General features: G+C 68.0%; 53 protein-coding genes and 4 pseudogenes (1 of these 57 only partly in view). 26 read left to right on the top strand and 31 right to left on the bottom strand.

Annotated features, from left to right (window positions below; translation table 11 throughout):
- Positions 1 to 108: 108 nt before the first annotated feature.
- From OHT57_RS01130 to OHT57_RS01100, 7 genes are all read right to left on the bottom strand, one after another.
- Positions 109 to 1,461, bottom strand: a complete 1,353-nt coding sequence (locus OHT57_RS01130; RefSeq protein WP_328743914.1) for an SGNH/GDSL hydrolase family protein — start codon at positions 1,459 to 1,461, stop codon at positions 109 to 111.
- Positions 1,462 to 1,568: 107 nt separating this feature from the next.
- Positions 1,569 to 4,721 carry a glycosyl hydrolase 115 family protein gene (locus OHT57_RS01125; RefSeq protein WP_328743913.1) on the bottom strand — a complete coding sequence of 1,051 codons (3,153 nt, stop codon included), beginning with the start codon at positions 4,719 to 4,721 and terminating at the stop codon, positions 1,569 to 1,571.
- Positions 4,722 to 4,818: 97 nt separating this feature from the next.
- A complete protein-coding gene (locus tag OHT57_RS01120; RefSeq protein WP_328743912.1) occupies positions 4,819 to 6,333 on the bottom strand; it encodes a sodium:solute symporter family protein in 1,515 nt (504 codons plus the stop codon).
- Between the two features lie 1,541 nt (positions 6,334 to 7,874).
- Positions 7,875 to 8,195: a WD40 repeat domain-containing protein gene (locus OHT57_RS01115; RefSeq protein ID WP_328743911.1), complete on the bottom strand. Its 321-nt coding sequence runs from the start codon at positions 8,193 to 8,195 to the stop codon at positions 7,875 to 7,877.
- 461 nt (positions 8,196 to 8,656) lie between these two features.
- On the bottom strand, positions 8,657 to 9,322 hold the full coding sequence (locus tag OHT57_RS01110; RefSeq protein WP_328743910.1) for a hypothetical protein: 666 nt from the start codon (positions 9,320 to 9,322) through the stop codon (positions 8,657 to 8,659).
- The gene (locus OHT57_RS01105) at positions 9,322 to 10,326 is read right to left on the bottom strand and encodes a hypothetical protein (protein WP_328743909.1); all 1,005 of its coding nucleotides are present in this window, start codon (positions 10,324 to 10,326) and stop codon (positions 9,322 to 9,324) included. The genes OHT57_RS01110 and OHT57_RS01105 overlap by 1 nt, the downstream gene beginning before the upstream one ends.
- 136 nt (positions 10,327 to 10,462) lie before the next feature.
- The gene (locus OHT57_RS01100) at positions 10,463 to 10,657 is read right to left on the bottom strand and encodes a hypothetical protein (protein WP_328743908.1); all 195 of its coding nucleotides are present in this window, start codon (positions 10,655 to 10,657) and stop codon (positions 10,463 to 10,465) included.
- Between the two features lie 114 nt (positions 10,658 to 10,771).
- On the opposite strand from OHT57_RS01100, the gene OHT57_RS01095 reads away from it, so the two are divergent.
- Both OHT57_RS01095 and OHT57_RS01090 read left to right on the top strand, forming a co-directional pair.
- Positions 10,772 to 10,990, top strand: a complete 219-nt coding sequence (locus tag OHT57_RS01095) for an integrase core domain-containing protein (protein ID WP_443053404.1) — start codon at positions 10,772 to 10,774, stop codon at positions 10,988 to 10,990.
- Between the two features lie 73 nt (positions 10,991 to 11,063).
- On the top strand, positions 11,064 to 11,525 hold the full coding sequence (locus tag OHT57_RS01090; protein WP_328743907.1) for an AAA family ATPase: 462 nt from the start codon (positions 11,064 to 11,066) through the stop codon (positions 11,523 to 11,525).
- Positions 11,526 to 11,588: 63 nt separating this feature from the next.
- On the opposite strand, the gene tnpA is transcribed toward OHT57_RS01090, so the two are convergent.
- Positions 11,589 to 12,005 (bottom strand): IS200/IS605 family transposase, encoded by a 417-nt coding sequence (gene tnpA / locus OHT57_RS01085; RefSeq protein WP_328743906.1) that lies wholly within the window; start codon positions 12,003 to 12,005, stop codon positions 11,589 to 11,591.
- Positions 12,006 to 12,030: 25 nt separating this feature from the next.
- On the opposite strand from tnpA, the gene OHT57_RS01080 reads away from it, so the two are divergent.
- Positions 12,031 to 13,254 carry an RNA-guided endonuclease InsQ/TnpB family protein gene (locus OHT57_RS01080; protein ID WP_328743905.1) on the top strand — a complete coding sequence of 408 codons (1,224 nt, stop codon included), beginning with the start codon at positions 12,031 to 12,033 and terminating at the stop codon, positions 13,252 to 13,254.
- A gap of 268 nt (positions 13,255 to 13,522) precedes the next feature.
- Here OHT57_RS01080 and OHT57_RS01075 read toward each other — a convergent pair.
- Positions 13,523 to 13,936 (bottom strand): annotated as a pseudogene (locus OHT57_RS01075) (ATP-binding protein); the annotation flags it as partial.
- 102 nt (positions 13,937 to 14,038) lie between these two features.
- Here OHT57_RS01075 and OHT57_RS01070 point away from each other — a divergent pair.
- The 3 genes from OHT57_RS01070 (at position 14,039) to OHT57_RS01060 (ending at position 17,923) form a co-directional block, all read left to right on the top strand.
- Positions 14,039 to 16,609 carry a DnaB-like helicase C-terminal domain-containing protein gene (locus OHT57_RS01070; protein ID WP_328743904.1) on the top strand — a complete coding sequence of 857 codons (2,571 nt, stop codon included), beginning with the start codon at positions 14,039 to 14,041 and terminating at the stop codon, positions 16,607 to 16,609.
- A complete protein-coding gene (locus tag OHT57_RS01065; RefSeq protein ID WP_328743903.1) occupies positions 16,609 to 17,181 on the top strand; it encodes a hypothetical protein in 573 nt (190 codons plus the stop codon). The genes OHT57_RS01070 and OHT57_RS01065 overlap by 1 nt, the downstream gene beginning before the upstream one ends.
- 490 nt (positions 17,182 to 17,671) lie before the next feature.
- A complete protein-coding gene (locus OHT57_RS01060; RefSeq protein WP_328743902.1) occupies positions 17,672 to 17,923 on the top strand; it encodes a hypothetical protein in 252 nt (83 codons plus the stop codon).
- A 70-nt stretch (positions 17,924 to 17,993) separates the two neighbouring features.
- On the opposite strand, the pseudogene OHT57_RS01055 reads toward OHT57_RS01060, so the two are convergent.
- Positions 17,994 to 18,152, bottom strand: a pseudogene (locus tag OHT57_RS01055) (IS256 family transposase); the annotation flags it as partial.
- 161 nt (positions 18,153 to 18,313) lie between these two features.
- On the opposite strand from OHT57_RS01055, the gene OHT57_RS01050 reads away from it, so the two are divergent.
- From OHT57_RS01050 to OHT57_RS01040, 3 genes are all read left to right on the top strand, one after another.
- Positions 18,314 to 18,829 carry a hypothetical protein gene (locus OHT57_RS01050; RefSeq protein ID WP_328743901.1) on the top strand — a complete coding sequence of 172 codons (516 nt, stop codon included), beginning with the start codon at positions 18,314 to 18,316 and terminating at the stop codon, positions 18,827 to 18,829.
- 78 nt (positions 18,830 to 18,907) lie between these two features.
- Positions 18,908 to 19,120, top strand: coding sequence for a hypothetical protein (locus OHT57_RS01045; RefSeq protein ID WP_328743899.1), 213 nt, complete (start codon positions 18,908 to 18,910; stop codon positions 19,118 to 19,120).
- Complete coding sequence (locus tag OHT57_RS01040) at positions 19,117 to 19,437, top strand: hypothetical protein (RefSeq protein ID WP_328743898.1); 321 nt, start codon at positions 19,117 to 19,119, stop codon at positions 19,435 to 19,437. The genes OHT57_RS01045 and OHT57_RS01040 overlap by 4 nt, the downstream gene beginning before the upstream one ends.
- Before the next feature lie 61 nt (positions 19,438 to 19,498).
- Here the strand turns inward: OHT57_RS01040 and OHT57_RS01035 are convergent, their stop codons facing one another.
- Positions 19,499 to 20,371, bottom strand: a complete 873-nt coding sequence (locus tag OHT57_RS01035) for a hypothetical protein (protein WP_328743897.1) — start codon at positions 20,369 to 20,371, stop codon at positions 19,499 to 19,501.
- 338 nt (positions 20,372 to 20,709) lie between these two features.
- Positions 20,710 to 21,399, bottom strand: a complete 690-nt coding sequence (locus tag OHT57_RS01030; RefSeq protein WP_328743896.1) for a hypothetical protein — start codon at positions 21,397 to 21,399, stop codon at positions 20,710 to 20,712.
- A 169-nt stretch (positions 21,400 to 21,568) separates the two neighbouring features.
- Here OHT57_RS01030 and OHT57_RS01025 point away from each other — a divergent pair, with 169 nt between their 5' ends.
- A complete protein-coding gene (locus OHT57_RS01025; protein WP_328743895.1) occupies positions 21,569 to 21,904 on the top strand; it encodes a hypothetical protein in 336 nt (111 codons plus the stop codon).
- Positions 21,901 to 22,197 carry a hypothetical protein gene (locus tag OHT57_RS01020; RefSeq protein ID WP_328743894.1) on the top strand — a complete coding sequence of 99 codons (297 nt, stop codon included), beginning with the start codon at positions 21,901 to 21,903 and terminating at the stop codon, positions 22,195 to 22,197. The genes OHT57_RS01025 and OHT57_RS01020 overlap by 4 nt, the downstream gene beginning before the upstream one ends.
- Before the next feature lie 167 nt (positions 22,198 to 22,364).
- On the opposite strand, the gene OHT57_RS01015 is transcribed toward OHT57_RS01020, so the two are convergent.
- Together OHT57_RS01015 and OHT57_RS01010 are read right to left on the bottom strand one after the other, a co-directional pair.
- Positions 22,365 to 23,315, bottom strand: coding sequence for an FG-GAP repeat domain-containing protein (locus tag OHT57_RS01015; RefSeq protein ID WP_328743893.1), 951 nt, complete (start codon positions 23,313 to 23,315; stop codon positions 22,365 to 22,367).
- A gap of 59 nt (positions 23,316 to 23,374) precedes the next feature.
- Positions 23,375 to 24,355, bottom strand: a complete 981-nt coding sequence (locus tag OHT57_RS01010; protein ID WP_328743892.1) for a helix-turn-helix domain-containing protein — start codon at positions 24,353 to 24,355, stop codon at positions 23,375 to 23,377.
- Between the two features lie 268 nt (positions 24,356 to 24,623).
- Here OHT57_RS01010 and pyrE point away from each other — a divergent pair, with 268 nt between their 5' ends.
- On the top strand, positions 24,624 to 25,148 hold the full coding sequence (pyrE, locus tag OHT57_RS01005; protein WP_328743891.1) for an orotate phosphoribosyltransferase: 525 nt from the start codon (positions 24,624 to 24,626) through the stop codon (positions 25,146 to 25,148).
- A gap of 16 nt (positions 25,149 to 25,164) precedes the next feature.
- Here pyrE and OHT57_RS01000 read toward each other — a convergent pair whose 3' ends face one another.
- Entirely contained in the window at positions 25,165 to 26,787 is a 1,623-nt protein-coding gene (locus OHT57_RS01000; RefSeq protein WP_328743890.1) for an ISL3 family transposase, read from the bottom strand.
- Positions 26,788 to 27,279: 492 nt separating this feature from the next.
- On the opposite strand from OHT57_RS01000, the gene OHT57_RS00995 reads away from it, so the two are divergent.
- The 5 genes and pseudogenes from OHT57_RS00995 (at position 27,280) to OHT57_RS00975 (ending at position 36,066) form a co-directional block, all read left to right on the top strand.
- Positions 27,280 to 33,495 (top strand): RHS repeat-associated core domain-containing protein, encoded by a 6,216-nt coding sequence (locus OHT57_RS00995; protein WP_328743888.1) that lies wholly within the window; start codon positions 27,280 to 27,282, stop codon positions 33,493 to 33,495.
- A 103-nt stretch (positions 33,496 to 33,598) separates the two neighbouring features.
- Positions 33,599 to 33,772, top strand: a complete 174-nt coding sequence (locus OHT57_RS00990; protein ID WP_328743887.1) for a hypothetical protein — start codon at positions 33,599 to 33,601, stop codon at positions 33,770 to 33,772.
- Between the two features lie 97 nt (positions 33,773 to 33,869).
- Complete coding sequence (locus tag OHT57_RS00985) at positions 33,870 to 34,700, top strand: glycoside hydrolase domain-containing protein (protein ID WP_328743886.1); 831 nt, start codon at positions 33,870 to 33,872, stop codon at positions 34,698 to 34,700.
- A 232-nt stretch (positions 34,701 to 34,932) separates the two neighbouring features.
- A pseudogene (locus OHT57_RS00980) lies at positions 34,933 to 35,151 on the top strand (hypothetical protein); the annotation flags it as partial.
- Between the two features lie 288 nt (positions 35,152 to 35,439).
- Complete coding sequence (locus OHT57_RS00975; RefSeq protein WP_328743884.1) at positions 35,440 to 36,066, top strand: TetR/AcrR family transcriptional regulator; 627 nt, start codon at positions 35,440 to 35,442, stop codon at positions 36,064 to 36,066.
- A gap of 22 nt (positions 36,067 to 36,088) precedes the next feature.
- Here the strand turns inward: OHT57_RS00975 and OHT57_RS00970 are convergent, their stop codons facing one another.
- Positions 36,089 to 36,460: a hypothetical protein gene (locus OHT57_RS00970; RefSeq protein WP_328743882.1), complete on the bottom strand. Its 372-nt coding sequence runs from the start codon at positions 36,458 to 36,460 to the stop codon at positions 36,089 to 36,091.
- Positions 36,454 to 37,191 carry a sulfotransferase family protein gene (locus OHT57_RS00965; RefSeq protein WP_328743881.1) on the bottom strand — a complete coding sequence of 246 codons (738 nt, stop codon included), beginning with the start codon at positions 37,189 to 37,191 and terminating at the stop codon, positions 36,454 to 36,456. Before OHT57_RS00965 ends, OHT57_RS00970 begins: the two co-directional genes overlap by 7 nt.
- A gap of 296 nt (positions 37,192 to 37,487) precedes the next feature.
- On the opposite strand from OHT57_RS00965, the gene OHT57_RS00960 reads away from it, so the two are divergent.
- A complete protein-coding gene (locus tag OHT57_RS00960; protein WP_328743880.1) occupies positions 37,488 to 38,693 on the top strand; it encodes an acyltransferase family protein in 1,206 nt (401 codons plus the stop codon).
- Positions 38,694 to 38,729: 36 nt separating this feature from the next.
- Here the strand turns inward: OHT57_RS00960 and OHT57_RS00955 are convergent, their stop codons facing one another.
- The 4 genes from OHT57_RS00955 to OHT57_RS00940 form a co-directional block, all read right to left on the bottom strand.
- Entirely contained in the window at positions 38,730 to 38,993 is a 264-nt protein-coding gene (locus tag OHT57_RS00955) for a GlsB/YeaQ/YmgE family stress response membrane protein (RefSeq protein WP_328743879.1), read from the bottom strand.
- Positions 38,994 to 39,096: 103 nt separating this feature from the next.
- On the bottom strand, positions 39,097 to 39,681 hold the full coding sequence (locus tag OHT57_RS00950) for a TerD family protein (protein ID WP_328743878.1): 585 nt from the start codon (positions 39,679 to 39,681) through the stop codon (positions 39,097 to 39,099).
- A gap of 43 nt (positions 39,682 to 39,724) precedes the next feature.
- Positions 39,725 to 40,363, bottom strand: coding sequence for a hypothetical protein (locus tag OHT57_RS00945; protein ID WP_328743877.1), 639 nt, complete (start codon positions 40,361 to 40,363; stop codon positions 39,725 to 39,727).
- Positions 40,364 to 40,445: 82 nt separating this feature from the next.
- Positions 40,446 to 41,021 (bottom strand): TerD family protein, encoded by a 576-nt coding sequence (locus OHT57_RS00940; RefSeq protein WP_328743876.1) that lies wholly within the window; start codon positions 41,019 to 41,021, stop codon positions 40,446 to 40,448.
- A gap of 149 nt (positions 41,022 to 41,170) precedes the next feature.
- Here OHT57_RS00940 and OHT57_RS00935 point away from each other — a divergent pair, with 149 nt between their 5' ends.
- Together OHT57_RS00935 and OHT57_RS00930 are read left to right on the top strand one after the other, a co-directional pair.
- Positions 41,171 to 41,602 (top strand): BlaI/MecI/CopY family transcriptional regulator, encoded by a 432-nt coding sequence (locus tag OHT57_RS00935; protein ID WP_443053403.1) that lies wholly within the window; start codon positions 41,171 to 41,173, stop codon positions 41,600 to 41,602.
- 6 nt (positions 41,603 to 41,608) lie between these two features.
- A complete protein-coding gene (locus OHT57_RS00930; RefSeq protein ID WP_328743872.1) occupies positions 41,609 to 42,541 on the top strand; it encodes a M56 family metallopeptidase in 933 nt (310 codons plus the stop codon).
- Positions 42,542 to 42,621: 80 nt separating this feature from the next.
- Here OHT57_RS00930 and OHT57_RS00925 read toward each other — a convergent pair whose 3' ends face one another.
- Together OHT57_RS00925 and OHT57_RS00920 are read right to left on the bottom strand one after the other, a co-directional pair.
- Positions 42,622 to 43,077, bottom strand: coding sequence for a tellurite resistance TerB family protein (locus OHT57_RS00925; RefSeq protein ID WP_328753081.1), 456 nt, complete (start codon positions 43,075 to 43,077; stop codon positions 42,622 to 42,624).
- 495 nt (positions 43,078 to 43,572) lie between these two features.
- Positions 43,573 to 44,574, bottom strand: coding sequence for a sporulation protein (locus OHT57_RS00920; protein ID WP_328743871.1), 1,002 nt, complete (start codon positions 44,572 to 44,574; stop codon positions 43,573 to 43,575).
- 350 nt (positions 44,575 to 44,924) lie between these two features.
- On the opposite strand from OHT57_RS00920, the gene OHT57_RS00915 reads away from it, so the two are divergent.
- Positions 44,925 to 46,259 (top strand): hemolysin family protein, encoded by a 1,335-nt coding sequence (locus OHT57_RS00915; protein WP_328743870.1) that lies wholly within the window; start codon positions 44,925 to 44,927, stop codon positions 46,257 to 46,259.
- A complete protein-coding gene (locus tag OHT57_RS00910; protein ID WP_328743869.1) occupies positions 46,256 to 47,278 on the top strand; it encodes a hemolysin family protein in 1,023 nt (340 codons plus the stop codon). The genes OHT57_RS00915 and OHT57_RS00910 overlap by 4 nt, the downstream gene beginning before the upstream one ends.
- A 70-nt stretch (positions 47,279 to 47,348) precedes the next feature.
- Here the strand turns inward: OHT57_RS00910 and OHT57_RS00905 are convergent, their stop codons facing one another.
- Positions 47,349 to 48,329, bottom strand: a complete 981-nt coding sequence (locus OHT57_RS00905; RefSeq protein WP_328743868.1) for an ABC transporter permease subunit — start codon at positions 48,327 to 48,329, stop codon at positions 47,349 to 47,351.
- The gene (locus OHT57_RS00900) at positions 48,326 to 49,198 is read right to left on the bottom strand and encodes an ABC transporter ATP-binding protein (RefSeq protein WP_328743867.1); all 873 of its coding nucleotides are present in this window, start codon (positions 49,196 to 49,198) and stop codon (positions 48,326 to 48,328) included. Before OHT57_RS00900 ends, OHT57_RS00905 begins: the two co-directional genes overlap by 4 nt.
- A gap of 234 nt (positions 49,199 to 49,432) precedes the next feature.
- Between OHT57_RS00900 and OHT57_RS00895 the strand changes: the two genes are divergently transcribed.
- From OHT57_RS00895 to OHT57_RS00885, 3 genes are all read left to right on the top strand, one after another.
- Positions 49,433 to 50,728 carry a sensor histidine kinase gene (locus OHT57_RS00895; RefSeq protein ID WP_328743866.1) on the top strand — a complete coding sequence of 432 codons (1,296 nt, stop codon included), beginning with the start codon at positions 49,433 to 49,435 and terminating at the stop codon, positions 50,726 to 50,728.
- Positions 50,725 to 51,420, top strand: a complete 696-nt coding sequence (locus OHT57_RS00890) for a response regulator transcription factor (protein ID WP_328743865.1) — start codon at positions 50,725 to 50,727, stop codon at positions 51,418 to 51,420. Before OHT57_RS00895 ends, OHT57_RS00890 begins: the two co-directional genes overlap by 4 nt.
- Positions 51,421 to 51,481: 61 nt before the next feature.
- Positions 51,482 to 51,919 (top strand): hypothetical protein, encoded by a 438-nt coding sequence (locus tag OHT57_RS00885; protein ID WP_328743864.1) that lies wholly within the window; start codon positions 51,482 to 51,484, stop codon positions 51,917 to 51,919.
- Between the two features lie 28 nt (positions 51,920 to 51,947).
- On the opposite strand, the gene OHT57_RS00880 is transcribed toward OHT57_RS00885, so the two are convergent.
- Both OHT57_RS00880 and OHT57_RS00875 read right to left on the bottom strand, forming a co-directional pair.
- On the bottom strand, positions 51,948 to 52,100 hold the full coding sequence (locus tag OHT57_RS00880) for a twin-arginine translocase TatA/TatE family subunit (RefSeq protein WP_328743863.1): 153 nt from the start codon (positions 52,098 to 52,100) through the stop codon (positions 51,948 to 51,950).
- A gap of 97 nt (positions 52,101 to 52,197) precedes the next feature.
- Positions 52,198 to 52,962 (bottom strand): transposase family protein, encoded by a 765-nt coding sequence (locus OHT57_RS00875; RefSeq protein WP_443053402.1) that lies wholly within the window; start codon positions 52,960 to 52,962, stop codon positions 52,198 to 52,200.
- Between the two features lie 233 nt (positions 52,963 to 53,195).
- On the opposite strand from OHT57_RS00875, the gene OHT57_RS00870 reads away from it, so the two are divergent.
- Positions 53,196 to 53,579, top strand: coding sequence for a hypothetical protein (locus OHT57_RS00870; RefSeq protein ID WP_328743862.1), 384 nt, complete (start codon positions 53,196 to 53,198; stop codon positions 53,577 to 53,579).
- 264 nt (positions 53,580 to 53,843) lie between these two features.
- Here the strand turns inward: OHT57_RS00870 and OHT57_RS00865 are convergent, their stop codons facing one another.
- From OHT57_RS00865 to OHT57_RS00845, 4 genes and pseudogenes are all read right to left on the bottom strand, one after another.
- Positions 53,844 to 54,323 carry a GNAT family N-acetyltransferase gene (locus OHT57_RS00865; protein ID WP_328743861.1) on the bottom strand — a complete coding sequence of 160 codons (480 nt, stop codon included), beginning with the start codon at positions 54,321 to 54,323 and terminating at the stop codon, positions 53,844 to 53,846.
- Positions 54,324 to 54,389: 66 nt separating this feature from the next.
- A pseudogene (locus OHT57_RS00860) lies at positions 54,390 to 55,056 on the bottom strand (NAD(P)/FAD-dependent oxidoreductase); the annotation flags it as partial.
- A gap of 360 nt (positions 55,057 to 55,416) precedes the next feature.
- Entirely contained in the window at positions 55,417 to 56,025 is a 609-nt protein-coding gene (locus OHT57_RS00855) for a hypothetical protein (protein ID WP_328743859.1), read from the bottom strand.
- Between the two features lie 733 nt (positions 56,026 to 56,758).
- Positions 56,759 to 56,798, bottom strand: partial view of a lactonase family protein gene (locus OHT57_RS00845; RefSeq protein ID WP_328743858.1) — the 3' end only. It continues 1,187 nt past the right edge of the window; only the last 40 of its 1,227 coding nucleotides appear in the window; its start codon lies beyond the right edge, outside the window — the gene reads right to left on this strand; the stop codon is at positions 56,759 to 56,761.

Below are 56,798 nucleotides of genomic sequence, written 5' to 3'. Positions count from 1 at the left end.
GTAACTGCACCACGTGCACAACGGAGAAGACGAGACGGCACCCGCCCGGCGGGACACCTGCTTCGGGCACGCGGAGAGCCCCCCCATCACATGCCCTTTGCGTGCCGGTCAGTTCGTCGTGGGGAACGCGGACGCGATCGGGGTGTGCTTGAGCAGGCCGGCCGGGACGGCGTCGGCGAGCGCCTGGTAGCCGGTGGGGTTGAGATGGAGATGGTCACCGACGTCGTAGGCGGGGGAGAGCAGGCGGGGGTTCTGAGGGTCGCGGACCGCTCGGTCGAAGTCGACGACGGCGTCGAACCGGCCGCTGGTGCGGATCCAGTCGTTCACCGCCTGGCGGGCGGCCTCGTGGGCAGCGGTCGCGTCGTCGTAGCCGTTGCCGCCGAAGGGCGTGAGGGTGGCTCCGTAGACGCGGATGCCCTGAGCATGGGCGCGGGTGATGATCTGCTGGTAGCCGGTGACGAGGTCGGCTGTGACCTTCTTCGTTGCGGAGTCCGTGGTTCCGGCGCCGCCGATGTCGTTGACGCCCGAGAAGACGAAGAGCCAGCTGACGCCGCTCTGGGCCAGGACGTCGCGGTCCACGCGGGACAGGGCGCTCGGGCCCAGGCAGTCGCGCAGCACGCAGTTGCCGCCGGCCGCCTGGTTGAGGATCGCGATGCCGGAGGTGGCGGGGCGGGACTGAAGCCGTGCCAGGAGCTGGTCGGGCCAGCGGTTGTTCATGTTGGTGGTGGAGCCGCGGCCGTCGGTGAGGGAGTCACCCAGCATCACGGCCGCGGCGGTACCGCTCTTGGACCACGCCTCGATGCCGCTGAGGAAGTACCAGTGGTCGACCGCCGTGGCACCGGTCAGATCGGCGTCGTCGAGATGGTTACCGGCCAGCATGTACGAGGTCGTGCGGGAGCCGGGGTGCGAGGTGATGGAGGTGGACGCCTGGCCGGTGGCGAGGTAGAGCGTCACGGTCAGGTTGGTGCCGGGTTTCACCTCCAGGTCCAGCGGGTCGCTGACCGCCTGTGCGGCCTTGGGGATGTCGATGCCCGGCTGCCCGTCGAACGTCACCGGCCGTGCGCTGGCGGGCACGATGGCGCTGACGCCCGCCTTGCCGTCCGCCGGGAGCGCCACGGACGCCGATGTGACGGGCAGGTTCGTGCCGCCGAACGCGTTGGAGAGGCGTATCCGTGTGTACCGGCCGCCGACCGTGACATGCACGGTCTGGCGCAGGGTGGCGTTCTCGAACACGCGGTTGCTCTGGGTGAACGGTGCGGGCGGCATGTTCGACGACTCGGTCAACTGGGGCATGGCCGCCCAGGTGTTCACCCAGTGCGCGCCCTTCGTCGTCGGGGTGGCGTAGCCGGACGAGTGGGACGTGCCGCCGCGCGTCGCACCCGCCGCCGAGGGGATGAGGAGTCCGGCGGCCGTGACGGCAAGGGCGACGATCAGGCTCACCAGCGCTGGTGTTCGCTTCATGGACGACATACCTCCGTCTGTGAGGGCATGTGCTTGAGGGGGCTGTGCTTGGGGGCCTCGCGGTCTGGGCGTGGTCGGCCGTCCCGCCCCGGTTCCTGAGAGGCCGGTCAGCTCAGCCGGGTGCTTTCCGGCGGACCGAGGTAGCTGTACTTCAGGCCGCCGGTGTCGATGACGAGCTTGTTGAGTACGACGGTGGGATCGACCATCCAGAACTTCAGTACGTGCCGTCCTGCGGTGTCGATGCGGTGGGCGGTACTGGTGCGGTTGACGTTGTCCGCGGTGTTGCGGCCCCACTGGTTGTTCATGGTGCCGTCGTCGGAACCGGTGGCGGCGATGACGTTCACCGTCTGCGGTGCCTGATCGTCGAAGGAGACGGCGTAGCGCAGTCCGGCCGTGGGCAACGTCGCGTTGCGTGGCGCGAGATGGGCCCAGACGGTGACTGTCCCCGTGGTGAACAGGCTGGTCTCGTACTCAAGGCGCGGGCCCGAGCCGGGAGTTCGGGCGCCTGTGGTGACGGGGAACGGTTCCATGCCGTCGCCTGTACGGCCGATGCCGGGAACGCGCTGCCAGCGGACGCCCTGTGCGGGGACGTTTCGGGAGTGGTGCGCCGCCTCGACGGCGACGTAGCCGTTGGCCTCGATGAACCCCGTCAGCCGGGAGCGGGGGATGGACGGGTTGTCGACAATGGCCTGCACGGTGACCGTCGTTCCCTCCGAGCCGGTGACGGTGACCGGGACGCTGCTGCGGCCCTTGGGAGCGCGTTGCCAGTCGACCCCGAGCGTGACGCGTTGTTCCTTGGCGACGGTGCCGTGGGGGCGGTCCACGTTCAGCCACGGGACGCCCGTGCTGATGCCGTATTGGAAGGACGTGGCCCCGCGGTTGAAGATGTCGATGTACTGGGCCGGCTGCGCCTGGTAGGGGCTGAAGGCCGGCAGGACCGCCTCTGCCTGCTCGTGCGGCCACCATGCGGGGGAGCCGTCGATCGCCACGGCCATCGCGGCCGAGGCGGGGACGGTGATCCGCTGGACGGCGGGGTAGATCTGGTCGGGCTGCGGCGGGTCGGCCCAGGTGGCGTTGTTGCCGTAGCGGGCCTTGTCGCCGTAGCCGATGTGGGTCTGGGTCTGGAAGCCCTTCCACTTGCCGCCGGCGGTCTGCTGGTTGAAGCGGTCGGCGAGCGCGACGTCGTCGGCCAGCCGGGCCTCGGCGGTTTCGGCCCGTTCGTTGGTGGCGGCCCTTCCCTGGGCCGCGTAGAGGATGTTGGTGAACTCCGCCTGCCGCAGCAGATACAGGTTGGCGGTGGCCGCCACCTCGTAGCCGGCCAACTCGTACCACGCGTCCCTGTCCTTCGCGGGCAGCCTGGACGAGATCCTGTCAGCCTTGCGGGCCAGGTTCTGCCACTCCTGCGTGACGCGATCTAGCTCGCGGTAGTCGGTCTGGCTGAAGGGGGTGGCCGTGTCGTTCGTGATGATCGCCGACGCGCTTGCGGGGTCCTTCGTCGGATCGAGGCTCTGGCGGCGGTTGAGCAGTTCCGGCTTGCGGCGTGCCTGCAACTGCGCGTAACCGCGAAGCACTTCGGCGATGTCGTGGGCGAGACGGCCGTCGAAGTTCTGCCGGGCGTACTGGAGGTCCCACTCGGGCAGCTCGTCCAGGCTCCATCGGTCGGGGGCCCAGGCGTAGTCGAGGAAGAACTGCGTGGGCCGCTCGTTGCCCTTGACGTCGCCGGAGTTGGCGACCCACAGTCCGTGGCTGCCGTAGGCGTGGGTCTGGTGGAGCTGGTCCCAGATGTTGGGGATCGTGTTGGTGTCGATCCACTTGTAACTGCGGCTGCCGCCGACGTAGTCGAAGTGGTAGTAGAGGCCGTAGCCGCCGTTACGCGGATCTGCCACGGTGTCCGGGAGCTTGCGGACGTTGCCCCAGTTGTCGTCGGTGAAGACGATCGTGACGTCGTCGGGGGCGCGCAGCCCGCTGTCCCAGTAGTGCTGGACCTCTTTGTACATCGTCCAGACCTGCGGGATGGTCGTGACATCCTTGCCGGTGACGTCGGCGAGGATCTGCCGCTGGGCGGCGATGATCTGCCTCATCAGCTCGATGCCGTTGCCGTCGCTCAGCGCGGTGTCGCCGTTGCCGCGCATGCCGAGGGTCACCACGCCCTCGAAGTCCTGGTCGACCATGCGCTGGATGCCCTCGCGCCAGTACGCCTTGATGGCCTCGGCGTTGTAGCGGAAGGACCATTCGCCGGTACCGCCGTAGGGATCGTGCCCCGCGGTGACGATGTTCCCCTGGCTGTCACGGACGGCGGCCACCGCGTGGCGGTTCCATTCTTCGATGCCGCGCATCATCGGTGCTTCATGGGAGGTGCCCATCACGATGCCGTACGCCTTGGCGGTGGCATGGTTGTGCGGGTCGTCCTCGGCGAAGGCCCGGCCCCACACCGCGGGCCACAGGTAGTTGGCCTTCAGCCGCAGCAGCAGTTCGAAGATCTTGGCGTAGAAGCCGGAGTTGAAGCCCCCCGCATAGCCGGGAGCCTTGCCCGGCCCGAACACCGCCGGAGCCCAGGTGCCCAGGGCGGGGTTCTCGTCGTTGATGAAGAAGCCGCGGTACTTGACCGCAGGGGTGCCCTGGGTGTGCAAACCGGGCAGGACGTACAGAGCGTCTCGGTGGACGGGTACGACGTCGTCCCAGTAGTACCAGGGGGAGACCCCGATGCCGCGCGAGACGTCGTAGGCCCCGAAGACGGTCCCGCGCTGGTCGCTGCCGGCGATCACGAAGGCGCGCTCGACGCCCGGTACCGGCCGCTCCACCACGGTCTGCAGCGCCGTCTCCCACTTGCCCTCGACGGCGCTCACGTCGAGTTTCCCGGCGGCGACGAGTGCGTCGATGAGCGGGCTGCGGCCGATGGTCCCGATGATCGCGATCTCCCGTGCGCGCGGGGCCGCGTCGTGGACGACGGCCGGCCGCACGCCGGTCACCCGCTCGATGTCGGCTTGCAGGTCGCCGACCACCCGGACGACTCCCGGCCAGTCGTCGTCGCTGACCACCAGCGGCACCGCACGACCGAAGCGCACCAGCGGGAAGGCACCCGGGGCGGGGACGAAGGAGATGTATGACGCGGGGTCGGTGGGACGCACCGACCGGTCGGCAGCGAATGCCTCACCGGACAGTCCCAGCGCGGAACCGAGGGGGGTGGCGAGCGCGGCGGCACCCGCTGCCCAGCCCAGTACGGACCGTCGGCTCACCGGTGGTCTGACGTCGTCATGCATGAGAACTCCTTGTGGTTGCTGCGCGTTTCGCGGCATCACCGGGTCCCGACCGGGCACGGCCGCGGGAAGGGCAGGGGGCGGGGTGGAGTGCTCGGTGTCAGGTCCGCTCGACCGCGGGGACCAACGCCTCGGAGTCCGCACCGGGGCGCGGGCCGGAGACCGCGGTGACGACGGCGTCGGCCTCGTCGCTCGGCTCCGGCAGCAGCAGGCCGAGACCCGTGTACACCACGAGCGAGGTGACCAGCGGGGTGACGATCACCATCGTGGGGGAGGCGTTGTCCACGCCGTACTTGACGAGGAAGTAGCCCCCCAGGCCCAGTGCCCACGAGGTGAGGGCCGCCCGGGGTCCGCAGCGGCGGAAGGCCGGCAGCAGACCCAGCAGCATCGGTATGGAGATCGGCCCCATGACCGCCGCGACCATGCCGACGATGATCCCGAGGACTCCGCCGAAGTGGTCGGCCTCGATGGCCACCACCATGGAGACCGTGATGAAGACGACCGTGCACACCCGCGCGGCCAACAGGCCCCGTGCGGTGCCCGCGTCGCGGAAGCCGGGGAAGACGGCGGGAAGGATGTCGCGGGTGACGACCGCCGAGATCGCGTTCGCGTCGGAGGAGGCCATGGCCATCGTGTGGGAGAACATCCCGGCCAGCGTGAGCCCCACGAGCCCCATCGGCAGATAGGACTGGGCCATCAGCGCGTACGTCTGCTGCGGATCGGCGATGTGCGGCATGAGCACGGGTGCGGCGACGGGAGGCAGCAGCAGGACGGCGGGCCAGAACACATAGAGAGCGGCGGACAACAGGGCCGAACGGCGAGCGGACCGTGGGGAGTCGGTGGCCATGTAGCGCTGCGCCAGGTTCCACATGCCGCCGTTGTATTCGAAGAGCTTCACCACGACATAGGCGGTGAGGAAGCCGGCTGTGTACGGGCCGACGAGCGGATCGGTGTGCCCGGGCGGCAGCCGGTGCCACAGGGTGCCGAGGCCGGAGACGCCGCCGAGCCGGTCGAGGACAACCCAGATCATCGCCAGCGCGGCCACGCCCTGGATCACGAACTGGCCGAAGTCGGTGAGGGCATCCGCCCACAGGCCGCCGACCGTGCAGTACAGGAGGGTGACGATGCCGGTCAGCAGGATGCCGACGGCCATCGACATGCCGGTGAAGACGTGCAGGAGCACGGCCACCGACGCCCACTTGGCGGCCACGTCGAAGACCTTCAGCAGGGTGCCGCTCCACGCCAGCGCCTGTTGCGTGGGGACGTTGTAGCGGCGGGCGAGGTACTCCAGCGGGGAAGCCACCTTGAAGCGGCGCCGGAGCCTGTTCCACCGGGGCGCGAAGAGCCAGGCGCCGACGCCGGTACCGAGGGCGAGCGGCAGGAACGCCCACACGTACACGGTGATGCCGTAGTCGTAGGCGACGGCCGCGTAGGCGACGAACACGGCGGCGCTGTAGCCGGACATATGGTGCGAGATGCCGGACAGCCACCAGGGCATCTTCCCGCCGCCGGTGAAGTAGTCGGTGACGTCGCTGACGCGACGGTGCGACCACAGGCCGATGGCGAGCATCACCAGGAAGTAACCGCCTACGGCGGCCCAGTCGAGCCATGCCATGGATAGACCCTCTCGCTGCTCGGGTGCAAGGTGAGGGGGACACCCGCACCATTCGCCGTCACCAGTGCGGTGACGCCGTCTCGTACGACGGATCGGGACACGGCCCGACCGCGTGGGCGGCCGGCCCTGCCGCCAGGCAGGGCGGCATCAGCAACAGGCAGTCCGGGCCGGTCGGTTCAGCGAACCGCGCATGCTGTCGGGCGAGGGGCCGCGTGCCCTTTCCGCCCGGTGAGGACCGGCACCTGTCCGACGCCCGCTTCCCGGCCGCCCGCACCACTGGTGCGCAGGTGTGCACACCCGGGGCGTGGAGCTCTCCGAGCCCGCAGGCGACGAACACCCGCCCGTGCAGGCCGGAACCTCACCATCTCCTCATCCGACAGCTTCGGAAGATCAATCGAATCATTCGGATCGAACGGGCCTAGAGGCAGCAGGTTGCCAGCCAACATGCGAACCCTTCCTGCTGAATTCATGGACGTGAACACAAGCCATGGAAGCGAACTCGGGGAATGTAGAGCCGCCTGTTCAGCGGGGTCAAGACGTGCGCAGCGGGCGATCGGGGCGGCTGACGGACGGGGCCTGCGTTTTCGCTGAGGCCGGAGTTGATTTCGATCGAAGGTCGAAACTTTCCGGAGGGTGTGGTGCCGGGACTCCGTCGGCAGTGACGGTGCGTCGGGTGCGTGACGCGGAGGCGACCGACGGGTGCGGCGTCGGATGTGGCTCACTGTGCAGGTCAAGGCCTCGTCGGTGAGCCGTTTCGCCGCCGCCGTACTCCCGGGTGGCTGCGGTTGTGACCGCGGCGCTGCATCGGAATCGCCATCTCTCGGCGAGGGTGCGTCATCCGCCGGTGAGTGAGCGCGGACAGAAATTGACGGCGCGTCAAATGCGGTCGGTGTTGAAATTTTTCGGTCGCCTCGGCTCGCCTCGCGGAGGAGCCGTCGGTCGACGTCGCCGGAAGAGATCGCCCTCTACCGAGTCGATGGCGTACCGGTATGCCCACGGAGCATTGACGTCCAAGAAGTGGCCGCAGCGTGCCTGAAAGTTGTGGGAAATCTCCGAAACATTCGATCCGCAGGGGGCGTCAAGCCGCTTCTCCCTCTCGAGGGCGAGACCTCCGACTGACCGACGAGCCAAGCGAGTTGATCTGCGGCAACCTTGGCGGAGTAGCGACAGCATCCGCCACCGAGACTTCCGCACTCCGGCTCACGGCACTGCCGTCGGCAAGCACTGGATCCAAGCCCGTGCCTGTCTCAGCCCGGAGACCGCCTTGGATCCAGCAGAGCGACAAACGGACAACTTCCAACACCTGCCATAACTTCGGCTCGGCCGCGTGCCCCGGGACCAGAGCGGGGTACGGCGGCGTGGGGCTGGCGAGCATCGGCTCCGGCGACGACCACGTCTTGGGCATGACCGAGGTCTTCCACCCTGGGCGGGAGCGCAGATCCAACGGCGAGTCCGACGATCATGGGAGACACGTCAAGTGACTGACGCCGCCGTGTTCGCCGCCGCTGACCTGTCGGTTGTTGTGTTGCGGACGGTTTTCGTCAGGCGCCGCAGGGCGGGTCGTAGGAGCGGTTCGGCAGGTACTGCCGCCATTCGGTCCGGGTGATGGCCGCGCCCGCGGCGGCGCAGACACGGGAGGCGACGGCGGCAGGGTCGGTGTCCCACAGCCGTATGGTGCGGTCCGCGCTGCCGGCGGCGAGGCTGTGGCCGCCTGGGCTGAAGGAGACCGCGTAGACGTGGTCGGCGGGGCCGGTCAGTGTCGCCAAGACGGTGGGTGATGCCGGTTGCGAGATGTCCCACAGCCAGACCGTGTGGTCGGTACTGCCGGCGGCCAGCGTGTGGCCGTCCGGGCTGAAGGCCACCGAGTAGACGAGACGACGTTCGCCCCGCGCCGGTGGGGCCGCGACGTCAACTCGCGAACGAACACCCCCACATGCGCCCGGCCGGCGACCAGCGGATCGACGCCCTCTCGCTCGCACAGGCTCAGATACTCAGCGAGACCCCGTGCGTACGCGTCCAAGGTCCGCGGCGCACGACCGAGGTCCTCCCACGCCTGCAACCAGGTCGCTGCATGCTCATGCCGGGCCAGTACCGGCCACTTGGCCACGAGTGCCGATGTGCTCCTCAAGCTGTCCCCCAGGGTCGTGGACGAAGCCGGGCTACATGATCACCCAGGCAGATTCCACGTAACTTCCAGGGTGTGCAGTCGCTCCAGATCGGGCGGCAGATCATCGAACACATTTTTGTGACTGAGCGCTCTACTTGGCCCCTACGGCCAACCCGAACGCTCAGCGGTGGGACCGACGAGCTTGACACTCGGGAGTCAGGTGCCGCCTAGGCCCCACGCATCGAGTCCGCCGTAGATATAGGCCCTGAGGCAGTGGGGGGCGTCAAAGCCCGAGGCTTCGCCGCGGTAGACGGCGATCAGAGAGTCCTTACCCCGCCACCAGGTGTCAGCAAGTCCCTGGACTTCAGGTACCTGCTCAAACCCGTCGAGGTCCAGCTCCTCAACGGCGCCACCCTTGATCTTCGTGATGGTCTTGGCCCAGTAGCCCGCGTGGTCGGCCAGCGCCAGGGCTTCCACCCATCCCTCCGTGCTGGCATGCAGCGGTGTCCAGCGGTCAGCGTCGATCCCGAACTCGCCTCCCGGCCCGATCATGAACCCGTGGGCCATGGATGCGCGACAGCAGCCGGCCGAGAATCGCCATCCGTCCACGGCCGAGCCTTCGGGCACATCGGCCTCCAGAACACGCGGGCCGCCCTCGTATTCGGGGGCAGGAGGTAGAGCGATGCCGCCCCAGCGGCCCTGGAAGGCCACGGCCCGGTCGATCTCCGCAGCGGGAATCCCGCGTTCAAGCCATGTTCCCCGCCAGAGCGCGAGGTCCCGGCGGGGAACACGCAGGCCGTGCACCTCAACGAAGTACCGAGCTCGTCGGCTCAAGCTTTCAGGCGCCTGAGGGGTCAGCGGCACCCGAGTGTCCGCCGTCATCACTTCTGCCTTTCACAGGGAGAGGTTGATTCGGCCGGGTGCGGCGGTGCGGACGGCTGCGGAGCGCTGGACCAACGGACGAGGTCGCCGCCGGGGCCGCCGGTGAGCCAGGAACCGTCGCCCAGGGGCACCAGCTCGTACGGGTTGCTCATCTGGACGGTGAATTCGCCGCTGAGGGCGCCCGTGCGTACGTCGACGAGGTGGTGTCGGAACCACTCCTCCTCGTCCTGGCTCTCGCCGCCCAGGGTGACGATGGCCGTGTCCTCGGTCAGGTAGCCGCCGCTCCATTCCACGAAGGAATCCCCCGGGTCGTACCCGAAGGCCTCGACGGAGAGGGTGAAGACCACGTCCCCGCTGGGGTGATCGTGGAAGGCGACGTCCGCCTGCCCGTGGTCCACGGTCATGAAGTGCTGCCCTGACGGCGCCAGGTCGATCAGGCAGCGGTCCGACCACGGGTACGTCACGAACTCCGGCTCGCTGTCCGCCCCGCCCGTACCCCGGAGAATGACGGAGCCGTCCTGGCCCTCACCGATGTCGAGGTAGACGCTGCCGTCCACGGGATGCACGTAGTGGAAGGCGCCGTGCCCGACCGTCTCCAGCTCCCGGCGGGCGACAACCACACCACTATCGGCGTCGTGCACCACCCACTGGTCCCCGCCCCCGCGTCCCGCCATCACGTCCGGCCGGTAGACCCACACTGTCCGGCCGTCCTGAGACAGCGCACAGCCAGGCTGGTGGCCATGGCGTACGTCAGAGTGCGGCTCGAAGTCCAAGGCCCACATAAGGTCGCCGGCACGCGTGAGACAGACGACTCCGTTCAGCGTCGTGTACACGACCCGCTCCAGATCCTGCCGGACCACCGACGCTACGACCTCGTCACCATCCCGCGGCTGGAACACCGCTGCCGGCTCCAGCGTCCCGTAGACGCCGGCGCCCACGACGTAGGCGTGGATCCGCCCGTCGCGGAGACGCGTGATGACCTTCGGTGACGGCTCAGGAATCATCCGCTGAGGCTAACGCCCAGTTCAGGACGCTCAAGAGCCGGGGCGGTGTGTGCCGAGCGGGGCAGGCGGTCTCAGGACCACCTGGGACTTAGCGCGCTGTTGGCCCGCCTGGCCAAGTAGCGTGCACAGCCGTCTGTCAGTGGAACCAGACGACGAGACGTACGTTCTCCGCGCCGTGGACTTCGCTGAGGATGTGCATGACGCTCCAGACCCGGCCCCAGTCGGTGTCGGTCCCTGCGGCTGAGGCGCGGGTTCGTGTGCCTGAGGCGTTGGTTTCCTGCCAGTCCGTGGTGTCCAGTTCGGCCCAGATCAGCCAGGTGGTCCCGTGCACATCGCCACGAGTTGAGCCGCTCGAGAAACTCGAAAGCCTCACCGCACCGGGGATGGAACGGATGAATCAGCCGCACACGTCCATCGTCATCGCGGGGAACGGGCGCATTCGACGGTGAATGCCAACGCGGCCTGCGAAAGCTTCCACGCATCCCTGAAACGCGAGACCCTCCAGGGCGCCCACGACTACGGTGACGCCGGCACCTGCCGCAGGACCGTCTTCGCCTGGCTGGCCCGCTACAACACCCGTCGTCGGCACTCCGCCAACGGCCACCTCAGCCCCAACGAATACGAACACCGACACCACACCGCTAAACTCACGCTCGCCGCGTGATCAATAACCGCGTGCCCACCTTCACGGGGGAAGGCCCATTGTCGCCCGTCGGGCACGCTGACACCATGCGGGCGTGACCACTGCTGGAGCGCCGAACTGCCTGATTGTGACGGGGATGCCGGGCGCCGGGAAGTCGACCGTGACCAGGCTTGTCGCCGAGCGGCTGCCACGTTCCGCCCGGCTCGACGGCGATGAGCTCAACAGGATGATTGTCAGCGGATTCGTCTGGGCCCTGGGCGAGCCCGCCGACGAAGCAGCACGGCAAGTCGAGCTGTTGCACCGCAATCTGTGCGCGCTGGCGAACAACTTCGCCGACGCCGGCTTCACGGCCCTGATCGATGCGGTGATCCCCTCCCGCGAGAAGCTGGACTTTTTCCTCGATCTCCTCACGCCTCGCCAGGTCCTGTTCGTTGTCCTCACACCGGGCATCGAGGTCTGCCAATACCGCAACACGATTAGGGATCCACGTGAACGGTTCGACTTCGACGGCTACCGGGATTCATTCGCAGTGCATCGGGCTTCAGCTCGGTGGTGATGCGAATCTGATGGTTGCGACGCGGAGTGTCGCCGGGTCCGGTCCGGCGGAGCCGGACGGTGCTCACACCGGCCGGTTCTGCTGTTCGATGTATTGCCTGACCACGCTGAGCGGGGCGCCGCCGACGGTTCCGGCGAAGTAGGAGCCGGACCAGAGTTTGTTGGCGAGCCAGTAGTGGCGTTCCAGGTCGGGGAACTCCTGGCGCAGGCGGCGGGAGGAGACGCCCTTGAGGGAGTTGACCAGCTTGGTGACGGCGACCTTGGGCGGGAAGTCCACCAGGAGGTGGACGTGGTTGGTCTCGCCGTTGAACTCCACCAGCTTGCACTCGAAGTCCGTACACACCGACCGCATGATCTCCTTCATCCGCTTCAAGTGGACATCGGTGAACACCGTGTGCCGGAACTTGGTCACGAAGACCAAGTGGACGTGCATCACGAAAACGCAGTGCCGGCCAGTTCTGATCTTCTGTATATCGCCCATAGCCCAAGTATGTAGCGTGATGGTCATGCAGCTCCGGTACTCCTTCCGGTTGTACCCGGACCCCGGCCAGCAGAGGGCGTTGGCGAGGGCGTTCGGGTGCGCCCGTGTCGTGTTCAACGACGCGGTCCGCGCCCGTGAGGAGGCCAAAGCGGCCAAGCAGCCGTTCCCCAGGGCCGCCGAGCTGTCGAAGAGGCTGATCACCGAGGCGAAGCAGACGGTGGAGCGGTCCTGGCTGGGGGAGGTTTCCGCGGTGGTGCTCCAGCAGTCCCTGCGGGACGTCGAGAGCGCCTACCGCAACTTCTTCGCCTCCCTCAAGGGCACCCGCAAGGGCCCGAAAGTGGGCGTGCCCCGGTTCAAGTCCCGCAAGGACGCCCGGCAGTCGATCCGGTTCACCGCCAACGCCCGCTGGTCGGTCATTGGTGGCGGCCGTCTGAACCTGCTGAAGATCGGCGCGGTGAAGGTGAGATGGTCCCGCACACTGCCCACCACCCCGACCTCGGTCACCGTCGTCAAGGACGCGGCCGGCAGGTATTTCGCGTCCTTCGTCATTGACACCGACCCGCACGCCGATGCCGCCGCGATGCCGGACACCGGCCAGAGGGTCGGCATCGATCTGGGGCTGACACACTTCGCCGTCCTGTCCGACGGCACGAAGACCGACTCCCCGCGGTTTTTGCGCCGGGCGGAGAAGAAACTGAAGAAGGCCCAGCGGGACCTGTCCCGCAAGCAGAAGGGATCCAGGAACCGGGAGAAAGCCCGGCTGAAGGTCGCCCGCGCCCACGCGCAGGTGGCCGACGCCCGCCGTGAGTTCCACCACCAGCTCTCCACCAAGCTGATCCGCGACAACCAAGCGATCGGTGTGGAGGACCTGGCGGTCAAAGGACTCGCGCGCACCAGGCTGGCCAAGAGTGTGCACGACGCCGGCTGGGCCTCATTCGTGACCATGCTGGAGTACAAAGCACAACGGTACGGCCGCACCCTGATCAAGATCGGCCGGTTCGAGCCGACGAGTCAGGTCTGCTCCACCTGTGGCGTCAAGGACGGGCCCAAACCCCTCGATGTCCGGGAGTGGACGTGTGCCGCCTGCGGCACAGTCCACGACCGGGACATCAATGCCGCGATCAACGTGAAGTCGGCCGCCGGACTGGCGGTATCGGCCTGCGGAGCGCCGGTAAGACCTGGAGCAATCCCGGCACAGCGTGAAGAAACAGGAAGCCACGGATTCCCGACCGAACCCCGTGCCGCGTAGCGGCACAGCAACGATCGAGAAGGCCAGAATCCTCGCCCTTCAGGGCGCGGAGCAAGTCAAGAAGCCCTCCACGTCGACATGAAACGCGAATTTGGCGATGTCGGCTGGTGGTTCGACACCGCGGCCTTCACCCCCGACCAAACCGCCGATCGCAGCGTCCGCGAAGCAAGCCGCCGAGCCCTCGTGAGCTGACCGCAGTCCGCCTGCAGACGGAACCTGTCCACTTTCGGAGACACCTGGCACACGTTGGCCGGAACATGTGCGCTTTGCCGAAGCTCTCGTTGGAGGCGATGGCGACGCTGTTCTTCTCCTCTCGTTCGGTCAGGACCTGGAACAGCAGCTCGGCGCCCCTGCGGTCAAGCTCCATATAGCCCAATTCGTCAATACAGAGGAGGTCGACGCGTCCGTAGCGGGCGATCGTCTTGGTCAGCAGCCGCTCGTCGGCCGCTTCGACGAGCTCGTTCACCAGCTTGGTGGCCAGCGTGTAGCGGACCCGGTAGCCCTTCATCGCGGCCTCCGTGCCCAGCGCGATCAGCAGATGGGACTTGCCCGTGCCGGAGTCGCCGATCAGACAGAGCGGCTGCCCTTTCATGACCCACTCGCAGGTCGCAAAGGTATTGATGACGGCCGCGTCGACGTTGGGGTTCGCGTCGAAGTCGAAGGCCCGCAGCGAACCGAGGCGATTCACAAGTGAGTGAGTTTTCCTACTAAGAGAGTGTCTTTTCCTAGGTTGCTGAGTGGATTCCGCTATCATAGTAGGGAGTTGGGTGTCCTAGGAGGGTGAGTGAGTCAGAGTCAGGAGCCACCGGCTGAGGCCGCGATGAACGCGACCGAAGCCCGTACGGATCTCTACGCCCTGGTGAAACGCGCCGAGGAGGACGGGGTCACGACGCTGATCCACAAGCGGGAGGAGCGCGCACTGCTCGCGCCGCTGGACCGGTATCCGGCAGCCCGGAAGCCCGACGCATTCCCCTCACACGTCCTCAGGGCGGCCCAGAGGGACTTCGGCGACCTGATCTCGCGGGCGGCTCAAGGTCAGCCGCAGGTACTCCGGAGGGGCCGCACGCCCGTTGCGGTACTGCTGCCCGTCGACACCCGCTCCGGTACCCACTCATCTGATCCGGCCGCGGCCACCGGCGCGGCATCCGCAGGAGGTGCGGTGAACAGCCAAGACATTCAGGATCGCGGCAGCGCGCCGCGCAGGCTCGCCACGCTGGGCGACGCCATCGGCTCCGCGCTCGCCGCCGGCCCCGTCGGCGGCCCCACGTTCGGGCTGCCCGGCCTGGACGCCGCGACCGGCGGTCTGCAGCCGGGCCGGCTGACGCTGGTGGCGGCCGCTCCGAACGTCGGCGGGAGCCTGCTGGGGCTGGCTGCCGCACGGCAGACTGCGCTAGTCGACAACCACACGGTCCTGTATGCGGCGTCGGGGCCGAACCAGGCCGACATCATGCGCCGGATCATCGCCGCGGAGGCCGGGGGCGACTACCTGCGCCTGAAGCAGGGCCGTCTCACTGCCCGCGAGCAGCAAGTGGCCCAGGAGTTGGTCCACGCACCGCTGATGATCGACGACGGCAGTGAGCTGACCGCCGAGGCTATCGTGGAGACCGCCCCCTACGTCCAAGGCCTCGCCCTGGTGGTCGTGGACCGGCTCCAGACCGCCCACCACGCCCGGCTTCCCCTGTCGGGTGCCCGTCTCCCGGACGCCTCCCAGGTCCTGGCCTCCCTCGCGCGCAGGCTGCACGTGCCGGTGCTTGCCATCGTGGACAGTGACGATCCCGCACTCCTGGGTCTCCTGGACGCCGACATCCTTCTGACGCTCGCACCGACCGAGGACCCAGCCAAGGTCCAGGTGACAGTCTCCGAGCGCGACTTCGGCACGATCGGTTCGGCGTACCTGCAGCCCGACCTGATCCACGCCCGCTTCCTCGACGCCGGCGTCGCCACCCTCGGCCACGCCGGCAGTCCGGCGGACCGGGGGCTCTCGGCGGCCACCGGTGGAACGGAGGCGCTGGAACTGGCCGAAGCCGCCCTCCCTTACACATCCGGCGGACACCAGGGGATCCCGGCCGCCCTCACCCACGAGCTCGCGGCATGGCGGACCGCAGTCGCAGGCGGCGATCAGGCGACCCTGAAGGAGATCCTGCCGTCACTCCTCCAGGCCGCCGCAGCGGTAGCGGGAATGCCGGACACCCATGAGGGGCACCGTCTCTCCGCCGCGCTGCGCCCATACGGTACGCCAGAGTCCGTGGTCAACGCCGCCGGCGCCGGGCAGCCCGCTACTCCCGCTGCCACTGCGGCTGTTCACGCCCTGGCGGACAACGGGCAGGCCCGGTCCGACGTGCCGGAGGACGAGGAAGACGGCGATGACGATCTGGCGCCGGGGGATGAGGAGGACGAGCCGGAGGGCCACGTCTTCCCTGCGCTGAAGATCCTCAAGGATGCGGTCGGCCGCTCGAAGATGCACCCGATCTCCGTCATCCGCAAGGAGGAGCGGGACAGCGGCCCGTGGCCGCTGATCAGCGAGCACATGGACGGCGAGCCCCGGTGGGCCCACCCCGACGTCACCATCACCCGCGTTCCCCACATCCGGGAGAACGGCAAGCGCGTCCGGCGCGACAAGATCGACGTGCCCGGCTCCTTCGGTGAGGGCGTGCTGTGTCTGATCGACCGCAACGGCTCGTTCCCTTCCGCCTGTTCGGCCGTTCCGCTCGCCCCGAACAAGCTCCTGCACACCGGCCCGCTCGATGCCTACGACAAGGCCGGGGCCGGGATCTACCTCATCGGCATCCCGGAGTGGAACCGCACCGACATGCCGCACCCCCTGGGCCGGATCATCGACCGTCCCGACGAGGACGGCCGGGCATGGGTCACCACCCCCCACATCAAGCAGCTGGTCAAGCTCGCCCGCGACAACCACATCGCAGCGATGCCGACCATCTACGACTCCTTCACTGGCAAGGCCAACGAGTCCCTGTTCAAGCCGTTCTACGAGGCCACCCGCAAGGCACGCACCGAGCTCGTCCAGGTCGGCGGCGACCCCTACAAGGCGTACAAGACCCGCCTGTCCATCGCGCTGCGTCTGCTGTGGCCCAAACGCCCCTCCCAGCGCTCCCCGTTCTGGCGGCCCGACTGGCGCATGAGCATGGTCGCCGAGGCCTCGGTCCGGCACTGGACCGTCGCGTTCAAGGCCGTCCAGGAAGGCCACCAGCTCATCGCGCTGCGCAACGTCGACCAGGCCATCTTCTGGACGCCACCCGGCACGCCGCCGTCCACGTACCGGATCGGGACCGGCTTCGGCGAAGTCAAGCGCAAGTTCGTCCAGGCCGGAGAGACCATCCTCGAAGGTGACGACTGATGGCCGGCCCCACAGGCCGCGGCAACTCCCTGGGCGCCGCCCTCAACGACCTCCTGCACTCCCAGGTCACCCCACGCCACCGGCTGTCGTCGTACAACGCCAAGCACTGGCACGCCCAGCTCAGCCAGCTCACCGCGACCCACCGCGGGCAGCAGGCCCTGGCGGACGCCGGCCTGCACGTCACGACCAAGACTCTGGTCAACTGGCTGTCCGACGCGGAGTACAACGTCCGCCGCAACTACCTGGACGTCATCCACACCGCCTATGAGAACGTCGCCATCGTCCCCGCCGACCCCATCCCCCGTCACATCAGGCGCGGTCAGTACGAGATCAGCGGCGTCGTCACGACCGGCGACGACGAACGCGAACGCGGCACCGTCGACGCCGCACCCCTGCGCATCGACGGGACCCGCGGCAACTGGGACGCGATCGAGGAGCTCTGGCTCGCTGGCGAACTTACCGACGACGAGTTCGAGGACCACTTCATCGACGACGTCATCGTCGAGGACATCGGTGAAGGCACCGACGGCTGGCAGTTCACCGGCGCCTCGTACTCCGTCGAAGTCCGGTAGTGCTGAGCGACGTCCGAGAGTCCCTGAAGGCAGGCTGCTGCGCTTGATGGATCAACTCCTGGAGCAGTGCGCCGACATCGCAGTTGGCCACGCGCCTACCGGAACTGTCACATCTGCTTGATCAGCATCCTTGTGCCGTCAGACCCGGACTGCCACAGCAGAGGATCATCAGAGAACCGAACCTCCAACGGATCCTGATGGCTTCAAACTAGGTCCCATGTCTGTGCTGTGGAGCCTGCTTGCTGCCCCCGCCGGTGCCGTCGCGACTACGCTGATCGGTGTCTTTGCGGGAAGTACGGTCAGCCGGAGAGCGCAAGACAGACATTGGGCTCGGGAGCAGCTGGCGGCAACGTGCGCACGGGTCCTCCGCGAATCGTCAGGGCTGCTCGTGAGCCTTAGCGAGGCGGAATCAGCTCGCCCCGGCTCCGTCCCTCAAGGGGTCGTCCACCGGACCACCATCGACTGGCGGCCGTGGAATGAGGCCCTGAGCATGGTGAACCTTGTCGCCGACAAGGACATCGCGGACGCCGCCCACCTCCTTGACGAGCAGATATGGCGCCTCCACGCCAAAGTCAAACGCGGCCTGCACCCCCAGGAGAACTGGTTCGTTCTGCGTTCACACGTGGAATCGGCGCAAAACGACTTCATCGTCACCGCGCGCCGCCGACTCTCTCCTGCCGGAGGTCCGCTTCAACGTTTCTCTGGGCGGCCCGCTCCCGATGACCCGATCTGGACCTCATGACGTGCTCCAAGCTGCGGTCACGTCCGCGGGAGTGGTGTATTGACGGCCACTCGGTGATCTCGTTTTGAGACTATGCGGTGAGTTCGGCGGGTAGGTCGGTCTCGCTGGTTTCTGACTCGATCGGGTGGAGTCGGGCTTTGGCCAGGAGGTCGAGCCCCATGTAGCGGCGGGTCTCGGTCCACTCATCGTTCTGCTCGGCCAGGACCGCGCCGACCAGCCGGATGACGGCCTCGCCGCCGGCCGGTCCCCCATTACACCGGTCATGTGCCCGGCCTCACCGCGCCCCGGCGCCGTCGATGGGGTCGGTCATGCGGCGGCCCTTCCTGTGTAAAACTCCACGGCACACGAAACGATTTGAAGGCAGGACACATGCGTGGGGTGGGAGTGGCCGTGACCGCGATAGCGGTGATGACGGCGCTGACAGGTTGCGGCGGCGGTGACAGCGTCGGCAGAGCAGGCGAGCGGGCGACGACGACTGCTCGTGCGGCCGATAGGGAGGCCAGGGACGAGGTGACCCCCGATGCCGTACGGGGTGATGTCCGGTCTGTGGCCGCGGCTGCGGGCATCGGGCGGCTGAGTTTCCTCGACACGAGCAAGGCTGGCAATCCATGCCGCGTGGTGGGGTCCTTGCGGACTGAGGACGCGCCGAAGCGTGAGGCCGTGGACTCGGTACTTGCCGTGCTGAAAGCACGGGGCTGGGGACAGATGGAGCAGATGCTGGCCGAGGACACCGACCAGGCGTGGCGCCTGAAGAAGAACGGCTGGGAGATGATCCTCGGAGCGGGAAAGGTCCCCGAGGGAGCGGGGATCGTATTCGACGCGTCGGGTGAAGCGTGCGGGGTGCCCATGCCGTCGCGGCCCGCAGCCTCCGACACCGCGCCTCCTGAGCCACCCGTCCTGCCCTGAACTTGTCCTACCGTTCTCGCTCGGGCTCACCCCGGTCATTCGTAGGATCGGTGAGCCCGAGGACTCCGGGTTTCGTTTGTGACGAAAGCACCCCCGGAAGGCGGGCCGGACGAGTCCGGTTGGAGTTCCCTTCGCGTCACGTCGACCGCGTGCGAGCAGCTCGTGGAACGCACCTACGCGTGGTGCGGCGAACCAGTCGCCTACAGCGGCCGGGGCAGGCCGCCGCGCTACTGCAGCCCTGTCCACCGCCGCCGGGCCTGGGAGATGCGCACCGCGCAGAGCGCCCGGTGAGCGACGGAAGCCAGAGCCGCGAGCCGGTCCGCGAAGTCGTGCAGCGCACCGAGACCGTGGTGCGCACCGTCGTACTCCAGGATTCAGACCGGATCCCGATGGCACCCCGCGCGGCACAACGGCTCAACGGGCAGCCCTACACCCTGCCCGAAGACGCCGTGGAATGGATCGAGGCGCTCGCGGTCCTGCGGAGGGCCGTGACCGACCCGAAGGTCTACCCCTTCCGTGAACATGTCGCCCTCGCCTGCGAGAAGGCTGCGCAGGCATTGCGTGGGGACGTTCCCGAGCCGGTGATGCCGGAACCGGGCGAACGATGAGGGAGACCGCGACCGCGCACCCCGCCCGGGCTCCGTCCCGGACGTGCTGGGGAACGGTCGGTCAGACCCGGGGAGCGGCCCGTACCGCTGTGGTGATGGCGAGGGCGGGCAGCACGAGGGTGACTCCCGAGAAGGTGTAGGCCAGCCATGGCTGCATCGACGCCCAGTGCTCCCAGGAGCGGCCGACTACTAGCCCGCCGGCGACGGCAAGGAGACCGCCCACCGCCACGGCCGTCCTGGCCGCGACCTGTACGCGGCCGTTCAGGAGGATTTCGTCGCGCCAGTACGGAGGCCACCCGTCCACGGTGTGCCCGCGAGGCATCGGGCCGGGCATAGGAGGGGCCGGAGGGAGGCGCTTCTTCCAGACGAAGACAATGACGATCATGAAAAGGCCGCCGACTATGCGCTCGGACCAGGTGGCCCATCCGTCAACGTGCCGTTTGAGCACGGAGTTGTTGAAAGCGTCGGCGGACACGATGACCATGAGCATCGAGAACTGTGCGCCGAACAGGATCAATCCGCGGAAGAAGCGGACTTCTCCGTGCTTGTTCCGGTCGTAGGCCGGCAGGAGCCAGGCGAGCGCGACGATCACGATCAGGGCGTCCGCAGCCAGGATGGCCCCGGAGAATAACTGCTCGGTGATGGCGCGGGTGCACACCAGCTCCCCGGAGGTCAGGGCATACAGATATGACGACGCTGCCAGGCCGACGAAGCAGGGCAGGAAAAGCTTCAGGCCGCGTGATGCGTGGCCGTCTCCGCCGTCGGCGTTCTTCTGGCCGATGACGGTCACGAGACCGGCGAGTACGAAACCCGCCATGATGCCGCAGAAGGCGCTCATCGCCCCTGACGAGGCGATGGCGTTCCAGTCGTTGCCGTTGATGCCCAGCCCGCAGGTGTTGGGTGTGAAGTGGTCCGGCTCGCCGAGGAAGGTCATAGCGGCCGATGGTGGCAGCCCGGCGCCACCTGCACATACAGATCGGCACGATCGGGGTGTACGCGGCTGTCAGGAGGATCCCGTCGCGCCGGTACACGGGCCATCTGTCCGCGGAGTGCCCGCAGGGCCTGAGGGAGCCCCCAGCCGGCCGCCCGCCACGACGTCAGCCTGTACCGCCTCGCCCAGGCAGGCACACGGCACAGCCACCGACGTGTGTCACGGCTGTGGCCGAGGCGTACGCCGGCGGCGGGGGCCCGCCGCCTGAGCGTTGCCTGTTCCCGATGGCTACTGGATGTCACTTGATCAATGCCGGAGCGGGGAGGTCTGTCGGACAGGCCTCAGACCAGAAAGGGAGGGGTGGGGTGCCGAAGTGGTCGGTCGATGTTCTTCATCAGAGGCATCACCCGTTCATGGGTGTCTCCCGCACGGTCGAGCACCCTGACTTCCACGAAGAGGTCCTGGACCTGCTGCATCGCCCTCTCCGAGAGCCAGCCGATGCCGGTCATACGGTCCGCGCTGATGAAGGCACCGCGTCCCAGGTGCTTGAAGTCGAAGTCCTCACCTTTCGCCAGCTGCCGGCTCTTGATGGCTGCCACCATCTCCTCTTGCGACAACCAGCGACCGGGGCTGGCCGCCCCGGCGGCGATGGCGGCCGGGCTGAAGACGATCCAGTAGGCGACGCTTTTGATCACCGCCACATCCGGTGATCCGTTGACGAGCTGGAACGCCCACACCGGCCCGCCCGCCGGGGGGCGTTCGTACACACCCCCGACTGAACTGAGAGCGGGCCGCACGGTCTGCGCGTACTGGGCCCGCGCGAGCGCGGCTCCCCCCGTCCCCAGCACCGCCGTCAAAGCGCTGCCGGTGTCCAGCAGCCGCAACCTCCACGGCCATGACCGTGCCACGTGGTCAGGAAGGTTCTCCCTGACCAGGCAGAAGGCCAGGAGAATCACCGCGACCGCGGCCAGGACCCACAACAGCCGGGAAAACAGCCAGTTGCGGTTCACCACACGCTGCTCCGTCTCCACCCGACACCTCCTCGACTTCCATGGTCCAGCTCCGGCCTGCTCGGACGCCGTGCCCGGTTTCTAAGACGGCAGCGGACCCGAGCGGGTTTGCAGCGACGGCTTTGACGTCCTTCAGGCAGGGACGGCCAGGTAGCGTGATCACAACCGGTCGTCGATGAGGGGGGAGTTCGTGGCGAAGGCGCCGGTCCCGCAGCTCTACATGACGCTGATCCAGAAGGCCCACGCCATCCTGTGCGACGCGAGCCGCGCGGGCCTGTGCCTGTACTACCCGGGCGGTGACGTGGAACAGGTCACCCCGCAGGTCCGCGCCGACGTCCACGTCGCCATCACCACCGGCCTTGAACGGGAGTGGCCGCCCTACATCCAGGGCCTCATCGACCGCGGCGCCATCCAGACCAACTGGCCCCGCACCACACCGTCCACGGGCCCGGCCACCAGTCAGGCCGGGCCCGTTGCCATCTCCATGCCCTCGTTGTCGGTGACGGCTGGAAAGCTGATCAGATGAACGGCGATGAGCAACTGCTGAACGGCCGCGTCTACGGCCACGACCACAACGACCTTAACCCCGGCCCGCTCCCGCACCGGGCCTACGCCGAACTGGTCGGCGGACCGCTGGACGGCCTGCTGCTGGACATCCACGGATGGCGGACCGTGGAAGTCGACGACGGCGTGGCCCTGTCCACGGAGCTCGGGCAGTTTCCCGGGTGCCGGTCGCTGTACGACCCGCACCCGGGCGAGCCCCGCACCCCCGGTCCCGGTGTCAGCTGCCGCTTCTACTACTCCGGGGACATGCCCTGACCGTCGTCCCGGCCATGGCCGGTCAGCGCTGTACAGGGCCTTCTGCTCATGCTTGGTGGGGATGAGGACGGCCTTGACAGGATTACTCGGGCGCGAGGTGAGGATGTTGTTGCGCGCGGTCCGTTCGCCGGTGCTGATCGTGACCTGCCCGCAGATACAGGACAGGCTCAGACGGCGAGCCAGTAGGAGGGAAGCCAGCCGCACCCGACCTGGGTGCCGGCGCCGAAGCCCCCGCTGCCGTTGCCATTCCACCGGTACAGACAGCCGTTGCTGCCGTTGGGAGCGACGAGATCTCCCACACTGTCTCCAGTGGTGTCACCCATACCACTCAGGTTGCGGGGCAACGCATAGCTATTCCAACCACATCCCACCTGGGTGCCGGCGCCGAAGCCGCCGGTGCCGTTGCCGTTCCACCGGTACAGGCACCCCGAGCTGGAGTTGATGGCGACCAGGTCGGCGTTTCCGTCGCGGTTGAGGTCACCGGCACCGGTTATCAGCCCCGCGTAGGGGCTCCAGCCGCATCCGATTTGGGTGCCGGCGCCGAAGCCGCCGGTGCCGTTGCCGTTCCACCGGTACAGGCACCCCGAGCTGGAGTTGACGGCGACCAGATCTCCATTCCCGTCGTTGTTGAGATCGCCGGCCCCCGCAAGGGAATCACTGTAGGGGCTCCAGCCGCATCCGATTTGGGTGCCGGCGCCGAAGCCGCCAGTGCCGTTGCCGTTCCACCGGTACAGGCACCCCGAGCTGGAGTTGACAGCGACCAGGTCGCCGCGTCCGTCCCCAGTGATGTCTCCCGCTGCGGTCAGCGACGCGTAGTAGGGACTCCAGCCGCATCCGATCTGGGTGCCGGCGCCGAAGCCGCCGGTGCCGTTGCCGTTCCACCGGTACAGGCACCCCGAGCTGGGGTCGACGGCGGCGATGTCGCTGATGCCATCACTGTTGTAGTCATTGCGTTTGTCGGCGATCGTCGCGCTGGCCGGTGAAGTACCGAACAAGGCCACCAGGACACCGACCGCAAAGAGTGCGAGCAGTTGTCCAAGCAGTAACCGGCGTTTCCGGCCTGTGCTCCGTTCTCTCATGATTCCTCCAAAAAATGTCGTGCTGCCGGACGGCGGCACGATTGCCAGATTTCATCAGCCAGCGGCTGGCGTGTCGTTACGGGTGAGCGCACAACTCTTCAGTCTCCGCGCACGGTTGCGCACTGTCGGCGGAACTCGCGTGGCGAGAGGCCGTAGGCAGTGCGGAATGTCTGGCTGAAGTGCGCAGGACTGATGAATCCCCACTGAGCGGCGATCGCGTGGATCGGGCGGGCGGCGAGACGGGGGTCGGCGAGGTCGCGTCGGCACTGTTCCAGGCGGCGCTCGCGGATCCAGCCCGAGACGGTGTGCTTGTCCTCGTGGAACAGTTTGTGCAGGTAGCGCAGGGAGATGTGGTGCGCTGCGGCGATCGCGTCCGGGTTCAGGTCTGGGTTGCCGAGGTTGTCCCGGACGAAGGCGTGGATCTGTGCCATCAGGGCGCGCTGCCGGGTATGGGGTGCCAGCGTGCTCTGGATGCCCAGTGCGTCGGCGAGCGCGGTGGTCAGGATGTCGAGGGTGAGGGTGGACAGCCGGGCGGTGTCGGACGGGCTGAGTTCGTGCATGTGCCGGGCGAGCTGCAGCAGGAACTGCGACGACAGCGCTCCGATGCCGTGTGCGCCGGGGATACGGACACCGTTCAGACGCCGAACATCCCGGTCGGGTAACGGCAGCAGTGAGCGTGGGAAGCGCAGGAGAAGCAGCTGGCTCGTAGGAATGTGCGGTGCGTGCTTGCCCAGGAAGGGGCGGGAGGTGTCGAACAGCATCAGGTCACCGACCCCCAGATCCGCGCGCTGGCCGTCTTGCGTCACCGTGGCGCCACCGCGCACGATGCAGCCCACCTTGAGCACTTCGGGATCGGCCTGGCGGATGAGCTTGGGCGAACGGTGGACCGAGTGCGGCATCGTGGTCAGCAGCGTCGCCTGCATCGCCCCGAAATCGCTGATACCGACGTGAGCCCTAAATCCGTTCTCCACCTGCGGGTCGCAGCGTAAGTCGTAGGGGACCCAGAGCTTCGTGCTCACCTCGCGCCAGAAGGCGAACCGCTCGCCCGGCGGGACCTGGGCGGTGCTGACCACATCCATGCCCCCAGTGTTGTTGCGGCGGGCGCGGACCAGCAGCGCCCGAACCAGCCGAAACGTGCCCCGCACTGCAGCCGTACACCTACCAGCTCGAAAACCCGACCGGGGCAGTGACGGGATCCAGACCACGGCGTGGCTGGCTGTGACGTTGTTTCTGCGGGGCTGGCGCAAGTTCCGTGATGTGACTACGCTCGGTGAGCGTCGATCTCCCCGCTTGCTGAGGGACTCACCGACCGGCCAGAGGTTCGGTTGGCTGGGATACTCCGGTCCTGTGACTTCTTCAGATCTTGCTCGGCAGATCCATGGTGCGTCCCATCTGACCGGTGATTTCGTACTCCGCTCGGGACGTAGGGCCTCGGAGTACTTCGACAAGTACCGCTTCGAAGGCGACCCTGTTCTCCTCGATTCCATCGCCCAGGCGATGGCCACGCTCGTGCCGAAGGACACGGAGGTGCTGGCTGGCCTCGAGATGGGTGGCATCCCGGTCGTCACCGCGCTCGGCCGACACACTGGCCTTCCCTGCGCCTTTGTTCGCAAGCAGGCCAAGTCGTATGGAACGCGTCGCCTGGCTGAAGGCGCGGACATCGCCGGGCGCCGAGTGCTGGTCGTAGAGGACGTCGTCACTAGCGGCGGTCAGATCGTGCTGTCCACCGCCGAGTTGCGTGCCCTGGGTGCGGACGTTCGCGAGGCGCTCTGCGTCATCGACCGTCAGCAGGGCGGGACCGAGGCGCTTGCGGCCGAACAAATCCACCTGCTGTCACTCCTGACTGCGGATGATCTGAGAGCTGCTGCCTGAGGCAGAGGTGGGTCCGTCAGGCGAGGAGGACTCGCTTCCGAAGCAGGGCGAAACCTGCCCGGCCGAACATCTGGCGCTTGAGCATCTTGATCCGGTTGACTGCTCCTTCGACCGGCCCGGAGTTCCAGTCTGTGGTCAGCCCGGCGGTCACCGCGTCGAAGTCGCTGTGCAGGCCGGTAGCGAAGCTGCTGATGCCGGGCAGGTTGACCTCCGTGGCCTCGGTGATCCACTCGGGCAGGCGGGAGCCGCTGAGTGTCGTGAGCATCTCCGCGAACGCGCCGGTCAGCTCGGCTGCGGACGCCAACTCGGGGCAGTGGTCGAGTACGGCCTTGTGGTGCAGTTTCTCCTCCTCGGTGAGGGTGGCCGGGTGCCGGGTGAGCCAGCCGGTCACCTTCCGCACTGACGGCGGTGGCGGGGCGGGCGTGAAGTCTTCTGGCCGGGGCAGGTCGCGCCGGGCCCAGTCGCGGACGGTGGAGTAGTGGCCGCGGAAGCCGCGGCCTGTGATTTCGCGGTAGAGGTCGAGGATGGTCACTTTTCCATCGGTTTCGGCGCAGCGTTGCGCCAAGTAGGGCTTGAACGGGTTGAGTTTGCTGGGGAGTTGGCGCTTGCGGCCTTTGACCATGTCCTGCCAGCGGGCGGCGCGGGCGTATCGCTGGACGGTGTGGTGTCCCCAGCCCAGGTGGCGGGCTGTGCGCCGGATGCCCATGCCCTGGTCGAGGAGTTCGTGGACGAGGGCGTGATGGGCGCGGGCTCGCTCGGCGAACCTGCCGGTCGGATCCGCCCCTTCGTGGTTCTGGTCGGAGGTCGCGTCGGCGGGTGTCTCCCACTCCGGCTCGGGTTCTGGGCTGGCCGGGGGCAGATCGCGCAGGCAGGTGCGGTGGGCGGCGACGGTCTTCTCGACCGCGGTGACCAGGTTCTGCCAGAGGTGAAAGCGGTCGGCGACCTGGAGGGCCTGGGGCGCGGCGGTGTCGGCCGCCTCGGCGTAGGCGCCGGCGCGGTCGCGGCAGATGACCTCGATTTCGGGATGGGCCGCGAGCCATGGGGCGAGGGTGGCGGCGTCGCGTTCGGGCAGCAGGTCGAGGACCTGGTGGGTCTCGGCGTCGATCACGACCGTTCCGTAGACGTGGCCGCGTCGCAGGGCGAAGTCGTCTACGCCGACGGCTCGGGGCTCTGTGGCGGTCGGGTCGGGCAGGTCCATCACACGGCGCAGCAGCGTGGTGCGGCTGGTCGCGATGCCCATGACCTGGGCGAGACGGGCACCGGCCCGGCCGGCCAGTGCCAGCCCGATTGCGCCCATCGTCTGCCGCAGCCGCTCGGTGACCCGGCCGTGGCGGCGGGTCAGCCCGGGCACCTGCTCCACGAACGTTCGCCGGCCGCATACCGTGGCCGTGCAGAAGAACCGCCGGACCCGTAATACGAGTTGCGCGCTCCGTCCGGCAGCGGGCAGATCTGCGGGAAACCGCAGGTAGGAGCTGTGGACGCGTTCTGTCCAGTGACCGCAGTCGGGGCAGGCGGCCCCGGACGGTGTGCACCGGGCCTCGATGCGTATCGCCTCGTCGTCCGTGCACACGGCCACGACCGCGACACCAGGGATCGACGGGAAAAGCAACTCCTGCAGCCGGTACAGCACCTCGTTCACGGCCACCGAATGTCAGCCCCACCACTCCCACGAGGAGCGATTTCAAGGCGACTTCCGCACCGTCCGGAAAGAGATCAACAACTACAACACGTAACCGGCTCACGGAACTTGCGCCAGACCCCGCTGGACAACGTCACGACCCACCGTAAGAAGTCTGTGGTGCTGAGGGCTGCACGCGCCACCGGCGCCCCAGACCGCTGACCAGTGTTTGGCCGTGGAGCGGGCAGGGTGATAGCAACAACAACTTTCAACGAGGGTAAGTGATGTAGATCACTCAGGGAACCGGAACCCATGCTGACGCTTTACGCGCGCTTTGTAGTTTCTTTGCTGTTTTCTCCTCCGGTACGTTCACATCAGCACCACAAGACGGTGTGTCAGGAACACGTGTGACGGGGGGAAATGGTGGCAACACACAGATCTGCGCGGGGTAGGCGCAGACGGTCCGGTCCCGGGGGGAGAGCCCGCTTCATAGCGAGCGGCCTCGCTCTGGCCATGGCCATCACCGTGCTGGACGGCGCTGGTACCGCTCTTGCTCAGCCGCGGCAGGCGCCGGCGGCCGAGCCTCAGAAGGAGGCGGTGACGCAGGCGGCTGATATCGCTTCGGCCCGCGTCGCCGCGAAGCTGTCCGGCAAGAAGGTCGAGGCGCTTTCCGAGAGGACCGAGACGTCGACCACCTGGGTCAACAAGGACGGGTCTCTCACCACAGAGCTGACCGCCGGGCCTGTGCGCTTCAAGGACCCCACTTCAGGTGCCTGGCGTGCGGTGGATGTCGACCTGGCCGCTCAGGACGATGGTTCGGTTGCCGCCAAGGCACACCCGGCTGGGCTGAAACTGTCCGGGAAGACCGGCACCAAGCCGTCTTCTCTGCGAGCCGCCCAGGCCGCTCCCGCCGCGGATCTGGTCACCCTCGGCCAGGGGGATGAGCAGATCACCCTGCAGTGGCGCGGTGGGCTGCCGGCACCTCAGCTGGACGGTACTCGCGCCACCTACGTCAACGCGGTGCCCGGCGCGGATGTGGTGGTGGAAGCCACCCGTACCGGCTTCGAGCAGTTCGTGGAGGTAAAGGCGCGACCTGAGACCGGGTTCTCTTACACCCTGCCGCTTCGGACCAAGGGCCTGACAGCCAAGCAGCAGGACGACGGCAGTGTGCTGTTCACCGACAAGAAGTCGAAGAAGACCGCGGTCATGCCCGCTCCGGTCATGTGGGACGCCACGGTCGACCCGGTCTCCGGCGAACACACGCGCCAGGTCCCGGTTGCCATGAAGGCCGTCAAGGTCAAGGGCGGCGTCGATCTCGTCATCACCCCCGACGCCGGCTTCTTGGCCGATCCGGCCACCAAGTACCCCGTCACGGTGGACCCTTCCACCTCGGCGCTCTCCAACGTCTTCGACACTTACGTGCAGCAGGGCACCACGGTCGACTGGTCCACGGACGTCGAGCTGGATCTGGGCAACCCCGGTACGCAGAACGCCGACGGGACCTTCCGGACCGCCCGGTCGTTCATCTCGTGGAACACCGCGCCTATCGCCGACGCGCTGGTGACGGACGCCAAGCTCTCGCTGTGGAACTTCCACTCCGGCAACTACACCGGATCGTCATGTCCGACCCAGCCGTGGGAGGTGTGGTCCACCGGCGCGGCGACGACGTCGTCGCGGTGGACGGCCCAGCCGTCATGGACCGCGAAGAAGGCCACCTCCTCGGAGACCTTGGGCAACGCTTCGTGTTCCACGCAGCCGGACGGCTGGATCAACGCCAACGTCACGACCATGATGCAGGAATGGGCCTCGGCCAAGGCGGCCAAGTCACACATGGGCCTGCGCGCTACCGATGAGGCTGTCACGGGGCAATGGAAACGTGTCAACTCCGCCAACGCCGCCTCGAACCCGCCGAAGCTGACCGTCACGTACAACTACCGGCCGCGCACGGGTACGAAGCAGGAGGCGGGTGCGCCGTTCTTCTCCTACGGCGGCGCCTACGTGGTCAACACCGCCACCCCGACTCTGCGGGACACCTTCGTCGACCCCAACGGCGACAAGGTCAACGGAACCTTCCAGATCTTCGACTCTGCCACCAACGCGCAGGTCGGCAACGTCATCGTCTCTCCGTGGGTGAACTCAGGGCAGGTCGCCTCCGTGACCGTGCCGGCCGGAGTGCTGACCAACGGCAAGACGTACAAGTTCCGTACCTCGCCGTACGACGGGGCGCACTACAACACGGGTTGGTCGGAGTGGAAGACGTTCACCGTCGATACCACCGCTCCCTCGGCCCCGACCGGCGTCACGTCGACGGACTACCCGTCCACCGAGTGGGTCAAGGGCGCCGGACAGGCCGGCACCTTCACGGTCACACCCCGGGGCACCGACCACAACTGGCTCGAATGGTCCCTGGACGGCCTGACGTGGACCAAGGTCACCACCGGCGGGTCCACCGCGGCCAAGGCCATCGGCATCACCCCACCCAAGGACGGCACCCAGACCCTCCAGGTACGGCAGGTCGACAAGGCGGACAACAAGTCCGAGGCACGGGAGTACACCTTCCACGCCGGGCCCGGAGGCTTCGTCCAGCCCAGCGAGGGTGAGAGCACCGCGCGCCGCCTGCCGCTCCTCGCCGAGGCCGAAGCGGGGAAGTACGACTCCGCATCGTTCTCCTGGCGCCGTTCCGATGCCGACATCTGGACGAAGATCCCGGTGGCGGACGTCCTCAAGGACGGCCAGGCACTCACTTCGTGGCCGGTTCCGCTGGTGAACGGGAAGAACGCCGCCCTCGCCTGGAACGCCACCAGCACCGTCGACCCCGATGGAAGCGTCCAGATCAAGGCCGACTTCACCGGACCGAACGGGGCGGCGGGCAGTACGCAGCCACTCCCCGTGGTCGTCGACCGCGATGCGGACGGCGCCGCCGGCTCCCAGGTGGGCCCGGGCTCGGTAAATCTACTCAACGGTGACTACGCGCTCGGGGCTTCGGACGCCGAGGTGATGGGCCTGTCGGTCACCCGCACGGCCTCCTCACGGGTCCCGGACAAGGGCACCAAGCAGACGGGGCAGGCTCCGGTCTTCGGCAAGGAGTGGGTCTCCGGCACCACCGCTCCCGAGGTGGACTCGGGGTACTCGCACATCGAGAAGACCTCCGACACCTCGCTCAACCTCGTCTCGACCGACGGCGCGTCCGTGTACTTCACGGCCAACCAGGCCCAGAACGGCTGGATCCCCGAGCCCGGTTTCGAAGAACTCGCCCTGACCGGCGGCTTCTCGTCCTCCTTCACCCTGAAGGAGGACGACGGCTCGGTGACCACCTTCAAGAAGGCTGCCGCCGACGCCCCGACCTGGCAGCTCTCCAGCTCGGTCAAGTCCGGCATCGACGGCGGGGAGAGCCTCGTGGTCTCCGAAGCCGTCACCATCGACGGCAAGCGGGTCAGCCGGCCCAAGCGCATCATCGGCGCCACGAGCGCGGCCACAGCTGCGACTTGCGAAGCCACCCCCTCGACACGAGGCTGCAAGGTCCTGGACTTCGTCTACGCGACCACGACCACGGCAACCGCCAGTGCTTTCGGCGACACCGCAGGCCAGGTGTCCGAGCTCAAGGCATGGGCTTCCGAACCCGGCGCCGCCAATGCCACCGCGGTCGCTGTGGCCCGCTACGCCTATGACGAGCAGGGCCGTCTACGCCAGGTGTGGGACCCGCGGATCAGCCCCGCTCTGAAGAGCGCGTACGCCTACGACTCCGCCGGTCGCGTCATCACCCTGACACCGCCGGGACAACTTCCGTGGACGTTCAACTACGGCAAGGTCGCCGCGGTGACAGGTGCCTCGGACGGCATGCTGCTGTCCGTGCAGAGGCCCACCCTGGCGGCCGGCACGAAGGACCAGGTCTCCGGCACGGCGACTTCCACGGTCGTCTACAACGTGCCCCTCACCGGGACAACGGCCCCGGCCGCGATGGCCTCGGCCGAAATCGCCAAGTGGGGACAGAACGAGGCTCCCGTCGACGCGACCGCGGTCTTCCCCGCGGACAAGGTGCCCTCGTCCTCCGACGGTGCGCAGTTGACGAAGGCCGACTACGCCCGGGCCATGGTGCTCTACATGAACGCCTCCGGACGCCAGGTCAACCAGCGCAACCCCGGCGATCACATCACCACCACCCAGTACGACCGGTACGGCAACACGGTGATGGAGCTGTCGGCCGCGAACCGCGCCCTCGCTCTCGGACTTACCGCCAAGGACAAGGCCAACCTCTCCGAGCTCGGACTGGGCTCCGACGCGGCCGGATCCGCAGCGCGGGCCCGCCTGCTGGCAACGGAGACCACGTTCGCCCCTGACGGCTCCCGCTCGACCGACTCCCGCGGGCCGCTGCGCATGCTGACCTTGGGTAAAGACCTCAAGGCTGCCGACAGCACTGTCCTGCTCGCAGCGGGCACCGCGGCCCCCGGTCGTACGTGGACGACCACCGCCTACGACGCCGGTCGTCCCACCGACGGCTCGGCCACCGTGGTCAACCAGCCCACCAAGGAGACCGTCGGCGCCGAACTGCTGACGTATCCCGGTCAGATGGCCGACGGGCGTGTCACCACCACCGAGTACGACTGGGCCAAGGGCCTGGCCACGAAGAACGTGCAGGACCCCGGCGGCCTCGCGATCACCCGGATCACCGAGTTCGACGATAAGGGCCGCGCCGTCAAGTCGCTCATGCCCAAGTCGAACGGAACCGACCCCGGAACTCAGCTGACCACGTACTGGTCAGCCACGGGCACCGGAACCTGCGCGGGCCGCCCCGAGTGGGCCGACCAGGTCTGCGAGGTGCGCTACGCCGGTACCACAGCCGGCACCAACGGCGCCCTGCCGGTGATCTACAACGAGTACAACGTCTACGGTCAGCCCGCGAAGGTCGTGGAGAGCGCCAACGGCGCCACCCGCACCCTGATCACCACCTACGATGCGGCCGGCCGCCAGTCGACGGTCACCACCAGCGGCACCGCCGGCACCGCCATCCCGGACCAGACCTTCACCTACGACGCGGAAGCAGGACACCTCACCAAGACCTCCTCGACGACCGCGGGCGCCATCACCCGCACCTTCGACGTGCTCGGACGCCAGATGAGCTACACGGACGCCGACGCCAACACCACCTCGGTGCAGTACGACCAGCTCAACCGGCTGGTCAAGAGCACCGACGGCGCCCCCTCGACGGTCACCTACACCTACGACACGTCGGCCGAGCCGCGCGGACTGCTCGTCTCGCTCACCGACTCCGTCGCGGGAACCTTCCGCACCTCGTACGACGCGGACGGCAACGTGGCCACCGAGAAGCTGCCCGGCGGCTACACGATGACCCAGTCCAACGATCCGGCCGGCAAGCCGACGGAGCGCACCTACACCCGTGACTCCGACGGCGCCCTGCTGCTCAGCGACGCCGCCACGGTCACGGCCCACGACCAGTGGGCCACCCGTGCCGGAGGTGCAGGACAGAACACCAACCGCGGCTACGGTTACGACGACGCCGGCCGACTGACGTCGGTGGAGGACACAGCCGACAGCGTCTGCACCCGCCGCTCGTACGTCTGGGACAAGCACTCCAACCGGACCTCCGTCACGACGGCCGCCGCCGCCCCCGGTCTGGACTGCCCGACCACCGGCGGTACGACCGTCACCAGCACCTACGACACGGCCGACCGGCGGACTGACAGCGGCTACGCCTACGACGCGTTCGGCCGCGCCACCACGGTTCCCGGTGAGGGCATGCTCGGCTACTACCTCAACGACCTCGTGAGGCAGCAGCAGTTGGGCGACCAGCGCCAGACCTGGGCTCTCGACGCCACCCGCCGGATCCGTTCCTGGACCGTCGAGTCGAACGCCTCGGGCAGCTGGGCCACGACCGCGACCAAGGTCAACCACTACAGCAGCGACAGCGACAAGCCGACCTGGATTGTCGAGAACACCAGCACCGGGGCCATCACCCGCAACGTGGAATCCCCCGGACGCAGCCTCGGTGCCACCACCAGCAAGACCGGTGACGTCGTCCTGCAACTCGTCGACCTGCACAACGACGTCTCCCTCGCACTGCCGCTCGACACCTCCAAGGCCCCCACGGCCCTGACCACGGACGAGTTCGGCAAGCGCACCGGCACCGAACAGGCCCGCTACGGCTTCTTCGGCGGCGAACAGCGCTCGGCCGACACCCTCGGCAACCTCGTCCTCATGGGCGTGCGCCTGTACGACCCGGCCTCTGGCCGGTTCCTGCAGACCGACCCGGTGGCCGGCGGCAGCTGCAGCAACTACGACTACGTCTGCGCCGACCCGGTCAACGCCGAGGACGTCTCCGGCTGCCTGCCCTGCAAGATCCCGTGGTACGCGTGGACCGGCTGGCGAAGCGACATCAAGATCACCTGGTCCGGCAAGTGGTCCTACACCAGCTGGCGCACCAAGAAGTACTCCTGGATGTGGGACGCGCTCGCCGACTGGACACCCCTGGCGATCGTGGGCTGGAAGGAGCGGTGGCGCTGGCGCACCCAGCGCGGTGTCCGCTGCACCCTCCTGTCGTGGAGCCGCGAAAAGGTCCTCGCCGAATGGGTGTCCGTCTACACCACCCAGTACCAGGACCGGATCACGTACCGGAAGACGTACACCAACTTCCGGTTCTCCGAGACATCGTCCTGGTGGACCACCTACCGACGGACCTACGTCTACTCCTCGAAGATCTACTGGGGATACTGATCCCGGTACATTCCAGGCTGCCCGGACCGCTTCACAGCGGTCCGGGCAGCCGCCCTGAATTCCCGAAACACCTCTCAACGGCGAATACCAAGGAGCAATCAGCATGTCCCAGTCCCGCGTCGGCGTCCTGGTGATGTCGATCGGCGTCGCTCTCACAGCGGCCGGAGCAGCGATGTACGTTCTTCCCGGCCCGGGCCTACCTGTCCTGCTTATGGGTCTCGCCGCTGTCGTGGCAGGAGGAGCCGTATGGTTCATCGGCCGCAACTCCGCAAGCTGAACGCTCCTCGGCCGTCATAAGACGTAACGATTTCTCTTTTCGATATCCGCCAGGGCTGCAACAGCCCTGGCCGGCCAGACTTTTGTGGGGTGGGGAAATGCCGAAGCATCGGCTGACCAGAAAAGGCCGCTACATCGCCCTGGCGACGACCGGCATCGTCGTCGTGTCCGGCGCCGGGATCGCGGCTCAGACCTCGATGGCCGCCACGGCATGGCCCGCGCAAAAGACCTACACCGGCCGGGCCTTCGACGCCTGCACGGCGCCCTCGCTCACCGCGATGAAGGCGTGGAAGAAGGACGCCTACTACGGCGGCGTCGCCGTCTACATCGGCGGCAAGAACCGTGGCTGCGCCCAGCCCAACCTCACCAAGTCCTGGGTGAAGTCGGTCGACACCCTCGGCTGGCGGACCATCCCCCTGTACGTCGGGGCACAGCCGCCCTGCCAGAAGAGCCTCAACAAGGAGAGGTTCACCGCGGCCACCGCGGCCTCAGTCGGGGCCGCCAACGCAGGCGACGCGATCACCAAGGCCTCGGCGCTCGGCATGAAGCCCGGCAGCCCGATCTACCTCAACATGGAGTCGTACGACATCGCCGACAAGGCCTGCAACGACGCCACCCTCACCTATGTGCGGTCGTTCACCAAGACTCTGCGCACCAAGACCTACCGCGCGAGCCTCTACGGCTTCAGCAGCTCCAGTGCCAAGGCGATCGCCACCGCCAAGAACCGCACGGACCTGCCCGGCAACCTCTGGTACGCCCTGTGGAACGGTCAGGAGACCACCACCAAGGACTGGCCCTGGGACCCGAAGCTGTACACCGACCACAGCCGCGGCCACCAGTACAAGGCCAACAGCAAGGAGACGCGCGGCGGTCACACCATCAACGTCGACCGCAACGCCTGGGACGCCCCGGTCGCCATCATCGGCTGAACGGCTGGCCACGGGGGTGACCCGCGACTCTGTCTCGACGGCCTGCGGCGTCATCGATCCGTGAGCGTCTTTGTGAAGCTACTTGAGGAGGAATTTCGGGTTCTGTTCCCGTGCTCCGGCCAGGACTTCGAAGAGCTTGAAGAGAGTGGGCAGATAGCGCGCTTGATCGACCTGCTCACCGGTCCGCGAGGGTCCCCGATCGGCGCAGCCTGGTAGCCGGAAAGCGGGGCACAACCGCACCGCCGTGATCCGGCTGTTCGGCGCGGTGCTGGCCGAACAGAACGACGAATGGACCGAGGCCCGCCGCTATATGGGGCTCGCCTTACTGGCCAAGGCGCGCCTCCTTCCGGTCGAGTCAGAAATCGACGGAACCGCCCTGTCTACCGAACTCACCGCATCGCCTCAAAACGAGAGTACTGAACGGCCGGCTCAAGCCTCTCGGGAATGGTAGGAAGGTTGCAGCCTCGGGGAATTGGCGTATTGCGGGGTTGCCATTTTCCATGGCCGGGATGTTCTCCAGAACCGACCGAGCCGGCACACGCGCGAGTCTTGCTGAGGGGCCCTGCCGAGACGCCGGCTGTCGGCCAGCCCCCTGGAGCAGGGTCGTTCTCGGAGCGGAAACTTCACACGTCGATCCGGCCCCCGGTGGTCGTGCGGGGCTCGGTCTGTATCCAGAGGCCACTGTGGTCGGCCGCCGGATGGCGAGGGGCGGTGTCATGTTGGTGGTTACGCTGCCGTCATGCGGACACCGGCGAAGAGTGATCTGACGGGGCGGGCCAGGCTGCGCGAGACGGCGCTGGAACTGTTCGCCGAACGGGGGTTCGAGGCGACGTCGACCCGGGCGGTGGCGGCCGCGGCCGGTCTCTCGCCGGCCTTGGTCACCCGGCACTTCGGCTCCAAGGAGGGCCTGCGCGCCGCGGTCGACGAATACGTCCTGGACCGCATCACCGAGCAACTGCGCGACCTCGACCCGGACAAGGGGCTGATGGCTTCGCTGGGCGAGGTCTCGGCACACGTCTTTGGCGCGGATCCGGTGCTGCGCGGCTACCTGCGGCACGTGCTCCTGGAGAACAGCGAAGCCAGCTCAGAACTGTTCGGGCGCCTGCTGGCCGGTGCGCGTGCGGAGGTGGAACGGCTGTCCGGGACATACGGCGGGCAGGGACCCGACGACGAGTGGGCGCCGTTCCAAATGCTCTGCCTGATCCTCGGGCCACTGCTGCTGGAGCGGGTGATGCAGCCCAACCTGGACGAACCGATGTTCGCGCCCGACGTCCTGGCACGCCGGAGCGCGGCCAATCAACGGCTGTTGCTTCAGGGATTCTTCGGATCCCTGAAGGACAGTGCCGACGGGGGAAGCACGGGCTGACGGACGGACTCACGGTTGGTGATCAACGCCGCCCGGGGAGAAGCGTCTTCACCATCGCGGCAAACTCCTGCGGGGCGTCTTTTCCGGTGACGCACATCTCGATGTATCGGGTACCGCTTGCCTCGTGACGTGCGCGCACCGTGTCGGCGCCTTCCGCGGCGCACGGAACGATGGCCACGATCCCGTTGCGGGCCAGCACCTCGGCCGTCATTCCAGTGCGCTCAGGGCGCGCACCCGAGCCGTCGAGCCGATCGAGGACCTGCACCCGGTGCCCATCGGCAGCCAGCCGCTCTGCCATCGCGTAGGCGGCGGCCCGCCGGTCGGCCAGCGACCGCCCTGTCACCCACACCGTCGCGCCGGCGCAGGTGCATCGGCACTTCACGTCTTTCAACATCGGTATCCCCAAGTGCGGGCGATGTCGTGCAGCGCCTCGGGTACCTCTTCCGGGGCCGGCAGCGGCCGTGCCCTCTGAATCCGTCCGGACTTGATGTTCTCGCTCCAGTCACCGATGAACGGTACGAACGGCCCGTGGTCGCCCTTTCGGTATTCGAGCATCCTCGGTGTCCACGGCACGCCGAGGTACGCGCAGATCTTCCGCGTGACGTCGGCGGGCTGCTCGGTCAGATCTTCGTAGCGGACTGTCAGCCCTTCCAGACTGTTGCGGGCGGCCTCCACCGCGTCGATGTACATGCGCACCTCGCGCACGGTCGCATCCAACTCACGGTCGGGACGGTTGTTGATCAGCGAGCTGACCATCGACGCCGGGTGGCGGAGCAGGAAGAGATAGCGGGCTTTCGGCCAGCCCTCGTGCAACCGCTCCCACACGCCCGCGTTGCCCGGTGTCTTGTCGACGATGATCTGCTTGCCGCTGAGCACGAGTTCGCGGTGCAGGATCCGGTCCCACAGGAGGTACTCCAACTCCCTCTGGTCGAGGCCGAGTTCATCCATCGCCTTCTTGGTGTACGGCTTGGTGAGATCGACGGAGAGCGTGCGCAGGTGCATCTCGTGCGGGGCCCGGACCTGGGGGTGGCTGTTGAGCAGCACTCGCAGCAGCGTCGAGCCGGAGCGTATGGAGGAGATGACGAACACCGGGTCAGGTACCAGGCGGCCGGCCGACTGTGGCACGGGCGATTCCGAGAGCCTTCGCAGTCGTCGTCGCATTCCGCGTGCCACGCGGCGGACTTCTGTTCCGGGTGAAACCATGGCCGTGCCTCCTTGTCCCCCCGTCGTGTGGAACCGGACCCTCCTCTTGAAGGCTTGACCATACTGTGGCGTACCCCTGGGCTCGCCATGGGTGATGGATAAGAATTCCATGAGGACATCGAGCTGCCCGAAAAGTGCTGGGCGCCTACGGCTTTCCGGAGGGCGGGACGGGGGCTGGCACCAGTGCGATGTGTACAAGTGTTGAGGAAGCTGAACGCATGTACACCACCGATTCCGGCGCCCCGCCGCCCACCACCCGCCCGGTTGGTCGTCTTCGTCTGGGCTGGCTGGACAACTTACGCATCGCCCTGACCGTTCTGGTCGTCGTTCACCACGCGGCACAGGCGTACGGCCCCGCCGACTGGTGGTACGTCGAGGGGCAGCCGCGGACTCCGGCCCTCGCCACCCTCTCCGCAGTCGACGGGGCCTTCTTCATGAGCCTGTTCTTCTTCGTCTCGGCCGTTTTCGTGCCCGAGTCCTACGAGTGGCGCGGTACGTGGCCGTTCCTGAAGGGCCGGCTGGTCCGGCTCGGCACCCCGGTTGTGGCGGGAGCGCTGACGATCGTGCCGGGCCTGATGTACGCCTACTACGTCCGCTACCGCGGCTATCCGCCGATCTCCTTTCCTCACTACTTCACCGACGTCTACCTCGGGCTGGGTGACAGGCCCGCGGACTGGAGCGGGCCATCGTGGCCGGACCTCCAGTTCGGGCACCTGTGGTTCATCCAGAACCTGCTGGCGTACGTCGTGCTCTACGTGCTGTGCCGCAAGGCCTGCCACCTGCTGAGGCGACGGCCCGGCCCGCCGCGGAAGACGCGCGCGCCAGGGCACGCGGCACTGCTGGGGCTGACGGCGGGGATCTCGATGGCGACCTTCCTGGTACGGCTGCGCTACCCGCTGGATGAGTGGGTCCCGTTTCTGGACTTCCTCCAGGTGGAGCCCGCCCGGGTGCCGCAGTACGCGGCCTTCTTCACACTCGGGGTGCTCGCGCACCGCCACGACTGGCTGCGGCGGCTCCATGTCCGAGTCGGGTGGGTGTGGCTGGGCGGGGGTCTGGCCGGGGTGGCGCTTCTGTTCGCAGTAGGATCCGACGCCGGCTGCTTCGGGAGCGGCGGCTTCGACGCGCCGTCGGCGCTGTGGGCGACGTACGAGAGTGTGTTGTGCGTGGCCCTGTGCGTCGGCCTGCTGACGCTGTTCCGGGAAGCGGTGACGCATCGCACGCGACTGACAGGAGAGCTGGCGGCCTGTTGCTATGCCGTGTACATCGTCCACCTGCCGCTGGTGGTCACCGTCCAGTACTGCCTGGCCGACCGCGGGTTGTCCGCGGCCGGCGCGTGGTTGGTCGTGTGCGTACTCGTCGTCCCGGTGTCCTTCCTCCTGGCGGCGGCCCTGCGCCGGCTGCCAGGCCTCCGTCAGGTGCTGTGACGTAGGCCGAGGCGAAACGGATTTTTGGGGCCGCGGTCAGTGACGGACCTTCACCTTGCTGACCGCGGCGACGCCGACGGCGGCGAGAGCGATCTGGATGAGCCACTCGATCCAGTCGACGCCCTTGGTGTTGGCGACGTCGAGGCCAGCGGCGATGCCGGTGCCGATGAACGCGGCGATGATGCCGATGGCAATCGTCCAGAGGACACCGATGCGCTGGCGCCCTGGGACGACGAGCCGGCCGAGGACACCGATCACGATGCCGATGACGATCGCGCTGATGATGCCTGAGATCTCCATGAGTGGTCTGCCCGCCCTCGGTCCAGTCGTTGATGGCGTGCGAGTGCCCGTTCGAACCGAGACCATTCCGCCCATGTATGAGGAAAATAAAGGACCCCGCGTTCTACAGGTACGGCTTGATCGTGGGCAGAAGGTCCTGGAAGGTGCGGCCGGTGGCGGGTTCGCCGATCGCCTTCATCTCCCAGCCGCCGGCGCCGCGTCGGACCTTGGCCATGATCTGCGCGGTGTGCCGGCCGCCGCCGGTGAGGGTGTAACGGGCGAGCTCCGTGCCCGTCGTCTCGTCGACCAGACGGCAGAAGGCGTTCTGCACCTCGGCGAAGGTCTGGCCGGTGAACGAGTTCACGGTGAAGACGATCTGGTCGACGCGGGCGGGCACGCCTGTCAGGTCGACGACGATCGACTCGTCGTCCCCGCCGGTGCCGGCGCCGCCGGTGAGGTTGTCCCCGGTGTGTCGTACCGAGCCGTCGTCGCTGGCCAGGTGCTGGAAGAAGACGACGTCCACTGGCTCACCGTCGGCGAAGAGCACCGCGGAGGCGTCCAGGTCGATCTGGCCCCCTCCGGTGAGCTTGGCCAGGAAGCCCTTACGGGGTGCGGCCTGCCAGCCCAGGCCCATACGGACGGTGGTGAGGGCACTGCCGTCGGCCTTCTGGAGACTGATCTGCTGGCCCTTGTTCAGGTTGATCGACATGGGGGGAGCCTCTCGCTCGCGGGTTCGTGGTGGTAATGGACTGCTAGCTGGTGTGAGGGAGACCGTCGCCGTTCGGTGGGTGTGACTCGGGCGCTGCGGAGCGGGAAGTGGCCTCGCTCATGTAGTGACGCAGGCGAGGCAGCATTCCCTGTGTGAGCAGCGCCTGCTGCCAGTTCAGCCGCGCTTGTTCCAGACGGGCGGGCTGTCGAGGGCCACCCTGCCGCCGTGCCGCGTGAGTCAGCAGGGCGGCGAAGGCGATGAGCGTGCCCACCGCCGCGATCAGGGCCAGGATCCAGCCCGCGGTGATCAGTGAGCCGGTCAAGGAGCGTTGTGCGCCGGTCAGTCGGAGTACGTAGCCGAGCACGAGCAGGGCGGCGGCGGATGTCCCGGCCACGGCTGGTGTCAGCACGGCCAGGGCAGCCAGCAGGCTGTTGCCGTCGGGTCGGTCCTCGTCGTTTTTGCGGGCTGGGGCGTGGAGCGCGAGGTAGGTGTCGTACTCGTCCCGCGCCGCGGCCGCGATCTTGTCGGCGTCCGTGAGCGCGCGCAGGCGCAGGCGGGAGGCTTTCCGGCCGGTGGGATCGGCGGCCAGGGCGGTGCGAATGTCGCAGGTGTTGAGCGCCAGGTGCAGGACGGCCTCGAAGTCCGGCTGGTCCTCGGGGCGCAGGCGGAACGGGGCGGTCACATGGCCTCCTGGGTGGAGTGTCACGTCCGGGGCCGGGGTGCGCGTCCGGAAGGGCGGACCCGGCCGAGCGGTGTGGGCGGTCTCAGACGTTCACGCCGAAGTCCGCGGCGATGCCGGCCAGTCCCGAGGCGTAACCCTGGCCGACGGCGCGGAACTTCCACTCCGCGCCGTTGCGGTAGAGCTCGCCGAAGACCATCGCGGTCTCGGTCGAGGCGTCCTCGGACAGGTCGTAGCGGGCGAGTTCGGTGCCGCCGGCCTGGTTCACCACGCGGATGAAGGCGTTGCGGATCTGTCCGAAGCTCTGCCCGCGGATCTCTGCGTCGTGTATCGACACGGGGAAGACGATCCTGTCGATCTCGGCGGGTACGGCGGCGAGGTTCACCTTGATGCTTTCGTCGTCGCCCTCGCCCTCACCGGTGAGGTTGTCGCCGGTGTGCTCGACCGAGCCGTCGGGGCTGGTGAGGTTGTTGTAGAAGACGAAGTGCTGGTCCGAGGCGACCTTGCCCGAGGTGTTCAGGAGCAGTGCGGAGGCGTCGAGGTCGAAGTCGGCGCCCGTGGTGGTGCGGACGTCCCAGCCCAGGCCGACCACGACGGCGGTCAGACCCGGCGCTTCCTTGCTCAGCGAGACGTTGCCACCCTTGGACAGGGAAACACCCATGGTTCATTCCTCCACACAGTCGGTTCGGGTCCGCATCACGGATCCCAGGTTAGAATCTACAACACTGTAGAAAAGTGAGGTCGGTCGAGCGGTGGCCTTCGTGTCGCCGCAACTCCTGTGCGAAAGACGGCCGCTCGGGTGTCTATACGATGTCGGGTCGGGAAACAGGCGGCGCGGAGAGGAGGCAGGGCGTGACGGAACACCGGCACGGTCCCCGGCGGCGGGGGCAGGGTGAGCTGGAGGTGCAGGTCCTGTCGGCACTGCGCGAGGCGGACGGACCGGCGACCGCCGGCTGGGTGCAGGAGCGCCTCGGCGCCGATCTCGCCTATACGACGGTGATCACGATCCTGACCCGGCTACTGGCCAAGGGTGTGGTGACCCGGGAGCGGACCGGCCGGTCCTTCGCCTGGACACCCAACTCGGACGAGGCGGGCCTCGCGGCGCACCGGATGCGCAAGGTGCTCGACGGGGAAGCCGACCGGGAAGCGGTGCTGGCCAGCTTCGTCACCGGCCTCGGTCCGGGTGACGAGCGGTTGCTGCGTGAATTGCTGGGTCGTGCCCGCGGTGAAGGGGAAGACTGAAGCCTCATGGGGGTGTTTGTCTTTCTGCCGCTGGTCCTGCCGCTGACCGCATGGCCGGTGGCCCGCCTGGCGGAGCAGCATCTGCATCCGCGCACCGCGACCAGGCTGCTGACCGGCGTGGCGGTGGCCATGGCGATGTGCAGCACGGTGTGTCTCGCGCTGGTGATGGTGGTCGGCACGGCCCAGCTGCCCGGCAACCCGCTGCCCGACGGCTGGTCCGACCCGGAAGTACGCGAGGCCGTACCGTTCGACGAAGTGGCCGGTAAGGCAGCCATCCCCGTGCTGCTCGCCGTGCTGGCGGCCTGCGGGCAGATGGTGTGGCGGCACGGCCGGATGCGGCGCCGCGCGCACCGGGCGCTGGCCGGACTGGCGGAGACAGGGGTGGTCGTACTGCCTGACACCACGCCGTACGCGTACGCCCTGCCGGGTGGCCGCCGGGAGCGAGTCGTGGTGACCACCGCACTGCTGGAGTGTCTGGAGCCCGCCGAGCGCCGGGCGCTGTTCGCCCACGAGCGCGCCCATCTGGCCGCCCGTCACCATCGCTTCCTCCTCGCCGTCAAACTCGCCTCGCAGGCCAACCCGTTGCTGTGGCCGCTGCGGACAGCCGTGTCGTATACGGCGGAGCGGTGGGCGGACGAGGAGGCGGCGCAGGCGGTCGGCAGCCGTCGTGCGGTGGCGCGCGCGATCGGCAAGGCGGCCCTGGTGGATCGTGGCGCTCCGACGCCGACGCTCGCGGGGTTCGCCGCGCCCGGGCCGGTGCCGCGCCGGGTGGCGGCTCTGCTCGGTCCGGCGCCCGCGGTACGCAGCTGGCCATCGGTGTTCACGGCGATGGGCCTGGCGGCCTGGGGTGCGGCTGCGGGCACGGCCGTCTCTGCGATGTCGTCCGCGAACTCCGCCGTGACCCTGCTTCTTATCCTGCATGCCGCCACTCCTCTTTGAGCGGGCGGGGACATCGTTGAGTGCGGTGTGCCGGGCAGCTCCCTGACGGGCCGGCCTGGCACACCTGCTCCATGTGTCGGTCAGAGGTCGAACTCGTGGGGCGGCAAATCGAGGGCGAAGCACGCCTCGCGGACCACGGCCTGCTCATCCTTGTCGAAGTCGCCGTCGGCGCCGCCGATGACGATGCCGATCTGAATGACGGCGCGCGCCTCGGCGGGCTTCTTCTTGGCCTTCGCGATCTCCTGGAGCACGCTGACCTTGCCGAAGTCGAAATCGGCGGTCAGCTTGTCCAGGTACTCCTCGAAGCGGCGGCGCAGGTCGTCGGCGGAAAAGTTCTGCAGCACCTCGTTGGCCGAGATCAGCTGGGTCACCCGTTGCCGCTCGGATGGGTCGACGGTGCCGTCGGCGGCGGCGACCAGGGCGCACATGGCCATGCTCGCGTCGCGGAAGGCGCCGCTTTTGAGGTCGTTCTTCTTCGCCACCAGCTGGGTCTGCATCGTCGATGCGGACTCCTTGACGCGGTCCCACAGGGCCATTAGAACTCCAAAAGTTCGATTACGGGGACCCGCCTTGTCAGCGGTGCCCATACTCCCATTGATATCTACAGCAACGTAGAAACTAGCGGTGGGCCGGATGAGTTCCGGTCGAGTCCACGAGATTCGGACTGCCGGGGACCGGCTTGGCTGCTGTCGGCGCCGTGGTGGCGATGCGACCACGTCCATGAGGACTGTGCTGCCGGAGCAAATGCAGGCTGGGCCCGGGCCTGGTCGTGGGCCGACTGCTGCTGCGTTGGTACGGCCGTTCGCCGGACCTCAAGCGCCTGCTCGTGTCGGCTCGCGACCTCATCTGCGTGATGGCCTCTCCTCGTCGACGACTGCCGCCCGTCGAGGAGGTGCCAGCCGGGCCGTCGCGGAGTTCTCGCAGAACCACGGGCGACCGGTTGGGCGGAGCTGGTGTGCGGATCGCGAGCAAGCCCTGCGCATGACCGATGATCGATGGCCGACCGGCCATCCCAGCCCACCTCGAACCGGTCAGTCCTCCTCTTCTGCCTCCTCGCCCTCGAAGAAGTCCCCGATCTCGTCGACCGCTTCGGCCGCGACCATCCCGCCGATCACGCCGACGGCCAGTCCGGCCGCGCCCGCGGCGACCGCGGTGCCCATGCCGGGTCCGGGACGGTGGCCCTCGTCGTGGTGGTGCTCACCGTGGCCGTAGTGGCCGCCGTGCCCGTACGGGTCGTGTCCATGGCCGGCGTGCGAACCGTACGAGGCCCGGTGCTCCACCAACTGCCGCATCCAGCCGTCGACTTCGGTGTTCCAGTCGCGGACGTCATGGTGGCCGACCGCGAACCGGGTGACCGTGTCATGCCCCTCGGAGAAGAGACCGCCGCGCTTGTCGGCCTCCAGGACGACCTCCATCCCGCCTGGTCCTGCCAGAAATGTCACCTCGATCTCGTTGACCTGGTGGGCGTACTGCGGCGCCGGACTGAGCTCGATCTCCTGGTAGAAGGGCAGTCGCTGACCGGTGCCGCGGATGTGGCCGTATTCGAGGTCGGCCGACCTGAAGCCGAAGCCGAGCTGCCCGAGGGCTTCCAGGATCGCTTCCTGGACCGGCAGCGGGGCGATGTTCAGCTGGTCGAGGTCACTCTTGTCCTTGGCGCCGGCGACGGCCAGTTCGGTCCGCACGCCGAGCACGATGCCCAGCCCCTGCCCGTACAGCTCGGTGATAGGCGTCTCCCACGGCAGCATCACGCTGAGCGGAACGCTGCGCAGCTCGCCCGCCGCGAGCCGGAAGCCGCCGCCGACCGTGAGCCGGTCGAAGGTGACGACTCCCTCGCTCTCGCCGTCCTCGTGCTCGGCCTCGACCCTCGCCACCAACTCCAGGGTGATGTGGTCGATGTCGAAGTCGGCGTCACCGCCCCTGAGATGAACCTGTCCGGTCAGCGTGGAGCCGGGGCGAGCGCCGCCCGGGTCGAGGACCGTGTCCACCGTGGGCCCGCCCGCGCCGAGCGATCCGAGCAGTCGTTTGAACACCATCGTGGCGTCCACTCCTTAAACGTGCGTGTCTTCCCCTGACGCCCTTTCAGTGCGGGCCTTCTACAGGTGCGTAGAAGCATAGGTGCCTGCCAAGCGCGGATGAGTGAGGTCCGCGCAGGTGTGGCGAAAACGGCCGAAAATGACTTCTCGTCCTGGCTAGAGAGGTGCCGACGCCCTGGCTGGGTGATGCTCTTTGTGGCTCCTTTACAGTGGGTGTAGAGACAAGCGGCCTTGCTTGCCTTCCCACTGTTCACGCGTGTTTCGACAAGGAGCCACAGTCCCGTCATGGGTGAGCCTCCCAGTACCAACTCGGCCCTGTTCCGCCCGTCCCGAGGAGCGGGGGTGGCCCGGTGACCGAGATCCTGCTCCTCTTGCTGGCCCTCCTCCTCACCCTGGCCTGCGCCGTGTTCGTCGCGGCCGAGTTCTCCCTGACCACCGTCGAGCGCGGTGACCTCGAACGAGCCGCCGAGGCCGGTGAACGCGGCGCCGATGGAGCCCTGGCCGCCGTACGCCGGCTGACCCTCCAGCTCTCCGGCGCTCAGCTCGGCATCACCGTCACCTCGCTGGTGATCGGCATGCTCGCCGAGCCGTCCCTGGCAGCACTGCTGAAGGGGCCGCTGGAAGCCGCCGGACTCGGGGGCGCGGCCTCCTCGGTGGCCAGCGTGCTGGGTGTCGCCGTGTCCACCGTCGTGCTGATGGTGGTGGGCGAACTGGTGCCGAAGAACTGGGCGATCTCCCGCCCGCTTGCCGTCGCCAAGGTGGTCGCGGGCCCGCAGCGCGGTTTCACGGCCGCCTTCGGCCCGTTCATCCGGCATCTGAACAACACCGCGAACCGTGTCGTACGGCGCTTCGGCCTGGAGCCCGCCGAGGAGCTGGCCTCCGCCCGCACACCGGAGGAGCTGGTCGCGCTCGCCAGGCGCTCGGCCGCCGAGGGCGCTCTGGAGGCCGACTCGGCCGAGTTGTTCGTGCGCACCCTGCATCTAGGTGAGCTGACCGCGGAGAACGTCATGACGCCCAGGGTGGATGTCCAGGCGCTGGAGGCGCACGCGACGGCCGTGGACGCGGCGAACCTGTCGTATGCGACCGGCCTGTCCCGCTTCCCGGTCTACCGGGACAGCTTGGACGAGGTCGTCGGGACCGTGCATATCCGAGACGTACTCGCCCTGGAGCCGGCGAAGCGGGCCGTCACCCCGGTCGCCGAACTGGCCACCGCACCCCTGCTGGTCCCCTCCTCGCTGACGGCGGACCGGCTTTTGGAGCGGATGCGGGAGCGGCGCACCATGGCCGTGGTCATCGACGAGTACGGCGGTACGGCGGGTGTGGCGACGGTGGAGGACATCGTCGAGGAGGTCGTCGGCGAGGTCCGCGACGAGCACGACCCCGTCGAAACGCCCGGCATCGTGTCCGCTTCCCCGGATCCGGAGGGCCGTGAGGTCTGGGAGGCGGACGGAAGCGTCCGCCTGGACGAACTCGCGGGCATAGGACTGACCGCGCCGGAAGGACCGTACGAGACCGTGGCCGGCATGATCGCCGCCCACCTTGAGCGCATCCCCGCCAAGGGAGACACCGTCGACGTCGGCGGCTGGCAGTTCGTCGTGCTGGAGATCGAGCACCACCGTGCCGACCGCGTACGGGTCACGAAACCGGTCCAGGAACCCGCCCAGGAAGGCGAGGAATCCCGATGACCGTTCTCCAGCTCACCATTGGCGCTCTGACGCTGTTGACCAACGCGTTCTTCGTGGGCGGCGAGTTCGCTCTGATCTCCGTGCGCCGCAGTCAGATCGAGCCGCATGCCCAGGCAGGTAACAAGCGGGCCCGCATGACCCTGTGGGGTCTGGAACACCTCTCCGCGATGATGGCCACCGCTCAGCTCGGCATCACCGTCTCTTCGCTGGTGTTGGGCGCGGTCGCCGAACCGGCCATTGCGCACATGTTGGAGCCCGGCTTCCATGCGGCCCACATCCCGCAGGGGCTCATCCATCCGATCGCCTTCGTGATCGCCCTTTCGCTGGCGACCTATCTGCACATGCTGATCGGCGAGATGGTTCCGAAGAACATCGCCCTTGCGGCCCCCGTGCCGACGGCGCTGTTGCTCGGACCGCCCCTGGTGGCCCTCACCCGCGCGCTGAAGCCGTTCGTGTTCGGCATCAACACCTTCGCCAACACCTTGCTGAAGCTGTTGCGCGTGGAGCCCAAGGACGAGGTCGAGTCGGTGTTCACCGACGACCAGCTCGCCCGCATGGTCGTCGAGGCCGGTGAGGCGGGGCTCCTGTCGCACGCCGACGGCGAGCGGCTGCGGGACGCGCTGGAGCTGGGCACCCGACCGGTCGGCGAGATCCTCGTCCCCACCCAGAAGATGCGAACCGTCGAGGAGACGGTCACCCCGGCGCGGCTGGAGCGGGTGGCCGCCGAGGCGGGCTACTCCCGCTTCCCGGTCACCGGCAGCGAGGGAACCCTGCTCGGCTACCTCCACATCAAGGACACCCTCGGGATCGCGGACCGCGAGCGGCCCTTCCCGCGTGAGGCGTTGCACCCGGTCACCCGGGTCCGTATCGACACCCCGCTGGACGACACCCTCACCGCCCTGCGCGCCGACGGCAGCCACCTGGCCGCGGTGACGGGGGAAACGGGGACAGTGCTCGGCTTTGTGACCATGGAGGATGTCCTGTCCGAGTTGGTGGGTCCAACTCCCGCCGCTACGTGAGCAGTTGATCACAGAGGTCCGGTCCGCGGCTCGTGGACCGGACCGGTACTGCCCTCGACGGGCGACATCGTCAGGTCACTCGGCGACGGCACCACCAGAAGCAGAAGGCACCCACGACCGCGACAAGGACGGCATAGACGCTGGCCTCGGCCCATTGGAGGATCCAGAAGTTTCCCGCGGGTTGGTAGGTGACCCTCTGGTGGTAGCCGGCTTTCGCGAGGGCGGTGAGGCAGACCTTCGGGGAGTCGCAGTCGGCGTACGACTCCGGAAGGTGCGCTGCGGGATGGCCCGTGGCGTTGAGGGTCTGTTCGGCGACGACCCAGGAGTCGGGCCTGCCGATGTCGACCTGGGAGACGGAGTCGAGCCGGAGGTTGGCCATCGTGCCGGGCCGGAAGGGGACGGTGACGGTGGACGGCGTCGCCAGATGCGGTCGGATCCATAGGGGCATGGCGACCTGGAGCGCGGTGGACGTGGCCAGGGTGGCCGCCATCGCCGGGATGGTTCGGCGGACGACGACGCCGAGCGTGACGCCCAGGACGAAGGCGAAGAGGGCGTAGCCGAGAGGGACGATGCCGCGGGCGGCGAAGACGGCGGGATCCACGCGTGGGACGAAGTTGTCGGTGTTGTCGGATCCGCCGGCGGAGACGGCCTGGTCGATCGGGCTGCTCCACCAGCTCACGGCGAAACTGGCCAGTCCCGCGGCGGCCACGGCGGTGCCGCCGGTGACGATGAGCTTGGTCAGGAGCCAGCGGGTGCGGGTGACGCTCTGGTTCCAGGCGAGGCGGTGAGTGCCGCTCTCCAGTTCCCGGGCGACCAGTGGGGCACCCCAGAACATGCCGAGGAGAGCCGGGACGAGCAGGACGGTCACTGCTCCGGCGAAGTACAAGGCCGTGTCGGCGCTGGTGAGTTGTTGGATCAGGTCGCCTCCGGCGGTGGTGCGCAGGCTGGCCAGTCGCGGTCCGGTGGCGGTGAGGAGCGCGACGAGAACGGCCAGCGTTGCGACCACCACTGCTGTCTGCATACGGAGTTGGCGCCAGGTCAGCCAGATCATCGGAGGGACTCCAGGGAGGAGGTTCGGCCCATGTAGGCGAGGACGATGTCTTCCAGGGGCAGCGATTCGACGGTCCAGGCGGGATCCGGAGGTGCAGGAGAATCGGCGCGTACGACTGCGGTGGTCCGGTCGTCGGTGCGGCTCGCGGAGACGATGTGCCGGCCCACTGACGGCAGCGTTTCTCCGGCCGGACCGGTGAGACGGTGGTGCGTGGCCGTCAAGTCGTCGATGTCGGAGGCCACTTGAACTCGTGAGCCGACGAGCACGATGACGTGGTCGCAGACCCTCTCGACATCGGAGACCAGGTGGGAGGAGAGGATGACGCTCATCTCCCGTCCGGTGATCGCCTCGGTGAGATCCTCCAGGAACTCACGGCGGGCCAGCGGGTCCAGGGCGGCGACCGGCTCGTCGAGGACGAGGAGTTCGGGACGTTTGGCGAGGCCGAGTGTGAGGGCGAGCTGGGCGCGCTGTCCGCCGGAGAGGCGTCCGGCGCGCTGGGCGGGGTCCAGGCCGAGGCGGCGGATGCGTTCCCGGGCGAGTGTGGCGTCCCACCGGGGGTTGAGGCGGGCGCCGAGCGCGAGGTGGTCGGCGACGCTCAACCCGGGGTAGGTGGGGGTGTCCTGGGCGACAAAGCCGACCTTGGCGAGTTGGGCGGGTCCGGTGGCGGGACGGCCACCGCAGACCTCGATCGTGCCGGTGGTCGGGGCGAGCATGCCGGACGCCAGATTCAACAAGGTCGACTTCCCGGCCCCGTTGGGGCCGACCAAGCCCGTCACGCGGCCTGCGGGGACGTCGAGGGTGCAGTCCGACAGGGCCCAGCGTCCTCGGAATTTCTTGCCCAGTGTTCGGGCTCTCAGCACGGCTGTCACACGCCGTCCTCTCCATGCAGGACCGGCCCCGGTGGCCGGCCCGCTGGACGCTACGGACCGCACGGTGCCGGGCGCGTCCGGCGTCCGAGCCATCTCCGTTCCTGCATTCGTCCTGCGTACGGAGGACTTCGGCCCCGCCTCCTCCGCGCGATGTAGACGAGCGATGTACGGGAGCGCGCAAGGACGGTCCGTGGAGACGATGGTGCGGGGGATGCGGCCGGGAACAATGGGGCGGTGACCAATGTGGCGGCCGTACCGGCGGGATACCGGCTTCGAGCGGGGTGGGCGGCGCTGACGCGTGCGAGCGGCCCACCGCTGCGGCCGTCCGGGCGCGACCTGATCCTCGACGCGCTGCTCGCCGCGGCCGCTGTCGCCGTCGGGGTCAACGACGTGCTCAGCGTCGGGACGGGCACTACGTATGTCCTCGTCGACGGGGTGCAGCGGGTGCGCCCGGAGGGAGCGAGCACGTGGTTCGGCGCGGTCGGGCCGATGCTCGTGGCCACCGTGCCGCTGGCTCTGCGCCGCCGCTTCCCGCTGACCGTCCTGTGGGCCGTCGTGGCCGCGTCGATCATGGCCCCGGACAGCCTGGCGCGAAGCATCTTCTACATGTTCGTGATCGCCACCTACAGCGCCGTCGTGCACAGCCCGTACCCGTTCCCCGCCCTGGCGAGCGTCCCGGCGGTCCTGCTCGTGATCAGCCTCCCGGCCCGCAACCCCGAACTGCCCGACGTCCCGACCGAGTACGTGCCGTTCCTCATCCTGGTACCCCTGGCCGCGGTGGCGTACGGGATGCGCAACTGGCGGCTGCGCGCCGGCGAACGCCAGGCACGGATGGCCGAGTTGGAGGGACGGAGGGCCGAGGAACTGCGCCGCGCCGCCGAGCAGGAGCGGGCCCGGATTGCCCGCGAACTGCACGACGTCGTCACCCACAACGTCAGCATGATGGTCATCCAGGCCGGCGCCGCCCGCAGGGTCCTGGACGCGGCGCCGGACCAGGCCCGCGAGGCACTGCTCGCCGTGGAGGCCGGGGGACGGGCGGCCATGACGGAACTGCGGCACGCCATGGGTCTGCTCACCATGAACGCCGACGACGACGCGGGGGACGGCTCCGGTCGCCTGGTACCGCAGCCGGGCCTCGACCAGGTGGAGGCGCTGGTGCGCGGGGTGCGGGAGTCGGGAGTGGACGTGGACCTGACCGTGACGGGGACTTCTCGGGAGGTTCCGCCCGGGGCCGGCCTGGCCGCGTACCGAGTGGTGCAGGAGGCATTGACCAACACCGTGAAGCACGCGGCCGGAGCCGACGTTTCGGTGACCGTCACCCATGGCACCTCCGACCTGCGCGTCGAGATCGCGGACACCGGCGGCACCCCGACCACCTCCGCGGCCACCGGCGACGGACGCGGCCTGTTCGGCCTGCGCGAGCGCCTGGCGGTCTACGGCGGCACCCTGCGCAACGGTCCCACTCCCGACGGCGGTTACCGTGTCCAGGCCCGGATCCCGCTGCCCACCCCGGAGACGGAGACGACGTGACCGACGCCCCGCTGCGCGTGGTGGTCGCCGACGACCAGACCCTCGTCCGCACCGGCTTCCGCATGATCCTCGCCTCCGACGGCATCAAGGTCGTCGCCGAGGCGGCCGACGGCGCGCAGGCCGTCGAAGCGGTACGCCGCACCAGCCCGGACGTCGTCCTGATGGACATCCGGATGCCGGAACTAGATGGCCTCGAAGCCACCCGGCGCATCCTCACCGGCGCCCCCGGCGAACCCCGCGTCATCATCCTGACCACGTTCGACCTCGACCAACTCGTCTACGACGCCCTCGCGGCAGGAGCCAGCGGCTTCCTCCTCAAGGACGTCACACCCGAACACCTCATCGCCGCGGTCCGCCTGGTCCGAACCGGCGACGCCCTCCTCGCCCCGGCCATCACCCGCCGCCTCGTCGAACGCCACGCCACCCCGACCCGCGAAGCGGAGACCGACGGCCCCGCCGAGCCGCACCCGGACCTGTCCGCCCTGACCCCTCGCGAGCTCGAAGTCCTACGCCTGCTGGCCCAGGGCCTGAGCAACACCGAACTCGCCGCCCGTCTCCACCTGTCAGAGACGACCGTCAAGACACACGTCTCACGCATCCTCGCCAAACTCCAACTCCGCGACCGCGTCCAGGCGGTGGTCATCGCCTACGAGACCGGACTGGTCAGAGCGGCCAACCGACGCAGCCCCTGACGTATGAATGGCGGGCCATGCGCGGGACGAAGCTGATGTTCAGAGAACTAGGGTGATCACCATGCGATGGGCGGATCGTCCGGTCTGGATCCGGCTGACAGCGGCGGTGTACATGGTCGGATTTCTGGAAGGGACGGCAGCGCACGGGTACTTCCTGCTGACGGGTGGGCTCGACGCCTACGCCTACGCACCGTTGCCCGTCCAACTCCTCTTCCACGTACTGTTGTTGCTGGACCCCATGGTTGCACTCGTGATCATCCGCGCTCGTTCCGCTGGGCCGATGCTCGCCGCCGCGGTCATGCTCACGGACGTGGCCGGCAACTGGAGCATCACGTGGAGAGCGGTCATGGAGCATCCCACCGCGTTCCTCCGTCCGGTGGGGCTGTTGCCGATCACGCTCTTCGGAGCCTTCGTCCTGCTCACCGCATTTCCGCTGCATCGGGCGCTGAGACCCGGCGCCGTCTATGCCCGTGCCTCCTCTCCGCCCGAGGCAAGATGACACGCGTGCGTCGGCCCGGCCGGGTGGTTCAGGCGCGATCCTGCCCCTTGATCGCCTTCGCCTCGCTCTTGAAGATGCGCGCGGCCTTGCCCGCTGACCGCGTCAGCTCGGGTAGTTTCTTGATCCCGACGATCACGATGACGACGATGAGGATCAAGGCCAGTTCGCTCAAACCGAACATCAGGTCCGCCCTTTCCCGGTGACGACTGCCAGCCGACGTGACGAACCGGCGGCACATGGCAAACTACAGTTTTGTAGAAGTCTCTCCTGGAGGTTGATCATCCAACAGGCCTGTCTTTCCGCCGAGTTGGCTGGGAGGCATCCGTGACAGCCAGTTGCCGTATGAGGTACCACTGCCGGTGGCCCGCCGCTTGTTGAGGTGAGGTTGGGAGAGCAGCCATGGCCTGCTCGCCGAGACAGCGGATCTTTGCGTGGCTACTGTTGTGACGGCGCTTCCATCGCTTGAGGCGGCGACCCCGGAACGGAACCCGAACGGTTCCTCCGGCTCCCTGATACGCCTTGTCCGCCCAGCATTTGAGGCTTGCATCGGCGAGGGTCTCAATGATTCCTTGCTGCCGAGCGGCAGCCAGGTCGTGGGTTGAGCCGGGCCGTGCTGGCGAGGCCCAGAGCAGGCGACCGAACGGGTCGGTGAGCACCTGAACGTTCATGCCGTGGCATTTGTGCCTCCCCGAGTAGTACGGGGTGTTGGCCGCGATGCGGTCGATCGGCAGCAGCGTGCCGTCGAGGATGACGAACGCTTTGGTCAGGATCGCCGCCATCGCCTCGGCCCGGGACGGCGCGAGCGCGGCCAGTACCTCGATTGCTTCGCGTATGTAGCGGAACAGGATCCCGATGCCGAACCCGGCGGCGAGTTGGGCGTAGGTATCGCCACACCGCAGGTGGGCCAGGGTCAACAGGGCCTGGCGGCCGACAAGCAGGCGTCGCCATCGCGTCCCGATCTCCCGCTGTCGGATGGCGAGTTGCCTACCGAGGTACCTCAGGGTACGGCTGGACAGCTCGATCGAGGACGGATAGACAAGCATGCGAAGCTCCTGGCGGACACAGGTGATCTTGGTCGGTAAGCCGTCTACCAGGAGCTTCATCGCGTGGGCTGACCAACCAGCAAGCTCCTCAGCCAAGTTGGCCGTCGCCATCATCGCTACGGGCTCTGTATAGGCTGGTGCGCGTGGATGTGATGGGGTGTCTTGGGTGCGACCTTCTGACTGGGCGCCGGGAGTTGCCCGGGGGCGTCCTACACGAAACCGCCGCTTGGGTGGTGAACCATGTCGTCGGCCCGATGAATCTTGGAACCTTGATCGTCGGTCCGCGGAAGCATGTTGTGGCCCTCGCCGACCTCGACGACACGGCAGCGGCGGAACTCGGCCCCTTGCTGCGCGATACCGCTCGTGTCGTGGAGACGCTGTGTCGACCAGAGCAGACCTATGTCTGCATGTGGTCGCACGGCCGCGACGCACGCAAACATCTGCATATCGCGGTCCAGCCGGTGACCACGGAGGTGCGGGCCCGCTACGGCGGGCTGCGCTCCGAGCAACTTCAGGCTCGGATGCTGGCGGACGGCGACGAGCCGGACACCACGGATGTCGAGCAGTTCTGCGAGCGGGCTCGCGTGCTGTTCCGAGCGATCACCGACAGCAGCTGATCACTGGTGTCAGGCCGACGTCATGTCGCAGTCGGGCGAGCATACGCGGGGAAGCGCCGCAGTCTTCTCCACCGCACCCCACAACGTGAGGTTGGAAAGGCTCAATGGCGACGATGTCGCCGTGCTGGACGCCGTAGCCCGCCTGGTACCGGCGGATGTGCCGCTGCAGTTGGAGAGCGGCGGGACGGCGTAGTTGATCTACTAAAGACTGGCATGGCGGCCATTGAGGACCTCCAGTGCGGCCGGGCGTGGCCCGAGGTGGGATCAGCGGCCTTCGCTGGCCGCGTTCGCATCAAGGATCTTTGAGACCGAGCAGCCCCATGCCGCCCCCGGTGTGTCGGGTCCGTAGAGCGTGAGCCCGCACGCCTGGAAGAACTCCTGTCGGCTGAGCGCATCGTCGCCGTTCTGGGGGACCAGGGCCAGGAAGGTGAGGCCGGCTTTCTTGGCCCGGCGGGCGATCTCGGCGAGAAGCGTTTGGCCGACCCCGCTTCGACGATCGGTATCAGCGACGGCCAGGGTCAAGACGAACGTCTGCTCGCCGGGATGCGCCGCCCGGCCTTCGGCGTGTCCGAAGTCGCAGTGGAGCTGAAACTCGGCGACCCCGATGACGGATCCGTCGAGCTCGGCCACGATGACGTCCAAGCCCTCGGGGTCGTAGAGCCTGCCGTTTCCCAGATGGTTCGAGTGCAGCAGGTCCTCCACCACCGAGTAGTCGACGTGGGTGATGTCACGGATGAGCGGCATGGACCGAGTATCCCGGGCAGCAGCGTGTGCCCGCTCTCACAGTAGGAAGTTGGTGGGCATCGCCCCGGCGCACAGCACCCCCGCCGCTTCGACGGCTTCGACCTCGGTGTGCTCCAGGACGGTGATGCCCAGCCGGTCGCAGGGCCGGCGCAGGTGGCGGCGTGCTCCGCCGGAGAGCGGGGGCCCAGCTCGCCGCGGGCGACCAGCGCCACCGACAGGCCGGGCCGGGACTCGGCGATCTCAGTGGCGGTCTCGATGCCGGTCAACCCGTCGCCGACGACCAGCACACTCCCGCCTTCGTCCCGCTTGCTCAGGCAGTCCAGGCGCTCGCGCAGGCGCAGCGCCGCCGGACGACTGCTGACGTCGAAGGCGTGCTCGGCCACGCCGGGGACGCCGCGGTCGGTGGCGTGGCTGCCGAGCGCGTAGAGAAGCGTGTCGTAGCCGAGTTCGCCGCCGCCCTCGGCGTCGGCCACGGCGACGACCCGGCGCTCGGGGTCGACGGCGGTGACACGGGTCAGGCGCAGTCCCCGTGCCCGCAAAGACGTCGGCGAGCTGGGGAGCCTCGATCTCCTGGCCGGCCGCGAGCTGGTGCAGCCGCAGCCGCTGGACGAAGTCCGCCTCGGCGTTGACCAAGGTGATCTCGGTGTCCGCCGGGGACAGCCGACGGGCCAAGGGTCCCGGCCACGTAGGCCCCGGCATAGCCGGCGCCGAGGACGACGATGCGGTGCTTCATGTGCTGCTCCTGTCTGTTCGCTTGGCTCTCCGTGACTTGAGCGGAACAGCGCCCGATTACTGACAGGAGTTGCATGTGGCATGCGTCATATCGTGGTTGTGCACGGCCTTCCCGCTGAACGACAACCGCCGCGAGAACAGGAACACGTTGGTGGACACGCCGTCCAGGTGGGTCCACACATCCCCGAAGTCGACCTCCGCCTTGCCTTGAACGGATCCAGGCGCGAGATCCGGGACGGAAGCTGCTTGTGTGGCGCCGGCCACACCGACCCCAGTGCCAGCGCCACAGCCCTGCGGCCCACCCTGGAGTCAAAACCCACCGTTGGCCTCACAACTTGATCTACGTAGCCACCCGTCCCGCTCAGGCGCGGCGCGGAATGGATTCGCTGCTTCTGGTCCCGGCGGCGAGCAGAGCGAAGCCCAGTGCGAAACCGAGCATGGTCCATACGCCGCGGGGCCAGAAGATGTGGCTGTCAGTGAAGGACCAACCGGCCACCAGGAGAACCACAGTGCCGGGAACAACGCGCACGCCGTGTTTCGGGAAGAGCGCGACCGCCGTGGCCACGACTGCGACGATGAGGGCGTAGGCGCCGACCTCCCCGAGCGACTCACCTGTGTCGTAGAGCGGGTACTTGATCGGACCTATGTTCGCTGTCCCGGCAGCGTGCTCGACCGCGGTTCCCGCCGCGATGCCGGCCACCGCGTCGAGACCGGTGTAGAAGGCCGCGTACGTGAACGCACTCGTCCAGGCCACCGCCGTGGCGAAGCCCGCGAGGTCTGGTCGGGGGCGGTGCCACAGAGGGACGAGGAGGCCGAGCGTAAGCAGTGGAAAGACCGGCAGCAGCGCGATGTGCAACTGTGTCCAGTCGGTGGCCGTCGCCCTGGACAGACCATGCGGGTGCGCGGCGCCCGCCACAGCCAGCACAAGGGGCGCGACAGTGACGAGGGTGATGTTTCGGATGGTCAACACGCTGTGATCGTAGGTGCGTTACGTCACTTGAGAGGGCTGCGTAAGGGCTTCGTAAGATCTTGCGTGGTGCCGTGGAATGCTGGAAACCCCCGCCGGGGTGATTCCCCTCCGACGCGACACCGGCCTCGCCCATCGTGCGGCGATGCCAGAACAGAGGACCTCGTCTGGGCTGACCACGTTGTAGGAGCGGTGGCGGTGGACGCGTTGGCGGCGATGCCGGCGTGGTCGGCTTCGGCGATCTGCCTTTCGTGGACTGGGTGACTCCTCGTCTGACGACCGTGCGCACTCCACTCGCCGACATGACTGTGCGCGCCGCCTGCACGGTGCCGCTGCTGCTGTCCGGACAGCAACCGGAGACTGCACAGGCCGAGGTCACCATCGAGCTCGTAGTACGGGACAGCAGCGGGCCTGCGCCGGTGACGGGGCGAGCCGTCGAACGCAGTCAGGGGGCGAGGGTCGGCTCAGCCGAGGAAGTGCGCGCGCACCGGGCGCACGCAGCGGCCGACGGGTCGGCCACGGGGGCAGTGACATGGCGCCGACTGGCAGGGCAGTTGTCCTGGCGGGCTGACTGGTCTGTTCCACACTGCTGCTCCAGTCGGCTGGGCGCGTCCGGCCCGCATGGGCTGTCGGTTGCAGGATCGGTGACCGGCGTTGAGCACTCCTTGCTGCATCGGAACGGGTTCGGCGCCCCGGAGAGGAGTCTCCAGGGCGCCCGGCCGCGGTGGCCGCTTCTTTACACCGCGGCGATGCCCTCCATGCCGGACTCGGCGAAG

The organism is Streptomyces sp. NBC_00285 (genome assembly GCF_036174265.1).
GTDB lineage: Bacteria > Actinomycetota > Actinomycetes > Streptomycetales > Streptomycetaceae > Streptomyces.
This window is presented reverse-complemented; position numbering and strand designations above follow the sequence as displayed.

Coding starts and splice junctions, on each gene's coding strand:
- OHT57_RS01130 (WP_328743914.1), bottom strand. CDS start 1,461: ATGAAGCGAACACCAGCGCTGGTGAGCCTGATCGTCGCCCTTGCCGTC.
- OHT57_RS01125 (WP_328743913.1), bottom strand. CDS start 4,721: ATGCATGACGACGTCAGACCACCGGTGAGCCGACGGTCCGTACTGGGC.
- OHT57_RS01120 (WP_328743912.1), bottom strand. CDS start 6,333: ATGGCATGGCTCGACTGGGCCGCCGTAGGCGGTTACTTCCTGGTGATG.
- OHT57_RS01110 (WP_328743910.1), bottom strand. CDS start 9,322: ATGACGGCGGACACTCGGGTGCCGCTGACCCCTCAGGCGCCTGAAAGC.
- OHT57_RS01105 (WP_328743909.1), bottom strand. CDS start 10,326: ATGATTCCTGAGCCGTCACCGAAGGTCATCACGCGTCTCCGCGACGGG.
- tnpA (WP_328743906.1), bottom strand. CDS start 12,005: ATGGGCGATATACAGAAGATCAGAACTGGCCGGCACTGCGTTTTCGTG.
- OHT57_RS01080 (WP_328743905.1), top strand. CDS start 12,031: ATGCAGCTCCGGTACTCCTTCCGGTTGTACCCGGACCCCGGCCAGCAG.
- OHT57_RS01065 (WP_328743903.1), top strand. CDS start 16,609: ATGGCCGGCCCCACAGGCCGCGGCAACTCCCTGGGCGCCGCCCTCAAC.
- OHT57_RS01060 (WP_328743902.1), top strand. CDS start 17,672: ATGGTGAACCTTGTCGCCGACAAGGACATCGCGGACGCCGCCCACCTC.
- OHT57_RS01035 (WP_328743897.1), bottom strand. CDS start 20,371: ATGACCTTCCTCGGCGAGCCGGACCACTTCACACCCAACACCTGCGGG.
- OHT57_RS01020 (WP_328743894.1), top strand. CDS start 21,901: ATGAACGGCGATGAGCAACTGCTGAACGGCCGCGTCTACGGCCACGAC.
- OHT57_RS01010 (WP_328743892.1), bottom strand. CDS start 24,355: ATGGATGTGGTCAGCACCGCCCAGGTCCCGCCGGGCGAGCGGTTCGCC.
- OHT57_RS00995 (WP_328743888.1), top strand. CDS start 27,280: ATGGCCATCACCGTGCTGGACGGCGCTGGTACCGCTCTTGCTCAGCCG.
- OHT57_RS00990 (WP_328743887.1), top strand. CDS start 33,599: ATGTCCCAGTCCCGCGTCGGCGTCCTGGTGATGTCGATCGGCGTCGCT.
- OHT57_RS00985 (WP_328743886.1), top strand. CDS start 33,870: ATGCCGAAGCATCGGCTGACCAGAAAAGGCCGCTACATCGCCCTGGCG.
- OHT57_RS00975 (WP_328743884.1), top strand. CDS start 35,440: ATGCGGACACCGGCGAAGAGTGATCTGACGGGGCGGGCCAGGCTGCGC.
- OHT57_RS00970 (WP_328743882.1), bottom strand. CDS start 36,460: ATGTTGAAAGACGTGAAGTGCCGATGCACCTGCGCCGGCGCGACGGTG.
- OHT57_RS00960 (WP_328743880.1), top strand. CDS start 37,488: ATGTACACCACCGATTCCGGCGCCCCGCCGCCCACCACCCGCCCGGTT.
- OHT57_RS00955 (WP_328743879.1), bottom strand. CDS start 38,993: ATGGAGATCTCAGGCATCATCAGCGCGATCGTCATCGGCATCGTGATC.
- OHT57_RS00950 (WP_328743878.1), bottom strand. CDS start 39,681: ATGTCGATCAACCTGAACAAGGGCCAGCAGATCAGTCTCCAGAAGGCC.
- OHT57_RS00940 (WP_328743876.1), bottom strand. CDS start 41,021: ATGGGTGTTTCCCTGTCCAAGGGTGGCAACGTCTCGCTGAGCAAGGAA.
- OHT57_RS00935 (WP_443053403.1), top strand. CDS start 41,171: ATGTCGGGTCGGGAAACAGGCGGCGCGGAGAGGAGGCAGGGCGTGACG.
- OHT57_RS00930 (WP_328743872.1), top strand. CDS start 41,609: ATGGGGGTGTTTGTCTTTCTGCCGCTGGTCCTGCCGCTGACCGCATGG.
- OHT57_RS00925 (WP_328753081.1), bottom strand. CDS start 43,077: ATGGCCCTGTGGGACCGCGTCAAGGAGTCCGCATCGACGATGCAGACC.
- OHT57_RS00920 (WP_328743871.1), bottom strand. CDS start 44,574: ATGGTGTTCAAACGACTGCTCGGATCGCTCGGCGCGGGCGGGCCCACG.
- OHT57_RS00910 (WP_328743869.1), top strand. CDS start 46,256: ATGACCGTTCTCCAGCTCACCATTGGCGCTCTGACGCTGTTGACCAAC.
- OHT57_RS00905 (WP_328743868.1), bottom strand. CDS start 48,329: ATGATCTGGCTGACCTGGCGCCAACTCCGTATGCAGACAGCAGTGGTG.
- OHT57_RS00885 (WP_328743864.1), top strand. CDS start 51,482: ATGCGATGGGCGGATCGTCCGGTCTGGATCCGGCTGACAGCGGCGGTG.
- OHT57_RS00880 (WP_328743863.1), bottom strand. CDS start 52,100: ATGTTCGGTTTGAGCGAACTGGCCTTGATCCTCATCGTCGTCATCGTG.
- OHT57_RS00875 (WP_443053402.1), bottom strand. CDS start 52,962: ATGCTTGTCTATCCGTCCTCGATCGAGCTGTCCAGCCGTACCCTGAGG.
- OHT57_RS00865 (WP_328743861.1), bottom strand. CDS start 54,323: ATGCCGCTCATCCGTGACATCACCCACGTCGACTACTCGGTGGTGGAG.